Source organism: Sphingomonas sp. SP4, assembly GCF_058313375.1.
In genome coordinates this window covers 1,675,364-1,728,796 of record NZ_JBZFLE010000001.1, presented here as the reverse complement: position 1 = coordinate 1,728,796, position 53,433 = coordinate 1,675,364, and the positions used below count along the sequence as shown (strand labels likewise).

General features: G+C 62.8%; 63 protein-coding genes, 1 tRNA gene and 1 pseudogene (2 of these 65 only partly in view). 35 read left to right on the top strand and 30 right to left on the bottom strand.

From position 1 onward, the window contains the following. From AC4GYV_RS08890 to AC4GYV_RS08880, 3 genes are all read left to right on the top strand, one after another. Positions 1 to 400 carry the 3' portion of a hypothetical protein gene (locus tag AC4GYV_RS08890; RefSeq protein ID WP_491100291.1) on the top strand. The gene continues 230 nt to the left of window position 1, outside the view, so the window shows 400 of its 630 coding nt (coding positions 231–630); the start codon falls outside the window, past its left edge; the stop codon is at positions 398 to 400. Positions 401 to 514: 114 nt separating this feature from the next. Continuing rightward, the gene (locus AC4GYV_RS08885; protein WP_491100290.1) at positions 515 to 769 is read left to right on the top strand and encodes a hypothetical protein; all 255 of its coding nucleotides are present in this window, start codon (positions 515 to 517) and stop codon (positions 767 to 769) included. A gap of 119 nt (positions 770 to 888) precedes the next feature. Beyond that, positions 889 to 1,248 carry a low affinity iron permease family protein gene (locus AC4GYV_RS08880; protein WP_491100289.1) on the top strand — a complete coding sequence of 120 codons (360 nt, stop codon included), beginning with the start codon at positions 889 to 891 and terminating at the stop codon, positions 1,246 to 1,248. Positions 1,249 to 1,327: 79 nt separating this feature from the next. Here AC4GYV_RS08880 and AC4GYV_RS08875 read toward each other — a convergent pair whose 3' ends face one another. The 3 genes from AC4GYV_RS08875 to AC4GYV_RS08865 all read right to left on the bottom strand — a co-directional run bounded on the left by AC4GYV_RS08875 (position 1,328) and on the right by AC4GYV_RS08865 (position 3,813). Beyond that, positions 1,328 to 1,663, bottom strand: coding sequence for a hypothetical protein (locus AC4GYV_RS08875; protein ID WP_491100288.1), 336 nt, complete (start codon positions 1,661 to 1,663; stop codon positions 1,328 to 1,330). Positions 1,664 to 2,017: 354 nt separating this feature from the next. Next, positions 2,018 to 3,388 (bottom strand): PQQ-dependent sugar dehydrogenase, encoded by a 1,371-nt coding sequence (locus AC4GYV_RS08870; RefSeq protein WP_491100287.1) that lies wholly within the window; start codon positions 3,386 to 3,388, stop codon positions 2,018 to 2,020. Next, entirely contained in the window at positions 3,385 to 3,813 is a 429-nt protein-coding gene (locus tag AC4GYV_RS08865) for a DUF2231 domain-containing protein (protein ID WP_491100286.1), read from the bottom strand. The genes AC4GYV_RS08870 and AC4GYV_RS08865 overlap by 4 nt, the downstream gene beginning before the upstream one ends. Before the next feature lie 406 nt (positions 3,814 to 4,219). Between AC4GYV_RS08865 and AC4GYV_RS08860 the strand changes: the two genes are divergently transcribed. Continuing rightward, entirely contained in the window at positions 4,220 to 5,116 is an 897-nt protein-coding gene (locus tag AC4GYV_RS08860) for an SEL1-like repeat protein (RefSeq protein ID WP_491100285.1), read from the top strand. On the opposite strand, the pseudogene AC4GYV_RS08855 reads toward AC4GYV_RS08860, so the two are convergent. From AC4GYV_RS08855 to AC4GYV_RS08845, 3 genes and pseudogenes are all read right to left on the bottom strand, one after another. After that, positions 5,099 to 5,389 (bottom strand): annotated as a pseudogene (locus AC4GYV_RS08855) (GIN domain-containing protein); the annotation flags it as partial. The gene AC4GYV_RS08860 and the pseudogene AC4GYV_RS08855 sit on opposite strands and share 18 nt — an antisense overlap. A 103-nt stretch (positions 5,390 to 5,492) precedes the next feature. Next, entirely contained in the window at positions 5,493 to 6,764 is a 1,272-nt protein-coding gene (locus tag AC4GYV_RS08850; protein WP_491100284.1) for a SulP family inorganic anion transporter, read from the bottom strand. Between the two features lie 384 nt (positions 6,765 to 7,148). Next, positions 7,149 to 9,419 (bottom strand): ATP-dependent helicase, encoded by a 2,271-nt coding sequence (locus AC4GYV_RS08845; protein ID WP_491100411.1) that lies wholly within the window; start codon positions 9,417 to 9,419, stop codon positions 7,149 to 7,151. 121 nt (positions 9,420 to 9,540) lie between these two features. Here AC4GYV_RS08845 and AC4GYV_RS08840 point away from each other — a divergent pair, with 121 nt between their 5' ends. Further along, positions 9,541 to 9,933, top strand: a complete 393-nt coding sequence (locus AC4GYV_RS08840; RefSeq protein WP_491100283.1) for a GFA family protein — start codon at positions 9,541 to 9,543, stop codon at positions 9,931 to 9,933. Positions 9,934 to 11,027: 1,094 nt separating this feature from the next. Continuing rightward, positions 11,028 to 11,621: a PEPxxWA-CTERM sorting domain-containing protein gene (locus AC4GYV_RS08835; RefSeq protein ID WP_491100282.1), complete on the top strand. Its 594-nt coding sequence runs from the start codon at positions 11,028 to 11,030 to the stop codon at positions 11,619 to 11,621. Between the two features lie 552 nt (positions 11,622 to 12,173). Here the strand turns inward: AC4GYV_RS08835 and AC4GYV_RS08830 are convergent. Further along, positions 12,174 to 12,737 (bottom strand): methyltransferase family protein, encoded by a 564-nt coding sequence (locus AC4GYV_RS08830; RefSeq protein WP_491100281.1) that lies wholly within the window; start codon positions 12,735 to 12,737, stop codon positions 12,174 to 12,176. Positions 12,738 to 12,957: 220 nt separating this feature from the next. Here AC4GYV_RS08830 and AC4GYV_RS08825 point away from each other — a divergent pair, with 220 nt between their 5' ends. Then, on the top strand, positions 12,958 to 13,503 hold the full coding sequence (locus tag AC4GYV_RS08825) for a hypothetical protein (protein WP_491100280.1): 546 nt from the start codon (positions 12,958 to 12,960) through the stop codon (positions 13,501 to 13,503). Between the two features lie 29 nt (positions 13,504 to 13,532). On the opposite strand, the gene AC4GYV_RS08820 is transcribed toward AC4GYV_RS08825, so the two are convergent. After that, positions 13,533 to 13,910, bottom strand: coding sequence for a cupredoxin domain-containing protein (locus AC4GYV_RS08820; RefSeq protein WP_491100279.1), 378 nt, complete (start codon positions 13,908 to 13,910; stop codon positions 13,533 to 13,535). Positions 13,911 to 14,140: 230 nt separating this feature from the next. On the opposite strand from AC4GYV_RS08820, the gene AC4GYV_RS08815 reads away from it, so the two are divergent. Further along, the gene (locus tag AC4GYV_RS08815) at positions 14,141 to 14,791 is read left to right on the top strand and encodes an FxDxF family PEP-CTERM protein (RefSeq protein WP_491100278.1); all 651 of its coding nucleotides are present in this window, start codon (positions 14,141 to 14,143) and stop codon (positions 14,789 to 14,791) included. Positions 14,792 to 14,958: 167 nt separating this feature from the next. Here the strand turns inward: AC4GYV_RS08815 and AC4GYV_RS08810 are convergent, their stop codons facing one another. Beyond that, complete coding sequence (locus AC4GYV_RS08810; RefSeq protein WP_491100277.1) at positions 14,959 to 16,329, bottom strand: cation:proton antiporter; 1,371 nt, start codon at positions 16,327 to 16,329, stop codon at positions 14,959 to 14,961. A 196-nt stretch (positions 16,330 to 16,525) separates the two neighbouring features. Between AC4GYV_RS08810 and AC4GYV_RS08805 the strand changes: the two genes are divergently transcribed. After that, complete coding sequence (locus AC4GYV_RS08805) at positions 16,526 to 16,765, top strand: type II toxin-antitoxin system Phd/YefM family antitoxin (RefSeq protein ID WP_491100276.1); 240 nt, start codon at positions 16,526 to 16,528, stop codon at positions 16,763 to 16,765. A 2-nt stretch (positions 16,766 to 16,767) separates the two neighbouring features. After that, positions 16,768 to 17,259, top strand: coding sequence for a PIN domain-containing protein (locus AC4GYV_RS08800; protein WP_491100275.1), 492 nt, complete (start codon positions 16,768 to 16,770; stop codon positions 17,257 to 17,259). On the opposite strand, the gene AC4GYV_RS08795 is transcribed toward AC4GYV_RS08800, so the two are convergent. Genes AC4GYV_RS08795 through AC4GYV_RS08785 form a run of 3 tightly spaced genes read right to left on the bottom strand, consistent with a single transcriptional unit; the run spans position 17,260 to position 19,765 of the window. Continuing rightward, positions 17,260 to 18,798 (bottom strand): tryptophan halogenase family protein, encoded by a 1,539-nt coding sequence (locus tag AC4GYV_RS08795; protein ID WP_491100274.1) that lies wholly within the window; start codon positions 18,796 to 18,798, stop codon positions 17,260 to 17,262. A 44-nt stretch (positions 18,799 to 18,842) separates the two neighbouring features. Next, positions 18,843 to 19,094, bottom strand: a complete 252-nt coding sequence (locus AC4GYV_RS08790) for a DUF6894 family protein (RefSeq protein WP_491100273.1) — start codon at positions 19,092 to 19,094, stop codon at positions 18,843 to 18,845. A 59-nt stretch (positions 19,095 to 19,153) separates the two neighbouring features. Continuing rightward, positions 19,154 to 19,765: a GyrI-like domain-containing protein gene (locus AC4GYV_RS08785; protein ID WP_491100272.1), complete on the bottom strand. Its 612-nt coding sequence runs from the start codon at positions 19,763 to 19,765 to the stop codon at positions 19,154 to 19,156. An 82-nt stretch (positions 19,766 to 19,847) separates the two neighbouring features. On the opposite strand from AC4GYV_RS08785, the gene AC4GYV_RS08780 reads away from it, so the two are divergent. Next, positions 19,848 to 21,176, top strand: a complete 1,329-nt coding sequence (locus AC4GYV_RS08780) for a metal-dependent hydrolase family protein (RefSeq protein ID WP_491100271.1) — start codon at positions 19,848 to 19,850, stop codon at positions 21,174 to 21,176. Here the strand turns inward: AC4GYV_RS08780 and AC4GYV_RS08775 are convergent, their stop codons facing one another. The 5 genes from AC4GYV_RS08775 to AC4GYV_RS08755 form a co-directional block, all read right to left on the bottom strand. After that, positions 21,177 to 21,416, bottom strand: coding sequence for a hypothetical protein (locus tag AC4GYV_RS08775; RefSeq protein WP_491100270.1), 240 nt, complete (start codon positions 21,414 to 21,416; stop codon positions 21,177 to 21,179). Then, entirely contained in the window at positions 21,413 to 22,891 is a 1,479-nt protein-coding gene (locus AC4GYV_RS08770) for a radical SAM protein (RefSeq protein ID WP_491100269.1), read from the bottom strand. The genes AC4GYV_RS08775 and AC4GYV_RS08770 overlap by 4 nt, the downstream gene beginning before the upstream one ends. Next, positions 22,839 to 23,564, bottom strand: coding sequence for a prolipoprotein diacylglyceryl transferase (locus AC4GYV_RS08765; RefSeq protein ID WP_491100268.1), 726 nt, complete (start codon positions 23,562 to 23,564; stop codon positions 22,839 to 22,841). Before AC4GYV_RS08765 ends, AC4GYV_RS08770 begins: the two co-directional genes overlap by 53 nt. Positions 23,565 to 23,586: 22 nt before the next feature. Next, on the bottom strand, positions 23,587 to 24,261 hold the full coding sequence (locus AC4GYV_RS08760; RefSeq protein WP_491100267.1) for a sensor histidine kinase: 675 nt from the start codon (positions 24,259 to 24,261) through the stop codon (positions 23,587 to 23,589). An 83-nt stretch (positions 24,262 to 24,344) separates the two neighbouring features. Then, positions 24,345 to 24,611: a hypothetical protein gene (locus AC4GYV_RS08755; RefSeq protein ID WP_491100266.1), complete on the bottom strand. Its 267-nt coding sequence runs from the start codon at positions 24,609 to 24,611 to the stop codon at positions 24,345 to 24,347. 147 nt (positions 24,612 to 24,758) lie between these two features. On the opposite strand from AC4GYV_RS08755, the gene AC4GYV_RS08750 reads away from it, so the two are divergent. Both AC4GYV_RS08750 and AC4GYV_RS08745 read left to right on the top strand, forming a co-directional pair. Then, a complete protein-coding gene (locus AC4GYV_RS08750) occupies positions 24,759 to 25,433 on the top strand; it encodes a PEPxxWA-CTERM sorting domain-containing protein (RefSeq protein WP_491100265.1) in 675 nt (224 codons plus the stop codon). Positions 25,434 to 26,580: 1,147 nt separating this feature from the next. Next, complete coding sequence (locus AC4GYV_RS08745) at positions 26,581 to 26,793, top strand: hypothetical protein (RefSeq protein WP_491100264.1); 213 nt, start codon at positions 26,581 to 26,583, stop codon at positions 26,791 to 26,793. Positions 26,794 to 26,844: 51 nt separating this feature from the next. Here the strand turns inward: AC4GYV_RS08745 and AC4GYV_RS08740 are convergent, their stop codons facing one another. Beyond that, positions 26,845 to 27,045 carry a hypothetical protein gene (locus tag AC4GYV_RS08740; protein WP_491100263.1) on the bottom strand — a complete coding sequence of 67 codons (201 nt, stop codon included), beginning with the start codon at positions 27,043 to 27,045 and terminating at the stop codon, positions 26,845 to 26,847. A gap of 161 nt (positions 27,046 to 27,206) precedes the next feature. Between AC4GYV_RS08740 and AC4GYV_RS08735 the strand changes: the two genes are divergently transcribed. The 5 genes from AC4GYV_RS08735 (at position 27,207) to AC4GYV_RS08715 (ending at position 31,805) form a co-directional block, all read left to right on the top strand. Then, on the top strand, positions 27,207 to 27,698 hold the full coding sequence (locus AC4GYV_RS08735) for a hypothetical protein (protein ID WP_491100262.1): 492 nt from the start codon (positions 27,207 to 27,209) through the stop codon (positions 27,696 to 27,698). Next, complete coding sequence (locus AC4GYV_RS08730) at positions 27,695 to 29,020, top strand: DNA-packaging protein (protein WP_491100261.1); 1,326 nt, start codon at positions 27,695 to 27,697, stop codon at positions 29,018 to 29,020. The genes AC4GYV_RS08735 and AC4GYV_RS08730 overlap by 4 nt, the downstream gene beginning before the upstream one ends. A gap of 49 nt (positions 29,021 to 29,069) precedes the next feature. Continuing rightward, a complete protein-coding gene (locus tag AC4GYV_RS08725) occupies positions 29,070 to 29,306 on the top strand; it encodes a hypothetical protein (RefSeq protein WP_491100260.1) in 237 nt (78 codons plus the stop codon). Positions 29,307 to 29,379: 73 nt separating this feature from the next. Then, positions 29,380 to 30,204, top strand: coding sequence for a hypothetical protein (locus AC4GYV_RS08720; RefSeq protein WP_491100259.1), 825 nt, complete (start codon positions 29,380 to 29,382; stop codon positions 30,202 to 30,204). Between the two features lie 161 nt (positions 30,205 to 30,365). Beyond that, entirely contained in the window at positions 30,366 to 31,805 is a 1,440-nt protein-coding gene (locus AC4GYV_RS08715) for a hypothetical protein (protein WP_491100258.1), read from the top strand. 5 nt (positions 31,806 to 31,810) lie between these two features. Here AC4GYV_RS08715 and AC4GYV_RS08710 read toward each other — a convergent pair whose 3' ends face one another. Beyond that, positions 31,811 to 31,933, bottom strand: a complete 123-nt coding sequence (locus AC4GYV_RS08710; protein WP_491100257.1) for a hypothetical protein — start codon at positions 31,931 to 31,933, stop codon at positions 31,811 to 31,813. 91 nt (positions 31,934 to 32,024) lie between these two features. Here AC4GYV_RS08710 and AC4GYV_RS08705 point away from each other — a divergent pair, with 91 nt between their 5' ends. From AC4GYV_RS08705 to AC4GYV_RS08690, 4 genes are read left to right on the top strand one after another with little or no spacing between them, the layout of a single operon-like run. Continuing rightward, entirely contained in the window at positions 32,025 to 32,171 is a 147-nt protein-coding gene (locus AC4GYV_RS08705; RefSeq protein WP_491100256.1) for a hypothetical protein, read from the top strand. Between the two features lie 29 nt (positions 32,172 to 32,200). Beyond that, positions 32,201 to 32,482, top strand: coding sequence for a phage fiber-tail adaptor protein (locus AC4GYV_RS08700; RefSeq protein WP_491100255.1), 282 nt, complete (start codon positions 32,201 to 32,203; stop codon positions 32,480 to 32,482). Beyond that, the gene (locus AC4GYV_RS08695) at positions 32,482 to 32,964 is read left to right on the top strand and encodes a head-tail connector protein (RefSeq protein ID WP_491100254.1); all 483 of its coding nucleotides are present in this window, start codon (positions 32,482 to 32,484) and stop codon (positions 32,962 to 32,964) included. Before AC4GYV_RS08700 ends, AC4GYV_RS08695 begins: the two co-directional genes overlap by 1 nt. Further along, positions 32,961 to 33,281, top strand: coding sequence for a hypothetical protein (locus tag AC4GYV_RS08690; RefSeq protein ID WP_491100253.1), 321 nt, complete (start codon positions 32,961 to 32,963; stop codon positions 33,279 to 33,281). The genes AC4GYV_RS08695 and AC4GYV_RS08690 overlap by 4 nt, the downstream gene beginning before the upstream one ends. Here AC4GYV_RS08690 and AC4GYV_RS08685 read toward each other — a convergent pair. After that, positions 33,278 to 34,585 (bottom strand): L,D-transpeptidase family protein, encoded by a 1,308-nt coding sequence (locus AC4GYV_RS08685; RefSeq protein ID WP_491100252.1) that lies wholly within the window; start codon positions 34,583 to 34,585, stop codon positions 33,278 to 33,280. The two genes, AC4GYV_RS08690 and AC4GYV_RS08685, sit on opposite strands and share 4 nt — an antisense overlap. 240 nt (positions 34,586 to 34,825) lie before the next feature. Between AC4GYV_RS08685 and AC4GYV_RS08680 the strand changes: the two genes are divergently transcribed. From AC4GYV_RS08680 to AC4GYV_RS08665, 4 genes are all read left to right on the top strand, one after another. Next, the gene (locus AC4GYV_RS08680) at positions 34,826 to 35,605 is read left to right on the top strand and encodes an SDR family oxidoreductase (RefSeq protein ID WP_491100251.1); all 780 of its coding nucleotides are present in this window, start codon (positions 34,826 to 34,828) and stop codon (positions 35,603 to 35,605) included. Then, positions 35,602 to 36,432 carry a 3'(2'),5'-bisphosphate nucleotidase CysQ gene (gene cysQ / locus AC4GYV_RS08675; protein WP_491100250.1) on the top strand — a complete coding sequence of 277 codons (831 nt, stop codon included), beginning with the start codon at positions 35,602 to 35,604 and terminating at the stop codon, positions 36,430 to 36,432. The genes AC4GYV_RS08680 and cysQ overlap by 4 nt, the downstream gene beginning before the upstream one ends. A 387-nt stretch (positions 36,433 to 36,819) precedes the next feature. Next, the gene (locus tag AC4GYV_RS08670) at positions 36,820 to 37,773 is read left to right on the top strand and encodes a winged helix DNA-binding protein (RefSeq protein WP_491100249.1); all 954 of its coding nucleotides are present in this window, start codon (positions 36,820 to 36,822) and stop codon (positions 37,771 to 37,773) included. A gap of 46 nt (positions 37,774 to 37,819) precedes the next feature. After that, positions 37,820 to 37,895, top strand: a tRNA-Val gene (locus AC4GYV_RS08665). Between the two features lie 15 nt (positions 37,896 to 37,910). On the opposite strand, the gene AC4GYV_RS08660 is transcribed toward AC4GYV_RS08665, so the two are convergent. Together AC4GYV_RS08660 and AC4GYV_RS08655 are read right to left on the bottom strand one after the other, a co-directional pair. Further along, complete coding sequence (locus AC4GYV_RS08660; protein ID WP_491100248.1) at positions 37,911 to 38,354, bottom strand: CHRD domain-containing protein; 444 nt, start codon at positions 38,352 to 38,354, stop codon at positions 37,911 to 37,913. A 106-nt stretch (positions 38,355 to 38,460) separates the two neighbouring features. Further along, positions 38,461 to 39,024, bottom strand: coding sequence for a helix-turn-helix domain-containing protein (locus tag AC4GYV_RS08655; RefSeq protein WP_491100247.1), 564 nt, complete (start codon positions 39,022 to 39,024; stop codon positions 38,461 to 38,463). 97 nt (positions 39,025 to 39,121) lie between these two features. Between AC4GYV_RS08655 and AC4GYV_RS08650 the strand changes: the two genes are divergently transcribed. Beyond that, positions 39,122 to 39,607, top strand: coding sequence for a DUF6456 domain-containing protein (locus AC4GYV_RS08650; RefSeq protein WP_491100246.1), 486 nt, complete (start codon positions 39,122 to 39,124; stop codon positions 39,605 to 39,607). On the opposite strand, the gene AC4GYV_RS08645 is transcribed toward AC4GYV_RS08650, so the two are convergent. Continuing rightward, the gene (locus tag AC4GYV_RS08645; RefSeq protein WP_491100245.1) at positions 39,604 to 39,750 is read right to left on the bottom strand and encodes a hypothetical protein; all 147 of its coding nucleotides are present in this window, start codon (positions 39,748 to 39,750) and stop codon (positions 39,604 to 39,606) included. The two genes, AC4GYV_RS08650 and AC4GYV_RS08645, sit on opposite strands and share 4 nt — an antisense overlap. An 88-nt stretch (positions 39,751 to 39,838) precedes the next feature. Here AC4GYV_RS08645 and AC4GYV_RS08640 point away from each other — a divergent pair, with 88 nt between their 5' ends. After that, positions 39,839 to 40,489, top strand: coding sequence for a glutathione S-transferase family protein (locus tag AC4GYV_RS08640; RefSeq protein WP_491100244.1), 651 nt, complete (start codon positions 39,839 to 39,841; stop codon positions 40,487 to 40,489). 54 nt (positions 40,490 to 40,543) lie between these two features. Here the strand turns inward: AC4GYV_RS08640 and AC4GYV_RS08635 are convergent, their stop codons facing one another. The 4 genes from AC4GYV_RS08635 to rpsF form a co-directional block, all read right to left on the bottom strand. Continuing rightward, complete coding sequence (locus AC4GYV_RS08635; protein WP_491100243.1) at positions 40,544 to 41,086, bottom strand: hypothetical protein; 543 nt, start codon at positions 41,084 to 41,086, stop codon at positions 40,544 to 40,546. Positions 41,087 to 41,252: 166 nt separating this feature from the next. After that, entirely contained in the window at positions 41,253 to 41,861 is a 609-nt protein-coding gene (rplI, locus tag AC4GYV_RS08630; protein ID WP_491100242.1) for a 50S ribosomal protein L9, read from the bottom strand. 12 nt (positions 41,862 to 41,873) lie between these two features. Further along, on the bottom strand, positions 41,874 to 42,098 hold the full coding sequence (gene rpsR, locus AC4GYV_RS08625) for a 30S ribosomal protein S18 (protein ID WP_491100241.1): 225 nt from the start codon (positions 42,096 to 42,098) through the stop codon (positions 41,874 to 41,876). Further along, complete coding sequence (gene rpsF / locus AC4GYV_RS08620) at positions 42,098 to 42,502, bottom strand: 30S ribosomal protein S6 (RefSeq protein ID WP_491100240.1); 405 nt, start codon at positions 42,500 to 42,502, stop codon at positions 42,098 to 42,100. The genes rpsR and rpsF overlap by 1 nt, the downstream gene beginning before the upstream one ends. A gap of 264 nt (positions 42,503 to 42,766) precedes the next feature. Here rpsF and AC4GYV_RS08615 point away from each other — a divergent pair, with 264 nt between their 5' ends. The 3 genes from AC4GYV_RS08615 (at position 42,767) to AC4GYV_RS08605 (ending at position 45,088) form a co-directional block, all read left to right on the top strand. Then, positions 42,767 to 43,279 carry a hypothetical protein gene (locus AC4GYV_RS08615; RefSeq protein WP_491100239.1) on the top strand — a complete coding sequence of 171 codons (513 nt, stop codon included), beginning with the start codon at positions 42,767 to 42,769 and terminating at the stop codon, positions 43,277 to 43,279. Between the two features lie 93 nt (positions 43,280 to 43,372). After that, a complete protein-coding gene (locus tag AC4GYV_RS08610; RefSeq protein ID WP_491100238.1) occupies positions 43,373 to 43,855 on the top strand; it encodes an OsmC family protein in 483 nt (160 codons plus the stop codon). 54 nt (positions 43,856 to 43,909) lie between these two features. Next, positions 43,910 to 45,088, top strand: coding sequence for an aromatic ring-hydroxylating oxygenase subunit alpha (locus tag AC4GYV_RS08605; protein ID WP_491100237.1), 1,179 nt, complete (start codon positions 43,910 to 43,912; stop codon positions 45,086 to 45,088). Here AC4GYV_RS08605 and AC4GYV_RS08600 read toward each other — a convergent pair. Then, positions 45,021 to 46,361 carry an APC family permease gene (locus AC4GYV_RS08600; RefSeq protein ID WP_491100236.1) on the bottom strand — a complete coding sequence of 447 codons (1,341 nt, stop codon included), beginning with the start codon at positions 46,359 to 46,361 and terminating at the stop codon, positions 45,021 to 45,023. The two genes, AC4GYV_RS08605 and AC4GYV_RS08600, sit on opposite strands and share 68 nt — an antisense overlap. Before the next feature lie 93 nt (positions 46,362 to 46,454). On the opposite strand from AC4GYV_RS08600, the gene fabD reads away from it, so the two are divergent. The 4 genes from fabD to dnaJ all read left to right on the top strand — a co-directional run bounded on the left by fabD (position 46,455) and on the right by dnaJ (position 51,381). After that, positions 46,455 to 47,381, top strand: coding sequence for an ACP S-malonyltransferase (gene fabD, locus AC4GYV_RS08595; RefSeq protein WP_491100235.1), 927 nt, complete (start codon positions 46,455 to 46,457; stop codon positions 47,379 to 47,381). Continuing rightward, positions 47,382 to 48,122, top strand: coding sequence for a 3-oxoacyl-[acyl-carrier-protein] reductase (fabG, locus tag AC4GYV_RS08590; protein ID WP_491100234.1), 741 nt, complete (start codon positions 47,382 to 47,384; stop codon positions 48,120 to 48,122). Between the two features lie 138 nt (positions 48,123 to 48,260). Next, positions 48,261 to 50,198 (top strand): molecular chaperone DnaK, encoded by a 1,938-nt coding sequence (dnaK, locus tag AC4GYV_RS08585; RefSeq protein ID WP_491100233.1) that lies wholly within the window; start codon positions 48,261 to 48,263, stop codon positions 50,196 to 50,198. 64 nt (positions 50,199 to 50,262) lie between these two features. Next, entirely contained in the window at positions 50,263 to 51,381 is a 1,119-nt protein-coding gene (dnaJ, locus tag AC4GYV_RS08580; RefSeq protein WP_491100232.1) for a molecular chaperone DnaJ, read from the top strand. Here the strand turns inward: dnaJ and AC4GYV_RS08575 are convergent, their stop codons facing one another. Both AC4GYV_RS08575 and purB read right to left on the bottom strand, forming a co-directional pair. Next, a complete protein-coding gene (locus AC4GYV_RS08575) occupies positions 51,382 to 52,188 on the bottom strand; it encodes a hypothetical protein (RefSeq protein ID WP_491100231.1) in 807 nt (268 codons plus the stop codon). 131 nt (positions 52,189 to 52,319) lie between these two features. Beyond that, on the bottom strand, positions 52,320 to 53,433 hold the 3' portion of the coding sequence (gene purB / locus AC4GYV_RS08570) for an adenylosuccinate lyase (RefSeq protein WP_491100230.1). 212 nt of this gene lie beyond the right edge of the window; the window shows 1,114 of its 1,326 coding nt (coding positions 213–1,326); its start codon lies beyond the right edge, outside the window — the gene reads right to left on this strand; it ends in the stop codon at positions 52,320 to 52,322.

Sequence of the window (53,433 nt, the reverse complement as noted above, 5' to 3'; positions counted from 1 at the left end):
TGAGGCGCTGCGTCAAACTCTCGACCGGGCAAACATGCTCGCGCCTCCCGGCACGCAACCAAAGGCCCGTTTGCTCGTGCGCTGGGTCGGTCTCGATGCACCGCAGAAGATCTCGTTTTCAAGCGAAGCCACGGCCACCCTCAGCTACACCCTAATCAAGGTCGAGAACGGGCAACAACTCTTCCGTCGCGACATCAGTACGTTTAGCCGGTCAACCGGGGGCACCGCCACGGACAGACTGAAAGGCAATGCTCGCCTTGCTATCCTGACCAATCTGGCGTCGGCCGTCGTGTGCTTGGATAAGGCCGCGTACGGGCGAGCTCCCATCGATTGTGCGCTTACACCACAAATGACCTACCGAGCACCGGCGCCCTCGGTGGTCACCTTTATTCCGAGGTGAGCGAACGGGCTCCAGCCGTCAGAATGTCCGCAATGGGTCGAAAACAGACGTTCAGCGACGTTAACCTCTGGCTGAGATCATCCTCCTATGGGTCTTGGTTCGGAGGCGCGCTCGATGAAATTCGTTAAGCTGAAGTCACGCGGCGGCGACTACATGGTCGTAGCTCAAAATGTGGCTTGGCTTCGGTCCCATGAGGACAACCAGACGAAGGTCGGCATGATCGGAAGTGACTACATCCTGGTCGCGGGGAGCATCGAAGAAACTGCCGCCAAGATTTTGGAAAGCGAGAATCCAGCCGCAGCGAAACCTGATCAGGGCCGGGACTGGACCTTTCAAGTCAATTACTCGAACCCGCAGTCGAAGGGCTGAAGTGCTTCAGTCCGTAATCAGCCGAAAGCAGACGTCAGTCGCTAGCGTCTGATTGCCATGCAAAGCCGTTGATCGGTTCAGCCGTTGCAGCGAGACACGGCGAGCCGCGTTGGGCGTGGATGGACGGCAACTTCTTCCAGCTCATCACGACGGCCCTCGCTCGCTTTATCGGGCGGCCTGTCATGCTGATCCTGTGCATCCTGCTCGCGGCCGGATCATTCGCCGCCTATGCGAGCCGCAGCGAACTGCTGATCAACGGCACCAACCTTGCCATCAACGTGCTCACCTTGCTGTTCCTGCCGATCCTGCAGGCGACCCAAAACCGGGACGGTGCGGCGCTCCAGGCCAAGCTCGACGAGCTGATCCGCGCGAACAAGGAAGCGCGGAACGACCTCATCGGGATTGAGGACCGGAACGAGACTGAGATCGAGCAGCTGCGCTCCGCTCCGGCGACGGTGACGGATCCTCGCCCGAACTGAACCGGGCGCGACGACGGAGCGAAAATACGAGCGGTGAGTGAAGTCCTCCGCCGCAGCGGAGGACTTTCGTTTCCAGAGCTTAGTGCGGCGGCGGGTTCTCCGGGTTGGTGCCATAACCGCATGACGTGCCAGGTATTCCCGGCGGGTGAATGATCCCGGCGGCATTTTCCTGGTGGGGATTCTGGACCAGCCCCGGGCCATAAGGAGTGTCGTAAACGAAGATTGGCGCGCCCGTGATTGGATCGAAACCGACGAGAGTGGTTCCATCTTCCAATCCCGAATAAGCGCATATGGAGTTGGCGTGTGCCGGAGCTGCTGTCCGATTGTGTTGGCCAGTCACCTCACCAGCGAATGCAAAACCGGTCATTCCAGTGCTGAGGATCGTGAACGCGGCCAGGGTGACGAGCTTATGCATATAAGTCTCCTCCTGAACGGCCCCATTGTGCTTAAGGCACGACTGGGCGCCGCGGCGCGCGGATACCACGCGATGCGCAAAAACACTAATTGCTAACATGCAGTAGTCGGACTGTTGCCCCCCCGCCAATCGGGAAGCCGTAACCAGCGCTTAATCGGGGAGAAACTCGCGCCGCTCTTTGGGACATCGCGCGTTCCGAATGCGGGCGACCATTGGGGTCAAGACGATCGCAAGGAGACCTAAGCCGGCTAATGTCTGCAATGGGTGGAAAGCGAACATTAGCGGTCCGTGCGCTGACGGCCAGCGATCGCAATTGGAAGCCGCCGGCGCCTTAAGCGCATCGGAGGGCACCTTTCAGTAGGGGGCGTAGGTTCCCGGATGATCCTGTTTGCCCGGCGGCTTTGCGGGGCGGGACGGGGCTTCCGCGGCAGGAGCTTGGCGCGTCGGGACCATGCGCCAGATCGTGTTTGAGAGATCGTCGGCAACTATCAGAGCGCCGCGCGGATCGACGGTGACTCCCACCGGCCGTCCGCGGGTCTTGCCATCTGCGTCCTGGAACCCGGTAACCACGTCCATCGGCGGGCCGGAGGGCCGGCCGGCGCGGAAGGGAACGAACACCACCTTGTAGCCTGCGGGCTTGCTGCGGTTCCAGCTGCCGTGCTCGCCGACGAAGACGCCTTCCGCATATCGTGGGCCCATAGCCGGACTAGAGAATGCGAGGCCAAGCGCCGCGACGTGCGAGCCGAGCCCGTAATCAGGGCGGATCGCCGCCGCGACCATCTTCGGATTTTGCGGTTGGGCGCGCGGATCGACGTGCTGGCCCCAATAGCTGTACGGCCAGCCATAGAACGCGCCGTCACGCACAGACGTGAGATAGTCTGGCACCAGGTTCGGCCCGATCTCGTCGCGCTCCTGGACTGTGGCCCACAGCTGCCCGGTGCCCGGCTGAATCGCGAGCGCTGTCGGATTGCGGGTGCCCGTTGCGAACGCGCGATGCGCACCCGTGACGGCATCGACCTGCCAGATCTGCGCGCGGTCGACCTCGGCCGCCATTCCGCGTTCGGTGATGTTGCTGTTCGATCCGATGCCAACATAGAGGAACCGGCCATCCGGGCTTGCGGCGAGCGATTTCGTCCAGTGGTGATTGATCGCTGAGGGCAGATCGGTGACCTTGGTCGGGGCCGCGCTCGCCTTGGTCTGGCCTGGCGTATAGTCGAAGCGAAGCAGCGCATCCTGGTCCGCGACGTAGAGTTTGTTCCCGACGAGGGCGAGGCCGTACGAAGCGTTCAGCTTGTCTGCGAAGACGGTTCGGAGTTCGTAGACGCCGTCGCCATTCGCATCGCGCAACAGGGTAAGCCGGTTGCCGCTCTTCGCATCGCTCGTGCCCTTGGCCTTAATGTAGCCGGCGATCACGTCCTTTGGCCGCAGCGCGTGCTCGCCGCCGCCGCGACCCTCCGCGACGAGGATGTCGCCATTAGGCAGCACCAAAGTCTGGCGAGAGATCCCGAAGCCCGTCGCGATGGCCGTGATCGTATATCCTTGCGGTACCGTCGGTCGTCGATTTCCCCAACCTGTGGGGCTCGCGATCTTCATCGTCGGAAGCAGTCCCCGGTGTGGTTCCGGCAGCTGCGGGTTCGAGCCATATTGCATCGGGTCGGAACCCGAATGGCTGCTGCAGCCGCTCACCACCGTTGCCAGCGCCGCCATCACGAGAAGACGCTTCATTTCACGTCTCGCGTGTGAAGAGTGGAGAAGCCGACCCCGCAGGCGATCGCGGCGAGGACTAAGACGATCGCTGAATAAAGGGGAGCGGCCGGCATGATCGCCCAAGCGTCCTTGGCGTGCTGGAACGAATCCAACAAACCGAGCACGAATGTTGCAAGGAGCAAAGCGAACAGGAGCGCAGTCACTCGCCGGCGGGGCCGCTCGAACAGCAGGGCAATCAAGGTCCAGAGCAGGGCAAAGCCGGTGAAGACCATTGCGCCGGCGATCAGCCAAGCCGCGAAATTGGCCCATTGGGGCTCCGTTGTGTTCGCATAAGTGATGTCGCTGAGCAGCCCACCCAGGAACAAGGGAACGCTCGCGGCGAGCAGGAAGGCTAAAAGAGGGTGGATTGGCCGCAGCCGTCGTGCTTCGGCAGTGACAGCCAAGGCGATCTCCTTCTCGAGAGCTGAGCCGCAGATATTTTACGAGGCAAAACACCCGGGACTTTGCACCGACGCTGAGCAGTCCGCGAGGGTCAAAGTTCCCATTTCTGATGTGAGTTAGGTTGCCAGGGACGCGCAGCGCCTCATCAATCGACCCTTTCGGTAGAAGCCGAGCCCCGCCTCGTCGCCATTTGAGCATGTGCCGCTGGTCCCATCCAGCCAATGCTTGGTGCCTAAACGTGCGCCTTCGTGAAACTCCACCGTGAATCCCCGAAGCGATTGGTGACCCACGCACGCCGCATATCGGTACGCTGCCAGATCAACGCTTCAGGGTCTGCAATGTCCGCTTTGGGTGGAAAGCGGACGTTCCATCGCCTAGCAAAGGCCGATTGGAGGGCGATTGAACTCTGTGTCTTTGCAGGGAGACGAGATTGCAGCGCGGAAAGCAATCGAACGAGGCGAATACGAGACTGCCGTTCGCCTGCTGCGACCATTAGCGGAGCGCGATTCTGAATACGCCCTGCTTGCCCTCGGTTGGGTCTATGAAACCGGGGCGATCGGCACGCCTGATCTGGACTCTGCCCGTTCCTATTACGAAGGCGCAGCTGAACAGGGCAGCGCTGCTGCTCAGCATTACCTTGGCTTATTACTCTGGAGAGAGGGCAACGAATCTGCGGCGAGAGCAGCGTTCGACGAAGGAGCTCGACAGGGCAACGCGGAATGCCGGGCTGAGTTGGCGCGATTGCTTCTTCGCCTGGACGAGAAAGCGGCTGAGGAAGCAATGGAGGGTCATCGCTACGAGGAAGCTATGGAATTGCTTCAACCTCTGGCGGATCGCAACTCGCAATACGCGCATCATTGCCTTGGCTGCATCCACGAACGCGGCGACGTCGGTGCGGCGGACTGGCGAGCCGCCAGGTCACATTACGAACGCGCGGTCTCCTTTGGCAGCGCTGCCGCATGTTTTGATCTTGGCCGATTGCTGAAGCGGCAGGGCGAAGAAGCGGAAGCGCGAGCGGCATTTCAGACTGGTGCCGAGCGAGGCGATGTCCCAAGCATGTCGAGATTAGGAAGGATGATGATCGAAGGCCGTGGAGGCCCGAGTGCAGCGGCGGAAGGCTGGGCCTGGCTGGAAAGGGCCGCTGAGCAAGGACATCTCTTTGCGCAGAGGACATTGCTCGCGATCGAATATGAAAACGCTCGATCGTTGCGGGAGAGGATGTCGATCAAACTGAGGATCGCAAAGCTTGCCCTAAGGGCCGGGCGCGAAGTTGCTGATGACCCTAGATCAAACAAGGTTCGCTAATGAGTGTCGACTGGCGCGTCCCTCCACAGTAATCCCACCGGAACCGCCGGCCGCCAGCTGCACGCGTCCGATGTCAATTCCGCGCACGAGGATAGTTCCGGATCCGTCCGTTTCAGCCAATAACATGTTGCCGCGCACTCTACCTATCTCCAGTTCGGCGGCGCCCTCGACCTTCACGGAACTCAGGTTGGGGGCCGAGACGAAGACGTTCACGCCAGAGCCAGGATTCCAGCTCCAGGTGGCCCCTTCACGGAACCGGATGGTCAATGTGTCGCCTTCGGCCTCGTGACCGTATCAGCGAGTAGGGCGGAATCTCCGCGGCGGCGTAGGCACAACACGCTGATGTCCGCAATGGGTCGAAAAGGCCGTCCACCTTTTATAGCTGCGACCGGTCAGCGGGGGTCCAATCCTCAGGCTCAACGTCCCGCCGGATCAGCCTTAGCGCCAAGCCGGCTACGGTCCCCACTGCGATGGCAATTGTCAGGTCGGTGCCAACCGTCAGAACCATTGTGAGAAACAGCAGGACGCGATCGCCCGATCTCAGCCTCAGTCGCTCGCCCCAGCGATGAGGCTCGCTCATGAGCCATGCCGTTACGATGAGCAGGCCCGCCAGGGCTGGCATGGCAAGATAGCCGGTAAGCCAGCCGAACCCGAGTGAGACAAGCAGGATGACCAGGGCATGGACGATCCCCGCCACTGGAGTTCGGCCACCGGCCCGCACGTTGGTTGCAGTGCGGGCGATCGCTCCCGTTGCAGGCAATCCTCCGAACAAGGGTGAGGCAATGTTGGCGGCGCCTTGCGCAATCAGCTCAGCATTTGAGCGATGGCGGCTTCCAATCATGCGGTCCGCCACGATCGCGGACAACAGCGATTCCACTGCGGCAAGGAAAGCGATGACGAAGGCTGAAGGCAGCAATTCACTGATCCGAGAAATGCTGACGTGCGGCAGCGACGGAGCCGGCAACCCCGCTGGCAAGGCACCGAAGCGCGAATGAATCGTAACGACCGGGAGCGCGAGCAAGGCGACCGCCGCCGACGCCGCCGCGATGACCAGAATGGAACCAGGAAACCAGGGAGCAAGGCGGCGCAGCACGGCTATGCCCCCAATCGCGAACAAGCCGACTCCCAAGGCAAAGGGATTAATCGCCTCTCGCGCTGCCCAGAGTGCGGGCAGGGCTTCGATGAGATTGGCCGGCACCCTCGCAGTCGAGAGCCCGAGCAAGTCTTTGAGCTGACTTACGGCAATGATCAGCGCGATCCCGACCGTGAAGCCTTCGATCACGGGCTCGGGCACGAGCGAAATGAAGCGGCCGGCGCGGAGTAGTCCGCCAATGATCAGGATCAGGCCGGCCATCAATGTAGCGAGGAGAAGGCCGTCGAAACCGTGCTGCGCTATCACCCCGTAAACGACGACGATGAACGCGCCCGTAGGGCCCCCGATCTGAACCCTACTTCCGCCCAACAATGAAATTAAGAGGCCGGCGACGATTGCAGTGACGAGGCCCGCCTTAGGGTTCGCGCCGGAAGCAATCGCGATGGCGATGCTCAAAGGCAATGCCACCAGGGCAACCGTCACTCCCGCCAGGCCGTCGCTAAGAAAAGCGCGCCACGAGTAGTCGCGCATCGTCGTCAGGATTTTGGGCTTCACGGGCCAGCGCTAACGTCCGCATTGTAACAGTTCAACAAGGGGGGGATGACGGGGCAGGCCAGAAGAAGAGTCATGCTTAGGCGAATGTCCCTCAGTGCGTCGAAAGTGGTCATTTCGACCATCTGAGATCGCCCGAAGGGACGTCACAGAGTTTCCCCCAACCAGCAGCTCAAAGCGCTCACGTGTCAGTTGGTTTGGTGGCCTGATCTAAACGGCTGGACGCGGGATTAACTTTGCGTAAAGTCCGCGCCGAGACTCGCCCCTGTTGACTCGACTAAGCCACCAAGAGCGTGTCTCCGGCCCGGCGCTTCGCAGCGTCGGGCCGCTTGCAACGGGGGATCCGGTCGTTGGGGAGCGTCCGGATCTCCTTTGCAAATATCCCCCTCAACCCGCGCTGACGAAGCTGTCCAGGACCTTCTTGCGGCCTGCATGCTCGAAGTCGATTTCGAGCTTGTTGCCCTCGATCGCAGCGATGGTGCCGTAGCCGAACTTGCCGTGGAACACGCGCTGGCCAAGCTCGAGGTCGGTGCGTCCCTGATTGCCTAAAGATACGGCTGAGGCGCGGGCTTCGATGACGCGCTGCGGCTGGGCGTTGAAGCGGCCTTCGCGGCTGGCCCGCTGGAATCCCGGCCCGCGCGTGCTGGCGCGCATCGACTGAGCTGGACCGAGGTGCGCGAACGGATCGGCGCGCTCGGACCATTGCGCACGCCACAGGCTTTCGCCGCCGGTCATGGTCGTTTCCTGCTCGATGTGCGCATCGGGCAGCTCGTTCAGGAAGCGGCTGGGGATGCTGCTTGTCCATTGGCCGTAGATCCGGCGGTTGGCGGCGTGGATGATCGTCGCGCGGCGGCGGGCGCGGGTGATCGCGACGTAGGCGAGACGGCGTTCCTCCTCGAGGCTGGCGAGCCCGCCTTCGTCGAGCGAACGCTGCGATGGGAACACGCCTTCTTCCCAGCCAGCGAGATAGACGATGTCGAACTCCAGGCCCTTGGCGGCGTGGATCGTCATGATCGTGACGCGCTCGCCCTGCCGCGCTTCGTCATTGTCCATGACCAGGCTGACGTGCTCGAGGAACGCCTGCAGCGACTCATATTCTTCCATCGCGCGCGTGAGCTCGGCGAGGTTTTCCAGGCGACCGGCGCTTTCGGCGGAACGGTCGGCCTGAAGCATCGCGGTGTAGCCGCTTTCGTCGAGCACGATGCGCGCCAGCTCGGGGTGGGGCAGGGTGGCCGACATCTCGCGCCAGCGGGCGACGTCGGCGACGAAGTTGGTGAGGCTGCGCCGTGCCTGCGGCGTCAGCTCGTCGGTGCCGACCAAAGATGCGGCGGCGAGCAGCAACGGCTGCTGGAGCGCGCGGGCATGGGTGTGGATCGTCGCCAGCGCTTTGTCGCCGATGCCGCGCTTGGGCTGATTGACGATGCGTTCAAAGGCGAGGTCGTCGGCAGGCTGGTTGATCAGGCGCAGGTAAGCGACGGCGTCGCGGATCTCCGCGCGCTCGTAGAAGCGGAAACCGCCGATGATCTGATAGCTGAGGCCGATCGCGATGAAGCGCTCTTCGAATTCGCGCGTCTGGAACTGGGCGCGGACGAGGACCGCAATGTCGTCGAGCGAGCCGCCGCTGCGCATATGAGATTCAGCTTCCTCGCCGACGCGGCGCGCTTCTTCGGGTCCGTCCCACACGCCGATGACACGAACCTTCTCGCCGTCGCCTGCGTCCGTCCACAATGTCTTGCCGAGACGGCCGGCGTTGTTCGCGATCAGCCCATCGGCAGCTGCAAGGATATGCGAGGTCGAACGGTAATTCTGTTCGAGCCGGATGACCTTCGCGCCCGGAAAATCCTTCTCGAAGCGCAGGATGTTGGCGACCTCGGCACCGCGCCATGAGTAGATCGACTGGTCGTCGTCGCCGACGCAGCACAAATTGCGCCGCGGCTCGGCGAGCAGCTTCAGCCATTCGTACTGTGCTTGGTTGGTGTCCTGATATTCGTCGACGAGCAAATAGCGGAAGCGGTCGCGGTAGCTTTCGAGCACGTCCGAATGGCGACGGAAGATCACCAGCATGTGCAACAGCAGGTCGCCGAAGTCGCAGGCGTTCAGCGTCTTCAGCCGCTCCTGATATTGCGCGTAGAGCTCGCTGCCGCGGCCGGCCGCGAAGGCTTCGGACTCGCCCGTGTCGACCTGCTCCGGAGTCCAGCCGCGGTTCTTCCAACGATCGATTAAGCCCGCGAGCTGACGCGCCGGCCAGCGCTTCTCGTCCAAGTTCGCCGCCTGGATCAGCTGCTTGAGCACACGCAGCTGGTCGTCGGTGTCGAGGATGGTGAAGTTGGAATGGAGTCCGACCAGCTCGGCATGGACGCGCAGCATCTTCGCCGCCACCGAGTGGAAGGTGCCGAGCCACGGCATGCCTTCGAGCGCACCGCCCGACAGCCTGCCGACGCGTTCGCGCATTTCGCGCGCCGCCTTGTTGGTGAAGGTGACCGACAGGATCTGGCTCGGCCAGGCTTTGCGCGTCGCGATCAGATGAGCGAGGCGCGCCGTCAGCGCGGCGGTCTTCCCCGTGCCCGCGCCCGCAAGGACGAGCACCGGCCCTTCCGTTGACAGCACGGCGTCGCGCTGCGGCGGATTCAGGCCCTGGACATATCCGGGCTCGGTCATTGGGGCAGACGATTCAGGCACTTGGCGGAGGTAGGGGGCGGGGCCGTGGACGGCAACCGAAGGCTCGCCGAATCGCGGCTGTTGTGGCATTGACCGTCATGAGAACAAAGGGAGACCAGAGATGCCCAAAGGTCAATGCCATTGCGGCGCCGTGCGCTACGAGATGTCGAGCGACACCAAGCATCAGGCGATCTGCCATTGCTCTGACTGCCGACGCCACGCGGGTGCTCCATTCGTGTCCTGGGCCTTGGTCGACAGGGACGGGATGAAGGTCGAAGGCGAAACGCGCGAATATGCGTCGTCGGAGCATGGGCGGCGGCATTTCTGCCCGCAGTGCGGGACCAGCCTGTTCTATACGAACGAGGCCATCTTCCCGGGATTGATCGATGTGCAGACGGGGACGCTGGACGATCCGGATTCGCTGCCGCCAAAGGCCCAAGTGCAAACAGCCGAGCGACTCGGATATGTGAATCGGCTCGCTGAAATCCCCGCGTTCGACCGTTATCCGGGATAGCAGCCGAGTCGAATCGGGCCGCCTACCGGGGGAATCCCGGAAGTTCCAACTGTTGTTCCCGATATCCCCGTTATCCACAGCCTAATTACCAAAAATTTTGCTTTTGCGACTCGGTCGAGGGGTGCATGTTGATCAGGTGATCGGGGCGGAAGTCCCAGTCTCCCCGGAAAGACCGGCAACGGTAACAAGGGCGAGGAAGGGATAGAAGAACCGATCTCCGCCGGCAGGAATGGGAAGAACTTTCGGGTTCGACTCGGGCCAGCCGGGAAGAGGCGCCGGAAGAGGAAATGCCCTCTAGCGCGACGCGGCTCCCGGATCTCCTTGTGGGATTTGGTGAGCAAAGCGGGACGCAAGAGATGTTTCCCCAAGAAGGGCCGCGGAACATCGGACGGTTTTGATCGGGCGACCGGTTTCGGGACTTCGGATCGAAAGATCAGGAACTCGGGGTCAGGCCAAACGAACAGGCCGGACATCGAAAGACAAGCGAACCTTCGGGAGGCGCAGTCCGGTAGAAGTCAGGGCTTCTCTTCGGAGAGAGCAGTGCGATGGAAAGCGACGCCTGAGCTGGTGAGCCAGGATCGAGAAGCGGGGAACCAAACCTTCACGGGAGCGGGGACCAGGTAGACCGAACACCGGCAGATCCTTCGCTCGGCGCAGTGGGGGCTGGCAGCAATGCCGGCCCCCATTTCTATTGGGGGATCGCGTATCCAGCGTAGCGCCCAGGAATGTCCGCTTTCGACCCAAAACGGACGTTAGTTTCCATAGACGATCAGCCTGCCTAATGATCTTCGCCGCCGCCAGGGTTGCTGGGTAGCGACTAGCCATCCAGCCTCCGTTCGGATTCGGCACAGCAAAGCTGACGCTATTAACAACGACTGTCGTGGGCCTTACTTTTCCGGCGCCTTAGGGTCCTGATTCACCCCTAGGGTGGGGTCGCCTTGGTTCACCTTGGCGACCCCTTTCCAATCCCTAGCGCAACTCTACCCGTCAACCGCGTCGGCCCATAATTGTTGAATTTCCGTTTAGCTAAGTGTATGAGCTTAAGCGGTAAATCATAGGCGTCTTACCGGTCGTTTGCTGTCTGGGGGTGCCACATGAAAATCCGTCACATCGTGCTTGCATCGTTCGTCGGTGGACTGGCGCTGGCCTCTCCAGCGAGGGCTGGTCCCACCATCACCTTCACCGAGGGTGCGGAGAGTAGGGAAGTCATTCCCATCCCAGGGGTGACTGGGATAGATCCAGCTTTCTTCGTCGCCAGCGGAGGAACTATCGGGAACGTAGAGCTGATCAACTTCTACGCGGATGCGCCGGCCCTGTTCACTTTTACGTTCAACCTCCTAGATCCGGACGGCTCCATCAGCGACCAGATCACGTTCTCGAACACCTTCCCAAACCGTCCCACCAGCCTGTTTGTGACCTTCGCGTCCGACCCCACCACTATCAAGGTCACCGGCGTGATTTACGGGACTGGGCCGGAGACGGGCGGCCTTCAAACGATCCCGCTTCCGGCCAACATGCCGGGCGCCCGTGATGCGCTCGGGAACCCTAGGCTGACGGTTATGGCGCAGTCGGACCTCGACCCCGCTGTTCCCGAACCGGCCACCTGGGCGATGATGCTGGTCGGCTTTGGCGCAATCGGCTTCTCTGTTAGGCGCAGACGCAAGAACTTTATTCTGGCGCAAGCTTAGTCCGTCTGGCTCTAGGAGGAATGCGGTCGCAGATTGCGGCCGCATTTCTTATGTCCGCTTTCCACCCATTGCGGACATTAGCGTTGCCTTAGCAAACAACGAGCTATTTGGCGCAGATGAGGAGCCAGTCAGCTCAGAGTATGCCTCGTGGAAAATGATGGCCCGAGGGCGAGGGACGGAGCGGGCAGTTGGGATGACCCGACAAATGCCGAGCAGTTCGCGGCAAGCCTCAACAGACGCCGTGAAGAAGGGGCAGAACTGGAGAAAGATCTGCTCAACGATGTCCCCATGCTTTACGGGACGCCCGGAAGCTGGGGTGACGAGCGCTTAGCGAGAATTCGTCGCGACGAGATGCGGCGTCGAAGCGACGGCGGCGTCCTGAAAACCCCGCGATCCCAGGCTGCACCACTTCCCTTTGAGCGCCTGACTGGAGCCTTGGCCGTTCTCTTCTTGTTGTTCGTCTTGCTCGTCAATTTGACTTGAGGACGCGGAAATAAACCCGAGGCCATCGGGTTGGCCATCCGGCCGCGGAGCCGCTTCAACGCAAGCGTGTCAGTTCCGCCCGAACCTTGGGAGCAGCATCCCGGTTCTGCTCCGGTACGCCTTGTAGTCGGACGCGAGCTCCGACTGCATGATATCCCGCTCTTCCATCCGCGCTGCCGTGCCGTAGAGCACAATCAGCACAGCCACTAAGCCGGCTACAATCCAGCTCGCCGACAGCAGCGCACAGGCACACCAGAAGATGACGTAAGCCGTGTAGAGCGGGTGCCTAACGAAGCGGTAGGGCCCCGATTGCACGAGCTTCGGAGGGACCGCCCTCGAGAAGGCGAGCGAAAGTGTTTTTTGCCGCGTGGCCCGCAGAGCGGCGTGAAAGATCGCGGCAGCGAGGATGGCCAAAATCGCCGACGCGAGAGTCCGCGTTATTGGGATCGCTGGACTCGTTGCGACACTGATCAGCGTAGCGACGCCCGTGGCCAAGGACACCAGGAGCAATATCGCGAGCAATGGCCGGCGCGGACTGTCTTTGGCGAAGTGGCCCACCGCCCGCGCGAACCAGATGCCAATGCCGACGAGGAGCAAGACGCATCCCCATCGTAACAGATCGGCGAAATTCATCGAGTTCATAGTCCGAGCGTTTCGAGTGTCCGGGCTGGAGGCTTGCTCATTGCGCCATTCATTACGGACTTGGCCGCACCCGGCAAGAAGTTCCGGGGCTCATCACCAAGCCCATAAGAATATTCTGAAGCCCTGCGACCAAAATCCGACTCCGGCGTTTGGCGAGTTAGGTGGCGGCGACAATTGGGTCGCTGGAGCGGCGGGCACGAAGGAGTGGAACGTGTTCCGCGCACTTGCAGCTCTCAGCCTGACTTCCGCCGCATCCCTTGCAGCCGCAGCAACGGCCGACGTTTCGTCGCTCAGCTCCACCAATGCGTGGTGGGAACGGGTGACGGTCACCATCGGCGGCGACGGCCAGCCCCAGTCGTGCAAATTCGAATCCAGCCTGACGCCGGGCGCGGCCAAGAGCTGCGACGTGGAAGCGAGCGCAGGTGCGCAGGACAAGCTGTCGAGCAAGGGCAGCAAGGACCAGTATACGCGCATCACCTTTGAGCGCCGCTTCACGCCCGGCGCACAGGGCAACGTCGAGCCGCCCGCGGGTGACATGCTGCTCGGGCAGCAGGTGATGGCGCTTGCCATCGGCTCCAAGGGCACGGTCGAGAATTGCGAAGTGGTCTCGACGTCGGGAGAGGTGCAGCCCGGCTACGGCTGCAAGGAAGCCTCCGCCGAGAAATTCCACGCAAGCGCGACAACGGGCGCGGCGGCTGCGCCGAAGCAGGGCTATATGACGATCATCGTCTACGGTCATCAGGAACACGTCGTCTGAGCGAGCACTGACGGCTGTTTCGGCAGCCTTCAGCTGACTATGATTTGGGTGTGCATTCCCATCGAGGAGTGCATGAAGTGGCTGCAATGCACGTTGTAGGTGCCGGCCGCGGGAACGAGCGTGATCGTCTTGGTCTCATGACCCTTGAGCTCGACCTCGCCCTCCGGCGCGGCGCCTGCAGTGATGCGGGAAGCCGCGAAGAATTCCCTGGCCGTGAAGTCGTGTCCGCTGTTGGCCACGTTCTGCAAGGTGAGCGTCACCGGCTTCCCCGCGGCGAGTCGGATGGGAGCCGGCGCAAAGGCATAGTTGCGCAGTTGAATCACCTGGGCAGCGGGTTCCTGCGCGGCGGCCGGTGCGACCAGGCTCAGGGACAGAATTGCAGCGAACGCGAATCGGGGACGGGACATGGCGACCTCCTGACCCCCTTCGAGTTCCATCTTATCATCGAAATGTTCAGCGACCCATGACCGTTGGGCGATTCCCAGGGCCATCCGACCAAGTTCCTTCGCTTTAATGGGGGGAGTACGAACTGCTGAGTCTCATAACGGCACACAATTAATCATCAATTCGTTGAAACGCACCATTGTTTACGCTAATGGGTTAACGAATCGATAACGGGCAACAGGGAGTATTTGATATGCGGTTGTTACACGCAGCCTTGGCAGCAGCTGCCAGCCTCGCCTTCTCGACGACGGCCCTCGCGCAGGGTGTTAGCCTTCTGCCTAACCAAATTGTCGGTACTCCCGGCGTGGGCGAATATGCCTTTTTCTTCACGAGCGACCCGCCTCCTGTTGGCTTCGGGGACATCTCGGCGGACTTCACGCACAATGGCATCCCTTATACTGGGGCCGCACCGGGCGGGCAGCTGCTGACGAACGGCAATTTTTCACCAGCCGGCTATTGGGTTGATACCTACTCCTTCATCCTCGGAGAAAGTGGGGTGGGAAGTGGTGACGTGACGACGTCGACGGCCATCCTCAGCTCGCCCACCGATCTGGATTTCTACGCGGTGTTGGTCAACGGCGTGCTGGCAACGCACACGCAAAACACCGATTATACCGATCAGTGGACAGCAGTGGGTGTTCCAATCACCGCCGGGGCATGGAACACAATTCAGCTCGTCTATAATGTTGCCAATCTTCAGGGTAACGCGGGCTACACTGGTCACGCAACGTTTAATCCTAATCCGGTTCCGGAGCCGGCGACCTGGGGCATGATGCTTCTTGGTTTCGGTGTTGTGGGTTTCGCGATGCGCCGGAAGAAGGCGACGGTTCCTCAGTTCGCCTGACCTAAGCGAACCAAGTGATACATGAGAGGCGGCCTAACGGCCGCCTCTTTTTTATGACCGCTTTATGACCGCGTACTATCGCAGCCATCTGCAACCGGATCGATCCTGCGACAAAAAAGGGGCCGCCCGTCCCGCGTGAGAGGGAGGGGGACGGGCGGCCGGAAGGGCTAGGCGGCGTCGGCCACCATGCTGCCTTCGAGTTTTCCGAGCTCGCCTGACTGGCGCGCCTTGCGGCCGTAGACGATCTCGAACAGCGGGCTGGCCATCATCGTCGTGACGATCGCCATCAGCACCATCATCGAGAAGAGGGTCGGTCCGATGACGCCCTTCTGCAGGCCGATGTTGATGATGATCAGCTCCATCAGGCCGCGCGAGTTCATCAACGCGCCGATGCCGAGCGCGGTGCGATTGTCCTCACCCGACAGCCGAGCCGCCGCCCAGCAGGCGCCGAACTTGGCGAGGATCGAGACCGCGAGGATGCCGAGCGCGATGAGCAGCAGAGAGGGCGAGTTCACCATGTCGAGCCGGGTGTTGAGACCGGAGAAGGTGAAGAACATCGGCAGGAGCAGGATGACCGTCATCGGCTCGAGCTTCTTCTTCAGCTCCGCGACGAACAGGCCGCGCGGCATCACGGCGCCGAGCAGGAAGCCGCCGAACACCGCGTGGATGCCGATCGCGTCCATCAGGAAGGCGGAGAGGCAGAAGAGCATCAGCGTGACGCCCAGGATCGTCATGCTCATCTCGCCCTTTTCCTCGACCATGCGGCCGAGCGGCGCCAGCAGGCGGCGGCCGAAGATCAGCATGAAGGCGGCGTAGCTGACGCCCCCCACGATCGCGACGACCGCAACACCCGGACCTGCGCCGAAGGTGGCCAGAACGATGGCGAGCACGCACCATGATGCGGCGTCATCGAACGCGCCGGCGGTCAGCGACAACGTGCCCAGCGATGAGTTCGAAAGGCCGCGCTCATTGATGATCCGCGCGAGCATCGGGAAGGCGGTCAGCGCGATGCAAGCGCCCATGAACAGGGTTGCGTTGAACTGGCTGATGCCGGGCGCAAAGAGGCCGGGGACCGTCAGCAGGAATGGCGTGATCAGGATTGCCAGCGCGAATGGGGTGAGGATGCCGGCCGCCGACACGCTCGCGGCGCTGCGCGCCTTGGTCTTGAAGTGGTCGAGCTGGAGCGTCAGGCCCACGATGAACATGTACAAGCCGACACCGAGCTGCGCGCCGGCGTAGAGGACGTTCTTCGTCTCCTTGGGAAAGATCGCGCCCTGAAGGTCGGGCAGGACCAGGCCGAAGAGCGACGGGCCGAGGATCACGCCGGCGATCATCTCGCCGACGACCTGCGGCTGGCCGAGGCATTTCTGGCCGAGCCATCCGACGACCCGGCAGGCGGCGATGATGATCGCGAGCTGCAGGAAGAAATGGATGCTGTAGTCGCCCGGCGAGAAGCTCTTCGCCGCATTCACTGCGGGGCCGTGCGCCCCGAGGATGTCGCTCAGCACCTTGAGCGATTCATTCAATAGATCCGGCACTGGATTTCCCCTCCCCGAGCCTGACGGATGCCGACAGGTGGGCGGAAGAAATCGGACCGCACAATGCTGAAGTGAGAGCCGCGAAGGCGATTTCCCGGCCGAATGCGAATTCTGTTGCAGGTGCGCTACGAAGTAGTAACGTACCTACATGGAAGCACTTATAATGTAGCAACGTAGGTTCAATCGGGAGACACGTTTGAAGAGCTTCAGCAGCCGCGAATTCAACCAGGACGTGAGCCAGGCGAAGCGACTCGCGCAGTATGAGCCGATCTTTGTCACCGACCGCGGGCGGCCCACGCACGTGCTCCTGAGCATCGATGCGTATCGCCATCTCGTCGGCAAGTCGGACACGATCGCCGATCTCCTCCGCTCGGAGGAACCGATTGCCGCCGATCCCGACTGGCGGGCGACGAGTCCGTGGGTGCGGAGGACTTAGCCATGCATCTGCTCGACACGGACGTGGTCTGGGCGTTGCGGGGTCAGGACACGGCCCGCCCGGATGAGGCGCTCTTCGAATGGGTCGCGGAGCAGATGCCGGGGACCTTGTTCGTGTCGGCCATCACGATGATGGAGTTCGAGAGCGGGGCGAAGTCGCTCGAGCGCAGGGATAAGCCGGCGGCTGCGGCGATCCGGAGCTGGATCGACACGAAGCTGCGGCCTGCCTTCGAAGGGCGCGTGATTGCCGTCGACGATGCGGTGGTAAAGCGTTGGTCGCAGCTGGCTTACTCGGACCTTCGCGACGGGCTGCTGGCCGCTACGGCGGTGGAGCATGGACTGACCATCGCGACGCGCGAACCGGCGAACTTCAAAACGGGCAAGGTGAAGACGCTCAACCCTTGGAGCTATGCGCCCGATGCTGACGAACTCGACTGGAGACGCGCTTCGCAGAGTGCACCGATCTGGCTCAAGAGCCTGTTCGTCCGCGCCTGATCAGGCGGCTGCCGAAAGCTCCGAAACAAGCTCGCGGTGCGAGGGCAGGTCGCGCGCGGCCTTTTCGCCGAATGCGCGGATGCGCTCGAACAGGCGTTGGGCCGCTGCGACCTTCGGGAAGTCGGATCGACCGGCTGACAGGTCGGTCGGATATTCCATGCCGTAGAGAATGTACTGGTAGTTGAAGAAGGCGAAGCTTTCGACGTCGAGGATGAAGTCGAAGCGGCCCGGCGGGCGGTAGCGCCACTGAGCGAGGAGGTCCTGCAACTCCTCCGGGATCGTCGCCGGATCGGTGTTCTCGCGCCAGAAGGGCTCGTCGCGCTGCGACAGGCAGTAGTGGAGCTTCAGGAACTTCACGATGTTCTCGAACCGCGCCGTCATCAGCTGGTTGAAGCGGCGGGAGGGGGCGTCGATCGGGCCGTAGTGGGGGAACAGCTCGGCGATCATGCCGACCGCGGCCTCAATCAGGACGAGACCGGTCGCTTCGAGCGGTTCGAGGAAGCCGGCCGACAGCCCGACGGCGACGCAATTCTTAACCCATTGCTTCTCGCGATAGCCGGTCTCGAAGCCGAGGATACGGACGGCGTCGGCGTTGAAGGACGGGCCGACATAGTCGCGTAACGTTTCGACCGCGCGATCGTCGTCCATATGATCGCCGGAGTAGACGCAGCCGATGCCGCGGCCGCCCGCGAGGCCGATGTCCCAGGTCCAGCCGGCGCCGTGCGCGGTTGCGAGGGTGTAGCTTTCGATGGGCGCGTCGGGCTCGGCATAAGGCACGCGGCATACGGCGGCGCGATTGGCGAACAGGCGGTCGCGGACGGAGTGGAATGGGCTGCCCAACGCACGGCCAATCAGCTCGGCGCGGAAGCCGCTGCAATCGACATAGAGGTCTGCGGTGAGTTCGCTGCCGTCCTTGAGGATCAGCTTGCCGATGGCGCCGGTCGCGTCGAGCTCCGCGTGATCCAGCTCGCCCTGAAGATGGACGACGCCAAGTTCCTCCGCGCGTTCGGCAAGCAGGCGTGCGAGGCTGTGGGCGTCGATGTGGTAGGCGTAGTTGAGCGGACCGTCGAAGTCCGGCTCGCCGGGACGTTTGGGACCGCGCCGCGCGCCGGCGACACGGTTCTGGATCGTCACCGCTTCGGCAAACGATGGACGGGACTTCTCGTCCTGCAGCAGCCAGTAGGGGACTAGACTGGTTTCCTCCGAGTAGAAGGGCGCTTCGAACGGGTGGAAGAAGCGGTGCTTTTTCTCCGGTGTCGGCGCGCGGAGCCAGTCAGCGAAGAGAATGCCTTGTTTGAAGGTCGCGGAGGAATCCCGGATGAACTTGCGCTCGTCGATCTCGAGAAAACGCAATGTGTCGCGGATCGTCGGGAACGTGCCTTCACCGACGCCGATGATCCCGATGTCGGGCGATTCCAGCAACGTGATGCTGAGGTGCGGGTTGTCGCTAAGGCCGAGCGACTTGGCGAGGTAGGCCGCGGACAGCCAGCCCGCGGTTCCGCCGCCAACGATCAAGATGCTTTTCCGCCCGTCGCTCACGCGACTTCATTATCAGAGTATACGCGGCGGAATAGAGCGCGGTTCTAGCGGGTCTCAGCCGACCCCAGGACCTCAACGACGTCACCGAAATGCACGACGCCGACGATTTCCTGGTCGGAGTCGGTGACCTCGATGCGATGGCTCAGCGTAAGGCGGCCATCGCGGACGCTCTGGGCGGCCATGTCCCGGGCCATGCATTCCGCACTGTCCATCGCCGCCGCTGCATCCGGCATTTCTTCGCCCTCGGGATCCAGCGCGGTCTCGTCATTGTACAAGTGGAAGTAAAAACGCGGCATAATCGCCAAAAACGCCAATCGTCAGCGACGGTTTCCGTCCTTGCGCTCTTGAAACAACCTTAGGCGGGGCGCACGGGCTGACGCAGGATCGTCTTCAGCTTCTCCGGCGCAGTCTTGCGCGGATCGCCAAGATAGATTTCGTGATGCGGCCCCGCGAAGCTGTAGCCGCCGTTCGGCATCACCTCGTTGTGCAGTTCGGCCAGCAAAGGCCCTTCGTCATCGTAGCTGCCGATGTGCAAAGCCTGCAGGGACAAGCCTTCGTCCAGCTTGTCGAGACGCAGGCTCTTGGGGACAGCGCCGACCTTCTCCAACACCTTCGAGGTCGCGACCTTGAAGGCGGCTTGGTCGACGAAGTCGGGCATCATGATCATCATGGTCCAGTTCCACTCGTCCTTGCGTCGGGCGGTGAAGCTTTCCGGATCAGGCGCTGACCAAAGACCTTCGAGCGGCGGCACCACGAAGTCGTGGCCGTTCGCCTTGCACGCGAACTTGATGGTGTAGGCGGTGGCGAAAAGTGCCTCGACAGCGTGCTTGTATGCAGGCGCGGTGTTCGGGTCGCCGTGACCGTCGACCATCAGGTAGCTCAGTGACGGCACATCCACCGTCACGAAGCGATTGATCGGAGCGCTGAACAGCTCCTTCCTGCTCTTCTTCAGGTCCAGCTTTTCCATGCGGTCCTCATGGGGTCTATCCCGATGTCAGGCTGCTTTCTGCCTCAATAGGGCGATGCGCGACAATCGCAGGAGCAGCGCTATGAGATGCATCGTTCGGTTCCTGCTGCTCTGCCTTGTCCTGACCGCGCCGGCTGCCGCGCAATCGGGGGCCACGCTCTTCCAGAATGTGCGAATCTTCGATGGGAAGAGCGCGACGCTTTCCCCGCCTTCGAGCGTGTTGGTGCGCGGCAATCTGATCGAGCGGATTTCGCCGGGTGCGATTGCGCCCGAGCCTGGCACGAAGGTGATCGACGGGGGCGGGCGGACGCTGATGCCCGGCCTAATCGATGCGCATTGGCACGCGATGCTGCTGGTGCTGTCGCCAGCGGAGATGCTGACGGGCGACGTCGGCTACGCCAACCTTGTTGCAGCCGACGAGGCCAGGGATACTCTGCTGCGCGGCTTCACGACGGTTCGCGATGTCGGCGGGCCGGTGTTCGGCCTGAAGCGGGCAATCGACGAGGGATTCGCCGAAGGTCCGCGCATCTATCCGTCGGGCGCGATGATCACGGTGACCAGCGGCCACGGCGATTTCCGCACGATCGGCGACTTGCCGCGTCAGATCGGCGGTCCGCTGAACCGTGGCGAGGAGATTGGGGGATTCGCGGTCGCTGATAGCCCAGACGAGGTGCGGGTGCGCGTCCGCGAGCAGCTGATGCAGGGCGCATCGCAGATCAAGCTGACCGGCGGGGGCGGGGTGTCGTCGCCGTTCAGTCCGATTGACGTGGTCACCTTCACCGAGCCCGAGCTTCATGCTGCGGTCGAGGCGGCGAGCAACTGGAACACCTATGTGACCGTGCATGCCTTCACGTCGGCCGCGATCCGGATCGCGATCGCAGCCGGCGCCAAGTGCATCGAGCACGGCTTCCTGATGAACGAAGACGACGCGAAGCTGATCGCGTCCAAGGGAATCTGGCTGAGTTTGCAGCCCTTGCCTGACGAGATGCGGACCGGTCTGCCGGTAGGTTCGGTGCAGCGCGAAAAGGCCGACGAGGTCTGGCCCGGCATCGACAACGCCTACCGTCTAGCGCGGAAGTATCACATCAAGACTGCGTGGGGGACCGACGTTCTTTTCTCGCGGGCGCTAGCGACGAAGCAGGGCGCCATCCTGGCATCGCTGACGCGCTGGTACACCCCGGCCGAGGCGCTGATCATGGCGACGTCCACCAACGCCGAGCTGCTGCGCCTGTCGGGTCCGCGCAATCCCTATCCGGGGGCACTCGGTGTGGTTCAGCCGGGCGCTTATGCCGACCTGCTGCTGGTCGACGGCAATCCGCTGCAGGACATCAACCTGATCGCGAACCCGGGGAAGAATTTCCTGGTCATCATGAAGAACGGGCAGATCTTCAAGGACACGCTCGACAGGTGATCAGACGTCCAGCTCTCCATCCTCCGAGCGGGCCTGGCGGATGAGGCGGCGGCCGCCGAAGATGAGGCCGATCCCGACCGCCAGCGGCGGCACGCCGAACATGAGCACCATCGGCACCATGCTGAGCATGCTGCTCGGCTCCGTGAACGACATCGCCAGTCCGTAGAGCGTGCAGAGTCCGCTGACGCCGGCGATCAGGATTCCGACCGCCAGCAATATCCCCCCGAAAAGCATCTTCATGCGGCCGGTCTCCCCCCTGTTTCCCGATGGCGAGCCAGGACGCCCGCACCCTCCGCGCCCGCTCGGTAGAATGTGTTGTAGGTGTCGAACGGAATGATCTGCCCATCCGGCGTCACGAAGTGCACGCAGCTGCGCTTCACGGTGCCGAGATCGAAATTGTAGCGATCGAGGAACTGCAGGATCACGACGCGGAAGCTGTTGGCGTAGCTGAGCTCCTCCGGCACCATGGCGTGCGGCAGGCAGCAGAGCAGTCCGGCGAGCTTTTCCTCCGTGTTCGCCTGTGCGGTCGCGAGCGAGAGCAGGTCGAGGATCTTCGTGCGCAGCTCCGGATAGGCTTCGTAGCTGATGGTGTTCGGGCCGCTGAGGATGACCTCCGGCGGAAGGAGATTGGTGAGCGGGGTGACCTGCTGCCCGTCGCGAAGCGCATAGCCGATCGAGATCTGATCCGGGTTGCAGGGCAAGGGGATCATGTCGTCGGTCGAGAAGACGCCGGACTTGCCGACTTCGCGGCGGATTTGGGTGAGCAGGACGCGGTTCTCGTTGGCGTCGAAATGTTCGTTGCGGCCGGCGTCCTGCACCGGCTGGAAGGTGACGCCGCGGACGCACTTCCAGGTGAGCGCGTGACGGACGATGTCCGCGACTTCGTGATCGTTGACCCCGCGTTTCACGACGGCGACGAGGGTGGTCGAGAGGTTGACGGCTTCGAGGGCTTCGAGCGCCTCGCGGCGGATGCGGCTGAGCCTGGCGCCGCGCAGATCCATGAGCGCATCGTCGTTCATGGAGTCGAACTGGAGATAGACTTCGAGCTGCGGCGCGTAGCTGGCGAGGCGTTCGACGAAGGCCCGGTCCTGGGCGATGCGGACGCCGTTGGTGTTGATCATCACGTGGCGCACCGGGCGCCGCTTCACCGCGTCGAGGATCTCGAAGAAGTTGGGATGGATCGTTGGTTCGCCGCCGGAGAGCTGCACCAGGTCGGGCTCGCCTTCACTTGCGACGAGGGCGTCGAGCATGCGCTCGATTTCCGCGAGCGGGCGGTGCGCGCCGTGAATGTCGGTCGCGTTGGCGAAGCAGACGGGACAGGCGAGATTGCAGGCCTCGTTGATCTCGATGATCGCGAGGCAGCTGTGCTGCTCATGATCGGGGCAGAGGCCGCAATCGAAGGGGCAGCCCGCTTCGGTGCGGGTCTGCGTGGTCAGCGGGCGATCGCCGGGCTTCAGCCAGAGCTTCTGCTGCTGCCAATAATCGAGATCGTCGCTGATCAGCGTCTTCTGCACGCCGTGGTCGCGGCAGCGCTTTAGGTAGAAGACCTTGGCATCCTCGATGATGATCTTGGCCGGGACGGGCTCGAGGCATTTCTCGCACAGGCTCGTCGTCTGGCTGTGGAAGAGATAGTGCGCGGCCTTGCGCTGGGGGTGGTGCGGCTCAGGCGGACCCGAGTTGTCCGAAGCGGCTACGGCGCCACCAGATAAGTCCATATGCAATCAGCCCCAGCATCAGGAAGTGGAACAGATTCAGCGGACCGAGCACCGCTGCGTACGGCTTCAGGAACTCCCACGCGAAGCGCTGGGCAGCATAATAGATTATCATCGCCTGGAAAGCATGGTCGCGGGCCCAGGGCGCGCCGGTGAAGCGGGCGCGGAGATAGACGGCCAGGAACGCCGCCATCGCCAGCGCCTCGTAGAGCTGGACGGGATGGCGACCGATGCCGTCACCGAGGTCGACTGCCCACGGGACGTTCGACGGAATGCCGTAGGTGTAATCGGGCAGTCCAGCGAAGAAGCAGCCGAAGCGGCCGATGACGATGCCGACGCAGATCGGGAGGACGAACGCGCCGCCGGTGGATTGGCGAACGCCGTGGAGGCGCTTCCACAGCTCGACCGCAACGATCGCCCCGGCAAGGGCGCCCGCGATGCTGTGCGATGGTGCGACGATGGGACCGCGCAGGGAGTTGGCGGAGCCGAACAGCCAGGCGCCGAGGACGCCGCCGACGGCGAGGCTGACGAAATAGCTGGGCGTGGTGATGCCTGAGAGGCGGAGCGAGTCCTCGGGCCATCGGCGCTGCTGCCACCACGCCGCGAGTGCGGCGGAAATCCAGGCCAGGGCGTCGAAGGCGTAATGCGCGGCCGGATTGGTGGGGACCTCGATCATCCGGCGGAAGTAGAAGCCGGGTTCAGCGCTGTCCGCAAGCGAGAGGAAGAGTCGCCATCAGCATCGTACCGTCGGCGTGGCGATGGAGCTTCAGCGTTCCGCCGAGCTCCTCGGCGCGCTCAATCATGCCGTCGAGGCCGACGCCGCTGTCCCACGAATTGAGCGTCTCGTTCCGGCCGTCGTCGCGGATCGAGAGCAGCACGCGCTCCTTGTTCGCGGAGATGTGAACCGACACGCGGGTGGCGTTGGCGTGCCGGTGGACGTTAGCCAGCGCTTCCTGGACGATACGGTAGATGCAGCATTGAAGCTCTTCTGCCAGGTCGTCAGCAACAACGATGTCGGTTTCGAACCTGAGGCCGGTTCGCGCTTCGTATCCGGCGATGAACAGTCGCAGCGCTTCTGAGAGGCTGCGGCCTTCGAGCGCCGGAGGATGTCCGAGGAAGGAGAAGGTGCGGATTTCCTTCAACAGGGTGTCGACGATCTCCTGTTGCTCGGCGATCAGCTCCATGGCCTCGGGCGGCGCCAGGGATTCAAGGTTTGCGAGATTGAGCCGCAGCGCGACGATGAGCTGTGCGGTGGAGTCGTGCAGGTCGCGCGCAATGCGCTTCCGTTCATCCTGATGCGCGTCGAGGATGAGTGTCGTCAGCGACGGAAATTGCTCGGCGCCAGCCTCCGGCCGGCCGTTCTCAAGTCTCACAACACCCCCCTGCTGTGATCGATTTCGGTCTAAGCCTAACAGCTTTCCGTTTGTTTTCTATAGGAAAATTTGAAACATCTGTTTCAGAACCAGAAACTGAGAGCCCCGGAAAGGAGCAGCGCAAGGCCGAGAACGAAGGCCTTGTCGGCGTGGCGTTCGAACCGATCGTCGGTCCTGCTGATCGCATGGTGCGACAAGCCGCAGCCGACGAGGAAGGCTAGCGCTGCACCGAAGGAAAGCTCGTCAGCCGGCGTGCTCGCCGACTTTCCGCTGACATGGACCACGGTGACGATCAGCAGCGCCACGCCGAGCAACGTCGCGGATGAATCGACGATGTAATGTGCCCTCATGGTGACTCATCTCTCCTGCGCGTCGTCTCGTCGGTGCTGATAAAGCACAGCCGCGCAAAAGCTAATGGGGGCGGGAACGGACATGGTTAACGTCCGTTCGCGCAGGTTCCGGCGTCCTGTTGTCGCCGTACTTGTCAGGAGTTGCTTATGCGTGCCCTCATGGTTCCCGCGGCGACAATCGCGTTCGTCACTGCAGTTCCCGCCTCGGCAACGATCGAGCTGGTTGATGCAAGCAGCATTCAGGGCGCGAACGTGCTGTTCAACAACGGCAGCCAAACCGGAACCATGGTCCAGGGTTCGACGCAAAGCGGAACGATCGTCAATTTCACGGGCACGACCGTCGGCGGCGCCAATATCATCACTGCTAATGGTGGTCAGGCGCGGATCGAAGGCGATCTCGACACCAGCACGAACAATCCCAACGACACCTTGCTGCTGCAGACGCTGAGCTTCGGCCTCGACGGCGGCGGCACGTTCAACAATCTGGAATTCAACCTGTTCAACGGCGGCGGAACCACCGGCACGGTCAGCTTCATCCTGACCGACAACGAAGGGCAGACGTTCAACTTCGACGATCTCGCGCTCGGGACAGGATCCAATTTCTTCGGCTTCATCGGCATCGACGGCGAAAGCATCGCCAACGTTGCGTTCACGACGAGCGCCGGCATCGGCGACGTTCGACAGATCCGGCTCGACCAAACGGCCGCCGCGGCCGTGCCCGAACCCGCGACCTGGGCGATGTTGCTGTTCGGCTTCGCTGGAGTGGGGATTTCGCTCCGCCGGTCTCGTCGCCGTCATAGCAGTTTGCGACAAGCCGCCTGAAATCGGACTGGCGCTGTAACGATTGCACGCTACACAAAGCGCCGAGACTCGCTTCCCTCTCGACAGCGGTGGAGCGTGTTTCCGGCCCGGCGTCCGGTCGCCCCGGCGTCCGGGCCGTTAGCGCTAACCTGATCGAGGTTGTCAGGTTCCCACGGTAATAACCCCAATTCGCAATGCCTTGGCGGGCTGTATGAGTCCGAGTCGAGCCCGCTTCGACCCTCCCCAATCCCCGCAGCGGGTTCACATTTTGCTGGAGTAGCCCTGGTTAGACTTCCACGGTTGCTCAGCTCGCGTCGCTCGACGACGCAAATAGGGCGGCTCGTATTCTCGGTACGGGCCGCCCTCAACTTGCCGCACGCTCAGGGGGTGCTCGCGTGCGAGGGTGTAACGCCCGCCCGGAGTCGAGGTTCCTACGGCTGAGAGCTGACGGCCCGGCAAAGGTGTGTCCAGCGCCGGGCCGGAGTGCACCCGAGATGCCTTAGTCGAGTCACCGGGGTGCGGCTCAGCTGAAACATAGGCTTGTTGCAGCGCACGAGGGCTGATGTGGATCAACTTTGCTTTGCGGCGAGGGCGATCCCGGGATTTAGTTCCATTCAACAATTTGGGTTAGCGCGCGTGATTCATCTGCCGTTTACGACTCGGTTGTTCCGTCCGTGCCTCCTCCCTTCCCCCCGGTGCTGACGGAATGCCCAAACGGCCCGGCGACCAGGGGCAAAGTCGCCGGGCCGTTTCCCGCCCGAGCAATGCTGGACTCTCCCGCGGCCGAGGCGGATACTGCTGTTTCTGTGGAGGGCGACCCATGAGAATAAAGATCGCAATATTTCTGTTTGCTGCGGCGACCGTTGCGGCTGCAATCGCAGTGAAGTGCCCGCTCTGTCCGAGTTGATCCGCGCTGCACGACCGCGCTCGGAGGCTGGTTGATTTCTCGGGAAAGGACCCGCCCTTCGAATGCCCCCGAAAGGGCGAGCCCCATGCGTATGCCGGCGGAAAAGTGGGAAACCGGCGAAGGTCGCTTAACCAATTAACTTTGGGTTTAAAAGACTCAAATTCAAAACTTATTTGGGGCTCCGCTGCGACCACTCTAGCGGCCGTTCATAACAGCAGTTAGCTTCCGCGACGCCGAATCGTTGCGTGCTGGAATTTCAGATTGAGCAAGATCAACACGAGCACGGCGGCGCTGCTTGGCGTCGCGGTCGGCGTTCGTACGGTGGAAGCGCTGGTCGCCAAGAAAGTGCTGACGCATGACGAAGCGATCGGCCTCTTCTGCAACGCGCTTCAAAGCATTCGCGACCCGGACGAGAATGCGGAGGCCAGGCGGCTGCTCAGGTCGATCATGCCGGGGTTGGATGAGTTGAGCTGAGTTGAACTTGTGACGCTAAATTTGGTCGGTGTGGATCTTGCGGCCTCCGCCTCATGCAAGATCAATGAGCATGAAGACCGCAACCACTATCACCATGGCAGCTCCGCCCATGGCTAGCCAGAAGTTGAGCGGGTCTTGGTCGCGACCGACTTTCCTCCAAGACACTAGGACCAATCCAGTCTTGAAGCCGTGAATGATTTGTGCGGCGGCAATCACGACGAAGGCGGCAATGAACAGGTAGATCGGAAGCACATACCGTCGTTAGCACGCTTCCGTACTCAGCGAAATTACCAAATAGGTGAAATATATCTTGACAGCGTCACGCTGTTTGGGTACACGGTAGGCACAGTGAAGAATTGTGATTCGGGCGGCGCTCCTCGGGGCGGCCGCCCGATTTCGTTTGGGAGCGGGGCGTGGCGGGGAAGTTGAACCTGGTTGGCGGAAAGAGGCCGCAGATGCGCAAGGGGCAGGCGCGCGACTGGACGGTCGAGAAGGAGCGCAGCTTCCTCACGGTGCTCGCCGAGACCTGCAACGTCACCAGGGCAGCGGAAGAGGCAGGGGTCTCGATCAACGGGGCTTATAAGCGCCGTAGGGAGAATGCGGCGTTTCGCACCGGCTGGCTGGAGGCGATTTCGGTCGCTTACCAGCGGCTGGAGCTGGTGCTGCTCGATCGCGCGTTCAACGGGACCGAAAAGGTCATCAAGCGCAAGGACGGCAACGAAGAGCGGATGCTGGAATATTCGAACCAGCTCGGCCTGACGCTGCTGAAGATGCATCGGGATACGGCGGTCGACGCCTCGACTGAGTTCCAGCCGGAGCAGATCGAGGAGCTGCGCGAGCGGCTGTTCAAGAAATTCCAGCGGTTGAAGACGCGCGACGCTGAGCCGGCAGACCCAAACGCATGACGCTGCTTCATCGCGCCGAGCCGCTGATCGAGCGGCTGCGGAACGCGAGCGAAGAGGAGTTCTGGCGGATCATCAACGCGATGACGCCGCTCGACCTCGCGGCGCTCGACGTCTGGTTCGAACTATGGGCGCACGAGAACCAGCTTCCGCCGAATGGCGACGCATGGCGCGTGTGGCTGATGATGGCCGGGCGCGGGTTCGGGAAGACGCGTGCGGGGGCCGAGTGGATCTACGCGCTGGCGAGTGCCCGACCCGGGGTGCGGATCGCCCTGGTCGGGGCGAATATCGGCGATGCGCGGAGCATCATGGTCGAGGGCGTGAGCGGACTGCTGAGCGTTGCGCGCAACTATGGGCGGCGGTTGAGCTGGGAGCCGAGCCTGGGGCGGCTGCGCTGGCCGAACGGAAGCGAGGCGATGCTGTTTTCGGGCGACAATGCCGATGGGCTGCGCGGGCCGGAGCACGACTTCGCCTGGTGCGATGAGCTGGCGAAATGGCGGCAGGCGGAAGGGGCGTGGATGAATTTGCAGATGGGGCTTCGGCGAGGAACGCGGCCGCGGGCGCTGGTGACGACGACGCCGCGTCCGATCGAGCTGCTGAAGATGATCGAAGCGGATCCGCGGACGGTCACCACGCGCGGGCGGACGAGCGACAATATCAATCTGGACGAAAAGTTCATCGAGGCGATGACGGCGACTTACGGCGGCACCCGGCTCGGGCGGCAGGAGCTGGACGGCGAGATGCTGCACGACGTCGAGGGCGCGCTGTGGCCGCGTGAGGTGATCGAGCGGTCGCGCGCGGAGCGGTCCGAGCGGTTTGACCGCATTTACGTGGGCGTCGATCCGCCGGCGGGCGTGGGCGAGGGGTCGGACGCTTGCGGCATCGTGGTCGCGGGCTCGGCAGACGGAGCGCTCTACGTGCTCGAGGATGCGACGGTCCGGGGGCTCTCGCCCGAGGGCTGGGCCAATCGCGTCGCGGCTGCGGCTGCGCGTTGGGACACGAGCCTGGTGGTGGCGGAAGCGAACAATGGCGGGGCGATGGTCGAGAGCGTGCTCAAGGCGGCGGACCTGGGGCTTAGGGTGCGGCTGGTGCATGCGTCGAAGGGCAAATGCGCGCGGGCCGAGCCGGTCGCGCTGAAGTTCGAGGCTGGACGCGCGTTCTTCGCCGGCGAGTTTCCGGAACTGGAGGCGGAGCTTGGCGGGATGACCGCCGGGGGAGGGTATGAAGGGCCGGGCAGGTCGCCGGACCGGGCGGACGCGATGGTGTGGGCGATGACGGTGTTGAGCGAGACGCGAAGCGGGGTGCCGCGGGTGCGGCGGCTCTGATGTGGATCAGGATGAGGAACGAATAGGAGACACCGATCACTTGAGGTGCATGCCCAAATACCGGATTCACGTCGTGAACAGCGACTTCAACGCCTGTGAAGAGGTTGAAATGGCCAGCTTCGAAAGCGCCCGCGTCCATGGCTTGATGGGGGCGCTGCGGATCGGAACCGACGAATTGTGCAAGGAAGGCGGCGCAAGCTTTTTCGGCGCGGAGGTGCGCGTCGAATCCGAGGGGAATGTGCAGGCGCGAATGGTCATCGCCATGGGAGCGTCGCCGCTGCAGTGATCTCATGAACTGGGTGCCACCGGACCGTCGCTTGTGATACGCGTCCGGCACGACTTGAAAGCCGGGGGGCATCATGGCGACTGTAGCAGACACGTTTTCAATCAAGGAACGGCGGCCGGACGTGCTTTCCGGGACGCCGCGGGCTCATGCGATCGACCGGTGGATCTTCGTCGCGATGGCGGTGTGGTTCATCGCGATCGTGCTCGTGGGATTCATTCCCGATTCGATGATGAAGGTCGGGATGGTGAAGGCCGGCGTGAGGCCGCCGTTCCCGCTGGTCATGCACCTTCACGCGGTGCTGATGGCATCGTTCCTGCTGTTGCTGCTGGCGCAGACGGTGATGGTGGCGACGGGCCGGTGCGCCTTGCACAAGAAGGTCGGGATCGCGGCCTTCGTGCTCGTGCCGGCCTTGGTCGTGGTCGGGTTCATCCTGGCGCCGACCATGTATCATCAGGTGTGGGGCGGGGCGCATTTCGGACCGCCGCAGGCTCGTGCCGCGCTTACGCCGGTTGTTCCGATCGTCGAGAACATCCTGCTGCTGCAGATCAGCGCGGGATTATTGTTCGCGACGTTCATCACGATCGCATTGCGCGCCCGCAAGGAGAATGTCGGGCTGCACAAGAGGATGGTGATCCTGGCGACCGCAGTGCCGCTGGGCGCAGCGATCGACCGGATGTGGTGGCTGCCGTCGAGCATGCCGGCAAGCCCGTGGGCGACCGACGCCTATGTGCTGCTGGCGATCGCGCCGATGTTGTTGTGGGACGTCATCCGCAACCGGCGGGTGCACGAGGCGTATCTGATCTGGCTGGCGATCTACGTGCCGGCCGCGCTGCTGGTCGTCGCTGCCTGGGACAAGCCCTGGTGGCACACGACGGCGCAGCGCATCATGGGGGTGTGAGAACCCCAATTTTCTGAAGGCTGGGAAGCCGTCACGGGAATGAATCCCGTGACGTCAGTCCGGTCGCCTGGCGGCGCCGGCTGGCCGGCTTTCGTGCACTCTTCGACATAAGCTCGCGGTCGCGACCTTATGCTCGGGCACTCAAGACTTAGGAGGGAGCGATGGGGTGGTGGTTCGGCCGCAAATCTGCGGCGGCGGACGTGAGGCCGTTTGTGCCTGGCTGGTTGAAATCAGCCGACGAGGAGGTGGGTTTCGCTCGCTCCTATTCGTCGCAATCGGCGCCCGGCGATTTCAAGGACGGCCAGGTGGTTTGGCTGGAGGGTGCCGGGCCCTCGCTGACGATCCCTGGTCGAAGCGTGACGATGGCAGCGGGGACCAATACGGTCGCGGTGAGCTCGAGCGGCAGCTACGGTAATTCGTGCGGATATGTCGGGCAGATGATCGACATATCCGGAGCTGGGTTGCCGGCAAACACGTACATCACCGCGTGGGCGCCGGGGACGCTGACGTTGTCGAACAATGCTGCGGCGACGGTGTCGGGCGCAGCGATTACGGTTCGCGCTCCCCTGGTGGCCGAAATCCAATCGGGTGGCGGGACGTCAACGCTGACGATCGACGCGTATCCTGATGCGCCGCAGAATGTCAGTGGCGCGACGATCAGGCATGCGGCTCCGGGAATCTATTCTTCGATCCAATGTCACGCCCGTGATCTGGAGATCGACGGGTTCCAAGTTGGGATGGTGCTTGCGGGAATCACCACTGCGGGCGCGGTCGCGGACTTGTGCATGTTCGAGAACATCATGTTCTCGGGAACGCGTGCCGGTGTCGTTTTGCAGGGCAGCGATGCGCAGGTGAACAGCTTCTACACCTGCAACTTTGCGGGCCCGGAAGTCGGCGTGATCGACGACAGCTTCCTCGGCAATTACTTCTACGGATGCCACTGGGCGTTCAATTGCGGGATCCAGGTTTTCCGGCCGGGCGCGGTGACCCAGATCATCGGCGGCTACATGGAAAGCGGGACGAGCTTCATGGCTCCGCAGAACGGCAATTCCATGTTCTTCGGCACCGTCAGCATGGTGAACGGAGCAGGGTTCAAAGGTATCGCTTCTGTCGGCGGGAGCGGCGGCGTGATCGCGACGCCACCGATCGCGATCGAGGGCCCGGTCCTGACCAAGGACAATGGGCAGGGGAATGGCGCGGCGCAGTTCAGCGGCGATGTGCTGTCCTACGGTGCCGGCAAGTTCGTCATCCAGAATAACGGCAATCCCTATGGGACCTCAGGTGCGGCGACTGGCGCATTGCGGCTGTGGCTCAACGGCGGTGCGCAAGCCTATGTCTCCTCGCTCGATGAGCTCTGGCTGAGCGCCGAGAAGGCGATCAAGCTGCGGCCCAACGGCGACGTCGTCACGGCTACAGTGGACTCGAGTGCGATCAGCCTGGCTTCGGGGAAGGTGCTGAAGGTGGGCGGGACGCAGGTGGTGGGTGCGCAAGGGGCGGCCTTGCCGGCCGACGCGACCGACCTGGCCAGCGCTCTCACGCTCGTCAACGCGATCAAGGCGAGGATGAAGGCGACCGGCGGCCACGGCCTGGTCGCGGACTGAGCGAGTTAGCCGGAGCCGCCCAGGAAGCGAGGTCCGATCAGGACGGCCGCTACGACGATGAGCCCAACGAAGGCGTAGAAGGCGATAATGGTCTTCAGGCGGATGCCGGAAGGCAGGGGCGATGGCACGAAGTCGATCCTCAACACGCTTAGATAAGCAAGCGAAAGCAGCGATAATGGAAGATTGCGACGCAGAGAACAGGCTGCGGGCGGTGAGCGCGTGAGCATCGCCGAAAGTTCCCTGAGCGAGGCACCGATCGCCGCCCAAGGACCACGGGGCGCCTCGAAGAAGTCGCTGGGTAGGCCGCCCAGCAATCGGCGGATCGTGGCGAAGGGCGACGACGTCGCGGCGCCCGAGGCGCGCTGAGTTTCGCCCCAGTTTAGCAAAGGACAGAGATGACACTTCTGCTCAAGGACCCTGATGCGGTCCTCGATTATTCCGTCGATTGGGGCGCCGAATATCTGCTCGGCGACCTCATCGCCGAGAGCGCGTGGACCGTTGAGCCGGACGAAGAGGGCGGCATCTCGGTCGCCGGCGGCGATTTCGATGCGAGCACTTCCGTCGTGAAAGTGGCTGGCGGGTTGCCAGGGCGGATCTATCGCCTGGTCAATCACGTGACCTTGCTGTCAGGCCGTGTCGATAGCCGGTCGATCGTGCTGCGCGTGGAGAAACGGTGATGGGCGTCCTTGGAACCGCGCTGCCCGTAGTCACGATCAGCGAAGCCCAGGCTTACGTGCGGGTCGAGACCGGGGAGGAGGAAGCGCTGCTCGCCGCGCTGATCCGGACCGCGAGCGCGTTGTGCGAGGCTTTTCTGGGCCAGGTGGTGATCGCGCGGCCATTTGCAGCGGATGTTCCGGCAAGCTCGAGCTGGCAGCGGCTGGAAACGGGGCCGGTGCAGTCGATCAGCGGGGTTGAGGCGTCTGGCTCGGTTCTGCCGAGCGGCGGCTACGCGATTGATATCGATGCGCGTGGGGATGGCTGGGTTCGCATGGTCGATGCGGGCGGGGCACAGGATGCGAACGGGGTGCCGGAGCCGATCCGGCAGGGCGTGCTGCGGCTGGTGGCGCATCTGTTCACCGCGAGGGACGGGGACGCGGGTGAGCCGCCGGCCGCCGTCACTGCGCTGTGGCGCCCGTATCGCCGGATGAGGCTGGCATGAGCGGCGAGTTCGCGGGGACGCTGCGGGAGCGTGTGGTGATCGAGCAGCCGATTTCGACGCGCAATGCGATGGGGTTGCAGGCGACTCTAACTGCCGGTGGTTGGCGGTACGTCGCGGCGACGGACGGAATGACGGCCTATGTTCGGTCGACCGACGGCTACATTGGTTATCGGGGCGGAAGCTGGCAGCAGGTGCTCAGTAGCCAGGCTCCGGCGATTGCTTCGCCTTCGGGAGGCACGACAGTCGATACCGAAGCGCGCGCTGCGATCGATCAGGTCCTTACCGCCCTACGTCAGCACGGATTGATCGAAAGCTAGTTGGCTGAGGCTAGAGCCGGAGCTTTGTCCCAGCCGTAAATGTCCTCGAGGTAGGTCACTTTCCCGTCGCGGACCTGCGCGGTGAGATAGGTCAGGACGATCGGGATGCCCTTGGGTAGCTGGACGCGGATTTCGGGATCACTTCCAGGGGACACCGGATCCTGACCGAGCACCCATCGGCCGAGGCGTTGCGCGTCCTCGACGCGAACACAGCCGTTGCTGAGGTCGCGGGAGGCTTTCGCGAAGAGCGCCTTGTTCGGCGTGTCGTGGAGGTAAATGTCCTCCGGGTTCGGGAATGGGAATTTGAGCTTGCCCATCGAATTCAGGCTGCCCGGCGCCTGACGCACGAGCAAATGGACGTTGCCGGAAGCCGCGCCCTTCCAGTCGACCGTAGCCGGATCGACCGGTTCGCTCGCGGTCCACTCCGGAAGCACCTCATATCCGTGTGACTTCAGATAGCCCTGCCCCATCCTGAGCACGTTCGGCGCGATCGTCTTGCGGACCAGATGGTCTGGAGCGTGCCAGTACGGGTTGTAGGTCACGTAGAACATGATGCTGGCGATCAGCGGCGTTGGCAGCTGGTTCGTGCCGACAATGACCTTCATGTAGTCCACGGGCTGGCCGTTTTCGTACAGGGTCAGCAGCTGCGTGCCGGAATCTACGAGTAGAAAGCGCCCGGTAGCTGGGATAGAGCGCGCGCGGTCGAGGTTGGCGAGCAGGCGCGGGTCCGGGGTCAGATTGCCACTAGCCTGTGCCTCCGCCCACGCGGCATCGCGAAGCTGCGCGTAGACCGGATTCAGTCCGGAAGTATTGGCCAGATAGCGCTCAAGCGAAGGCGCAGCGGCTGCGGTGAGTAGGATTTGCGTTGTTCCCGTCCCCTGCGGACGCATGATGGGGAAGGCGTAGATCATGCCCGGAGTAGGCTTCTTGATCGCCTGTACGTAAGCGACCCACGCCGACGAGAGGACACGCTCCGCAGCAGTCACATCGGCGGGCTTGCCGCTCTGGGCTTGTGCGGCCGCAGTCTGCACTTGGGCGGCTAGCTGAGGGCCTTGGGCGAAGCCGTCGAACGGGGCGCGCTGCAGGATTGAGACGAGCTGACTGACTGCCGCTGCGTTCGGACCGTTGCGGAACCAGATCGGCTGGCCCCGGAATGTGTCGTAATAAGAGGCGACGCCTGCGCTTGTCGGGAGGGTCAGCGAAGAAGCCGGAGCAAGTATCGGCTGGACGTTTTGAGCTATCAGAGGCGCGCCGGAAACGGCCGCGCTGGCCATGATCGCGAACTTCAGCAGATTCAACTTCACCGCATATTCCCCCAGTCATATCGTAAATGTAGCTCCGATCGTGGTCGGTCCAAGCTGCATTCACGATTAACTGGTCCGAATTTCTTGAGAATGCGGGAATTTAACCACAGTCTTCTCAGGCTGTGCCTGGGGGCCTCCATGGATAGTGGGGACTCCCGCTCCTAATGTTGTTGCGGCCTAGCCTTGTCTTCGATGCTGTTCGGCGCGTAGTCGGGCCGGAAAATCAGCAGAGGGATTTCCATGGACATCAACGGAGTAGCCGCAGTCGTGACGGGCGCGGCGTCGGGGCTCGGCGAAGCGACGGCTCGGGAGCTTGCACGGCGCGGCGCGAAGGTCGCGATTTTCGATCGCGATGTGACGCGGGGCGAGCAGGTGGCGTCGGAGATTGGCGGCGTGTTCTGCGAAGTCGACGTGACGTCCGACGACAAGGTCGCGGCGGCATTCGCAAAGGCGCGAGAGGCTCACGGGCAGGAGCGGATCCTGGTGAACTGCGCAGGCGTGGCCAATGCGGCCAAGACTGTCGCGCGCGACAAGGAGACCAAGGAGGCCAAGCTCTATCCGATCCAACAGTTCGAGCTGGCGATTCAGATCAATTTGATTGGAACCTTCCGCTGCATTTCGCACAGTGCGCTCGGCATGGTCGATCTCGAGCCGCAGGTGGACGGCGAGAAGGGCGTGATCATCGATACCGCTTCGGTCGCTGCCGAGGACGGACAGATCGGACAGGCTGCCTATTCGGCCTCGAAGGGTGGCGTGCTCGCGATGGCGCTGCCGATCGCGCGTGACCTGATGAACGAAGGCGTGCGCGTGAACACCATCCTGCCCGGGGTGTTCAAAACTCCGATGGTCGCGATGATGCCGCCGAACGTTCAGGACGCGCTGGGAGCGCAGGTGCCATTTCCGAAGCGGCTGGGTACGCCCGAGGAGTATGCAGACCTCGCCTGCTTCCTGATCGAGAATCCATACATGAACGCTGCGGCAGTCAGGCTGGACGGCGGGATCAGGATGGCTCCGCGTTGACCAGCGAATATAGCCGCCTGGTCGATCAGCTCGGCGAGGCTGCACGCGAAGCCGGCGAAGCGATCCTGACGATCGTTCGGCGCGGGTGCGACGTCGAGTACAAGCAGGATCAGTCTCCGGTTACGGAGGCCGATCGCGCCGCAGAGCTGGTTATTCTGGCTGCTTTGGCGCGACTTGCCCCCGGTGTGCCGGTGATTGCCGAGGAAGAGGTCGCGGCCGGAAGGATTCCGGCGCATGACGACACGTACTTCCTGGTCGATCCGCTCGACGGAACGAAGGAGTTCGTTCGTGGCGGTGACGATTACACAGTCAACATCGGGCTGATTGAACGAGGCCTGCCTCGGCTCGGCGTGGTGTTCGCGCCTGCAACTGGCATCCTGCACGGCGGCGACGTTGAGCAGGGCGCCTGGGTCGACGACGGTGATGGACGCCGCGTCATCCGAGTGCGCGGGCGTGGCGATGAGGTCACCGCCGTCGCTTCGAAGTCGCACCTGAACCAAGCAACGATCGACTATCTCGAAGCGGCGGTCGGCAATTGCGGCTATGTTTCGGTTGGCTCGTCGCTGAAATTCTGCATCGTCGCCGAGGGCAAGGCGGACATTTACCCACGCGCTTCGCCGACCAGCGAGTGGGACACGGCGGCAGGACATGCAGTCCTTTTGGCTGCGGGTGGTTTGGTCGATGGGCCGGATGGCGGTTCGCTACGTTATGGCAAGCGCGCCTTTCTCAACCGCGCATTCGTCGCGACCGCCGGATGGAAGGCGCCGAGCCTTGCGCCGTTCCTTGAACCGTTTTCCGGCGGAGGCGATCTGCCCGATGGCGTTTAGGCACAATCTCTCTTTGACGGGCCCCAGACGGACGGATGGATCCATTCTGGATTAGTTCGACTCTGCCTCCGTATCTCCTGTCCAATTCGGATCATGCCGACTTGGTCCGACGCAGCGTGAAGCCGGGCGGCTAGGCCCGGCAAATCGGAATTGCGGGGATCAGCTTCCCCCAGGCGCAGCACTACGGCCTGCGCCTCTTCCAGCGCGTTAGAGAGTTCACCAAGCCACCGCGCGCGCGCCGCGGTCAGATCAGACGGTACTCGAACCACATCAGCCCCCAGGTCGTGGATCCGCTTATGGCTCAGTTTAACACGAATTTAACTGCGGTTTCTCCGTTCTGGAGCCAGAATCGTCTAACTCTTCTCCAAAATGCGCGTTATCTGATCCGTGCTCGGTTCCGTTATTCACGATGGGTATTTCCCGATGGATGCGTATTCGACCGACCGAGACTATCTTGATTATTCCAGCGACTTGCCAGTTCTTGTAGCGGCAAGCAGCGAGGTCGCACTGACGCGGGCTTTGCGATCGGTCGATGCTGCAGGTGCGCGTATCGGCGCGAGGCTGGGGATTGCAGAGGCAAAGGCTCGTATCGAGGCGCAAGCGTCGGCATCGGCGGTGTGGATCGAACTGGACGCCGATGATGGCGCGGCGATGGACGAGTTGCTCTCCATAGTCAGCCACGACGTCTCGAATGGCCGCTACGCTGCGGTGGTATCGACTTCCCCGGACGTGCTCGACCCTGTGGCTGCGATGCTGGTCGACAGTCCAGTTGAGTTGATCGTTGGCGCTGACGATGCTCAGCGCGTTGCGGCTTTTGCACTGGCGACAAGCAAAGCCTCGGCCCCTTTACGATTGTCAGATGTTGCGACCGACCGCAGTGCCGAGCGACTGCGTCAGCTCAGCGACGAGGTCGGCCGCATCGCCTCCACGTTGGCGCGATTGTCGACCGGACCAAGCCCGGCGCCAGCCGTCCAGCAACCGGTGAGCGGCGATGCGCCGGCCGTTTCGGCGGACACCGTCCGTTCGATTATCCGGGCGCGACGATTGCGGTCACGCTTCTTTTCGGAGGAGCTGTTCGCCGATCCTGCGTGGGACATGCTGTTGGACCTTCTGCAGGCAGAGATCGCCCAGCTGCGGGTTCCGGTTTCGAGCCTCTGCATCGCAGCGGCGGTGCCTGCGACCACGGCGTTGCGCTGGCTGAAGTCCATGGTCGAGCAGGGCCTTTTCATTCGGCATGCCGATCCGCTCGATGGAAGACGCGTCTTCGTCGAGCTCGCGCCTGACACCAGCAAGGCGCTGCGCAACTATTTCGCGGAGGTCGGCCCCGTCGCGGTCATCTAACGGCGGGTTGCGGGTTGCGCGCCGGCGTGGCACGGGGCGGCCAAGCGGGCGGTTAGCTCAGTTGGTAGAGCATCTCGTTTACACCGAGAGGGTCGGCGGTTCGAGCCCGTCACCGCCCACCACCATCCTCTATTTGCTTATAGCTGTCCGCGTAGGGCGCCGTCGGGATATTCGGTGGTGTCGACACTCACATAATAATCTGACGGGTTGGCGTTGATTTCGGCGAGTTGGGTGCGGGTGCTCGGCGCGCAATCGGCCAGCTTGCTTTGCGTGCCGGTGAAGAGTGTGACGACGGGCGGGCCGACGCGCAGGCGGGCGCCTTGGTGAATATGAGCCATGAGCGGCTCTTTCACACCTGACAAAGCGAAGTCGTAACAGACCTGCTTCGAATAGGGGTTGATGGTCAGCTGCACCGTGCCGCGACCGTTAAGGTCGCCGGTGCCGCCCGATGGATGCGCGAAGTTCAATGTCGCCTGTCCGCTCAGTGGTATCGAATAGGTTTTGACCGTCGCGAGCGGTGCTCCGCCGATGAGCGCAGTGGACACCAAGGCAATCAGCGCAGATCCGAAGCTCAGGGCCATCGAAGCATTCCGGTTTGAACGCCGGAACCGACGCGTCGTATGGCTTGCAGGTTCCTAAGGTTGTGTCGGGCGCATGCCGAGCCGTGCTTGCTCTTCGATGATTGCCTTAGAGGCTTCGGACGAGCTTTGTTGCCGCCCCCAGCCAAGGCGGGTTCGTGACCACCTGCTGGCGGCCGCCTGCCTCCAGCGGCAGGATCTGGAGCTTCTCAGCGTCCCGGTTGATGAGGCGGCCGAAAAGGAACCTGCCGGCTGGCCGGGGGATCAGCACGTCGCGGTTGAGCGCCTTTCCATAATCATCCGGATTCAGCGTTTCGCACCAGATCTCGTCGCCCGAGCGGTAGTCGCCGATGCTCGCAGCGACGATCACGGCGATCTGGCCGTCTTCGACACGTGGCGGAACGGCGATGGCGGCTCGCTTTGGCGCGATAGCTCCACCCGGGCCCAATACGGCCGCGACCTTCAGCTCGGACGCCTCACCGGCTTCGACGAGGTCTTGTGCTTCAACGCCGAGGGCCTGAGCGATGCGGTTGAGCCAACCGACGGATACGGTCCGCGTGCCAGTTTCCAGCCGTCCGATCGTTTGCGCTGTCGTGGGCGGCATACATTTTCGCGCCACGTCGTCCAGCGTCATTCCGCGCGCACGCCGCACTTCCCTAATCCGTGTGATCATCTCTAATTCGCCCCCAAGAACTAACCAAAACGGTTTTCGCTCTGTCCTACACTTTCGCCGTTGTGGCAAGTCGACGCCGAATCGAGAAGGAGCAGAAATGGGCGCGAGATTGCTGAGTGAGCGCAGGATCGAATCCGGCGTAGCGGGAGCGGTGAAACCGAAAGCTGGCGTCGAGCGGTCGGTGACCATCAATGCGGCAGAGTCTCCATTAGGCTGGCTGTTCTCGCGTGGGCTTGTGACGCAGCGGCAGTTCGATGCAGGCGAGCGATTACGGAGCGATTGGGAACGTACGCAGCTCGCTCCACGCGTGACCATGGCTTGGGATGCGGCGCCCGTGGCGCGCGGTCGTGGCGGCTCGGGCGCTCAGCCAGACCTGACCGGTTCCCAGATTGATGCGAAGCGCAGGTTCGATGATGCAGTAGCAAGCGCCGGGCCAGGACTGGCCGACATCCTGTGGCGCATCGTTTGTGCTGGCGAGGGCATGCGCGAAGCCGAAACTGCGCTCGGCTGGCCGGCGCGCGGAGGCAAGTTGGTGCTTACCTTGATCGCGTTGCGGACTATTACCGGATCCGCTGAGGCTTAGTCCTTGCGGCCCGTGCGGTGATCGGCGGGCGCTTTGGGCTTCTTCTCGGCGGTGGCCGTATCGCTGCGACCGAGGTCCCGGTCGCGTAACGTCGGATCATGGAGATTATTGCGGGCTTCGTCCTTGCCGCTGTTGCTGCGCATGGGGTTCACTCCTACTGGTCTGCCCGCGATCAACGGGCGAGCGCGTCCATGTCTCCGCCGCTCGCCGCTCGGAGGGAGGCGTCTGGCCATGATTCTCTATGGATCTTCGCTGTCACCGTTCGTCAGGAAGGTGCTGGCCTTTGCGGCCGAAAAGGGGATCGAGATCGATCTCCAGCCCACAGGATTTCCGAACTTCAACGCCGAATATCTGGAGGCGAGCCCGTTCAGGAAAATGCCGGCGCTACGCGATGGTGATTACCTGCTCGCGGACTCCAGTGCGATCGTTCAATACCTTGAGGCAAAACAGCCTGAGCCCGTGCTGATTCCGAGCGAGCCCCGGCTTCGTGGCAAAACTATTTGGTGGGACGAGTTTGCCGACACGATCCTGGTCGCGTGCGGGGTGAAGATCTTCTTCAACCGGATCGTCGCGCCGCGTTTCCTCGGCCGGCCTTGTGATGAGAGCGTAGTGCAGGAAGCCATTCTCAACGACCTTCCGCCGATCCTCGACTATCTCGAGAAGTCTGTGCCGGGTGACGACGGCTATCTTGTCGGCGATGCGTTGACGCTGGCGGATATCGCGGTGGCGGGACCGTTCGCGAACTTTCGTCACACCGGCACGAAGGTCTGTCCCGAGCAATATCCTCGGACGGTGGCTTACGTGGACCGCATTCTTTCGAGGCCGTCATTCTCCCACTGGGTCGAGCGCGAGACCGCGTTCCTGTCGCACCAAGCGGCATAAAGAAAAGCGCCGCGCTCCCGAAGGAACGCGGCGCAATCATTGGGCGAAGGGGGCTTAGAAGCCGCTGCCGCCGGAACTGCCCGAACCGTCGCCCGTCGAGCCGCTATCGTCTTCATTAGCGTCATCATCGAGCGCGCCACGGCCTTGCTGAGCGAAATCGGAACCGCCGGTAGCGTCGGCGGACGATGAGCTCTGGTTCTGAATCAGATCGTCCGAACCCGAGCCTTGCGAGCCGATGAAGCCTTCGCCGCTCGAACCGCCCGAGCTTCCGCTTGTGCCGGTGCCGCCGCCGAAGCCGCCGCTCTGGCCGGTCGTATCGGAGCCTGCGTTCGAGCCCTGATCAGCCGTAAGGGTGTCACTGCTGCCGCCGCTCGACTGCGCCTGGCCGCTCGAACTCTGTCCGCCGAGGTCCGACCCCTGGCTCATTGTAGTGCCTGAGCCAGTCTCACTGTCGTTGCCGCCAATCGGCTGGCCCTGTCCGGTAGGAGACTGCTGTCCCTGCTGGCTTTCCTGACCGGTGGGCTGCTCACCCTGCTGCTGTCCAAACTGGTTCTCTTGGTTTTCACCAAATTGTTCGTCGTCGCGTTCTTCAGCCATGCGAAACACTCCTCACATCGGCCCCCGCTTGCTCCGCAGCTAGAACAAGGCTTGGTGGTGAACCGTTCCGAGTCCTGAATGAACAATGCGACGAACGGCTTGGCGCAAAGAAAAAGGGCCGCCGGTCGGATGACCAGCGGCCCCAATTCATGTGCGAGACCGGAGGTTAGGCTTCGCTTTCCTCGGCGTCCGTCGCGGCCGCTTCGGCCGGAGCCTCAGCAGTCGCACCTGGCTCGGCATTCGGATCATATTCCTCAGTGAAGCCGGCGTCATCGCGCTCGAACATCTGAGCCATGACGTCCACGCCCTGCGCCTGCAGGTCCGCCTCTTCCGGCGAGCGAGCGACGTTGACCTTCACCGTGACCGACACCTCCGGGTGAAGAGCGACCTTCACCTCATGCATGCCGATCGCCTTGATTGGGCGATCGAGCACGATCTGACTCTTCGTCACGTGAGCACCATCGGCCTCCAGCGCCTCGACGATGTCGCGAGCGCTGACCGAACCGTAAAGCTGGCCGGTGTTTGACGCCTGACGGATCAGCTGCACGGTCTTGCCGTCAACGTCCTTCGACGCCTTCTCGGCATCGGTGCGGCGGTTAGCGTTATCTTCCTCGATCTTCGCGCGATTGGCTTCGAAGACCTTGCGGTTCGCTTCGTTGGCGCGGAGCGCCTTCTTGCGCGGCAGGAGGTAGTTGCGGGCGAAGCCGTCCTTGACCTTCACCACGTCGCCGATGGCGCCGAGCTTTTCGACGCGCTCAAGCAGGATCACTTCCATGGGTCGTTCTCCTTACTTCACGACGTAGGGAAGCAGGCCGATGTGGCGGGCGCGCTTGATTGCACGAGCCAGCTCACGCTGCTTCTTCGAGGAAACCGCAGTGATGCGGCTCGGGACGATCTTGCCGCGCTCCGAGACGAAGCCCTGGAGCAGACGGATGTCCTTGTAATCGATGCGCGGCGCGTCCTTGCCCGAGAAGGGGCACGACTTGCGGCGGCGGAAGAATGCGCGGGCCATTACTCGACCTCCTCTTCACGGGCGCGGAAGTTGGGACGGTCATCGCGGTCGCCACGGTCGGAGCGGCGCTCGCGATCCTTTTCGCCGCGGCGCATCATCGCGGACGGGCCGGTCTCATGCTCGTCGACGCGGAGGGTCAGGAAGCGGATGACGTCTTCGTTGATGTTCGTCTGGCGCTCGAGCTCGGCAATCGCCGCGGCAGGCGCGTCGATGTCGAGGGCGACGTAATGCGCCTTGCGGTTCTTCGCGATGCGATAGGCGAGGCTGCGAAGACCCCAGTTTTCAGTTCTGGCGATCTTGCCGCCATTGTCGGTGATGATCTTGGTGGCGTTTTCCGCGAGCGCATCCACCTGGGCCTGAGCCAGGTCCTGACGCGCGAGGAAAACATGCTCGTAGAGCGGCATGTTTCTTCGTCTCACTGTTGGCCGATCGCTGACGCCGCCCAGTGCGACGCCCCTCCGGCTGTCTTCCAAAACAAAAGCAGCGCAGCGGCAAAGCCGTGCGCCAGCGAGGGGGCCTATGACGAAAAGAGCGTCGAAAGGCAACCCTTTGGGCGCCCGATCGGTACACACGTGCACATTAGATGGCGCGCTGACGCCCGTCTTCGAGCCAGGAGCCGTCGGAGCTTGCGTCCGAGTTCGCTGTTTAAGCAGCCGAAGGAGCTAAATATGAGTGCAACATCGATCAAGATCGCCGCGGCATCGCTCATCGCCTTGGCCGCGGCCGGCTGCACCACGACGGGTGTGGGAACAGGCCAAGTCGCGGGTACCAACGTCGGCGCGACGTTCACCTGGAGTGAAAGCGGCAATGGCGGAAACATGGTTGCCAGTCTGACGGATGGACGCGTCTTCCAGGGCCCCTTCTTTCAGATCACGCGCGAAACCAGGGTGGAGGATTACGGACCGCTTTGGAACGGCTGGGGACCGGGCGTGGGCTGGGGTGGCGGCTGGGGCGGCCGGCGTTGGGGCTGGGGCTGGGGTGGCTGGGGTCCATGGGGACCGGGCGACGACACGATCACTCACTATACCGGCCAAGTCCTCGCCAACCTACAGGGACCGGATGGTTACATGCGTTGTCATTTCACTTTGGCCCGCCCATCGTCCGGCATGGCCGGCGGCGGCCTAGGTCAATGCCAGCTTCCGACCGGGACGATCATCAACGCTCAGTTCCCGCGGCACTAGAGCTTCTGGCTATCGAAGTGCCGGGACCGCTTGACTGCGGTCCCGGCTGAAGCGCTTAGGCATGAGACCTGGTTGGCGACAGAAAGGTGGATCATGCCTGAGGCTGAAGATGCGGTGCTGGCGAAGGCTAGCGGCGGTGGAAAGTTTCAGGTTCGGATCGAGACCGGCGAGCACAGCTTCCAGATGGATGAGCCTGTGGCGTTCGGCGGGTTATCATCGGGTCCGAGCCCCTTCGACATGATCGGAGCTGCGCTGAGCGCATGCACGCTCATGACGATGAAGCTCTACGCCGACCGGAAGGGCTGGACGCTGCCCGACCTCAGTGTTCGAGTGACCCACAAGAAGAGTTCGCCGGAGGCGAGGGATCAGTTCGAGCGAACGATCCACTTCGGCGGAGCGGTGACCGAAGAGCAGCGCGAGCGGCTGCTCAGCATCGCCCAGCGTTGCCCGGTGCATCTGCTCCTGGAGCGGGGTGCCGACGTTTCGACCAGCGTTGCCCACGAAGAGCTGGCGGGCGCCGCGGGCGGTGGCCTGCATGAGCAGGTCATCGACGAGCTTTGCAAGCAGGCTGCCTGATTGCGCGATCCATTTTCATTGCTTGAGCCGGAGTCGTCGTGGCACATGGCGGCCATGGCGACACAGTTGAAATCCGTCCGGCCGACGCACGATCCGCTCGACGATATGAGCCTGCCCGGCTGGCTCTATTTCGATCCCGAATTCTTTGAGGCTGAAAAGAAGGCGTTCCTGCGAGCGGCTCCGCAAGTCGTCTGCCATGTGAACGAGATTCCGAAGCCGGGCGACTGGCGGACGATCGAATATCTCGGCGAGAGCGTGATCGTCATTCGCGGTGATGATGGACAGGTGCGAGCGTTCTCCAACGTCTGTCGCCATCGCGGTTCCCGCATTGTGGATGGTCACGCGGGATGCGCGAAGGTCCTGACCTGCCCGTATCATGCGTGGAGCTATGCGCGTGACGGAAGGCTCGTTGGGGTGCCGCACCGCAGCGAATATCCCGGACTTGATACTGAAACGCACGGTCTCTTCCCAGTCGCGATGGAGATCTGGCGCGGGTTTGCTTTTATCGCGCTTGAGCCGGGCGCTCCGTCGGTCGCCGAGATGATGGCGCCGTATGATGACGAGGTCGCACCGTATCGCTTTGAGGAATTGCAGGCGATCGGGCGGGTCACGCTTCGTCCGCGTCAGCTGAACTGGAAGACGATCGCCGACAACTATTCCGACGGCCTCCACATCCCGGTCGGCCATCCGGGACTGACGCGGCTATTCGGGAAGAACTACCGCGTCGAGGCAAACGAAAACGTCGACCGCATGGAAGGCGATCTCGTCGACAAGGATTCGGCGAGCCCGACCGAACGGGCCTATCAGCGGATGCTTCCGGCGGTCGAACATCTTCCGGCGACGCACCAGCGCAAGTGGCTCTATTACAAGCTTTTCCCGAACGTCGCCTTCGACATCTATCCTGACCAGGTCGACTTCATGCAGTTCCTGCCGGTGAGCTCGACCGAGACCGTCATCCGCGAAATCAGCTATGCGCTTCCGGACGATCGGCGCGAGATGCGGGTCGCTCGCCATCTCAACTGGCGGATCAACCGGCTGGTCAACGCCGAAGACACCGAGCTGATCACGCGCGTGCAGCTCGGCATGCAGTCGCAGTCCTATGTGGCTGGGCCGCTCGGGACGAGCGAGGTGTGCCTGCGCAGCTTCGCTCAGAAACTGAGGCGGCTCATTCCCGAAGCTCGGCTGGATTCGCCTCCACCTCCCGGCTGGAGCCGTTTAGCCAACGCGAGATAAGGCGAACGGGGATCCCCGCGGCCCCCAGGATGATGCTCCAAAGCAGGGGCTCCGTTCCAGCGCCGACGAACATGGCGATCGAATAGAGCACGCCGATCACCACGACGATCGCAGCCTTGCCAGCCACGCGCAGCTTCAGCGCGGCTGCAGCGCAGACGATGTACAGGACCAATGAGAGCAACGTCGAAACAAGCGTGATCAGCACGTAGACGCTGACGAAATTCTTCGACGAGCTAGCGAGGACGAGCAAGGCAGCCGCTCCGCCGCAGATGAACAGCGCGCCGGCGGGCGCTCCAATCTTGTTGGATCTCGCGAAGATGCGGGGGAGGTCGCCTGCCTCACCCATTACGCGCGAGCTCTCGGCCGCGATCAGCAGCAAAGCATTGCCCGTTCCGAACGCGCTAACCGCTGCGATCAACGCCACCAAAATTCCTGCAGAGCCTCCGAGGATGGGAGCGATCGCGTCCGCGAATGGAGCGCCGCTCTTCGCGGCGATCGCGCTCGGAAGAAGCATCAGCGTCGCTACGGTAGCCAACAGGTAAATGACCGCTGTGAACCCTGTGCCAGCGATCGTTGCGCGCGGCACTGTCGTGGTCGAATCGCGGGTGACGTTCGCTGTCATCACCGCTGCTTCGAAGCCGGTAAGCGAAAACAGGATGAGCGCCGCTGCGGTTGTCACGCCTGTGAGCGTGACCGGAACGGGTTCGAGACGTTCGAGCGCTTGGCCGCCGCCCAAGCTTCCAGCAACAAGGAGTAGTACGACGACGAGCGGCGCCAACTTGATCAGCGTGGTAATGACTTGAAGCACACCTGCCGAGCGCGCGCCGCGCAGGTTCACCAGCGTCAGGATCGCGATCGCGCCGATCGCGACCGTGATCAGCCCAGCTCCCGATTGCACCTGCGGGTAGACGTGGCCCAGGGCGCCGGCCACTGCCACGCATACTCCCGCGACACCCGTTACCTGTGAAAGCGTGTAGCACCACAAGGTCAGGAACGCCGTGGTCTCACCGAAGGAGCGGTCGATGTAAGCGAAGGGGCCGCCTTCGATCTTCGCGGCCATTCGCGCGAGCGCGAACGCCAGGCACATCGTACCGAAGCCGGTGACGACAAACGCAAGAACGAGATTGAAGCCATAAGGAGCAAGCGTGGTCGGCAGCAAATAGATGCCCGAACCGACCATCGTTCCCACGACCATCGCCGCACTCATCCACTTCCCGAGCATCCGCGACGTGGGTTCGGGATGCGTATCGATGAGGGTGGCGGCTTCGTTCATGGTCGGGGCTTCGCACCGGGAGCCGGGCTTGGCAATCGGCACGCTCAAGCCTAACCGCCCCGCATCCGAAAATGTTCAACGACAGGGGCTCTGATGCGCGCATTAATTTTTCCGGGGCAGGGCAGCCAATCCGTCGGCATGGGTGCCGCGCTGGCGGGCGCGAGCCGGACCGCGCAGGACGTCTTCGATGAGGTCGATGAGGCGCTCGGCCAGAACCTTTTTCGCTTGATGCGCGAAGGTCCCGATGACGAACTGAAGCTCACTGAGAATGCGCAGCCCGCGATCATGGCGCACTCGATTGCCGTATTTCGCACCATAGGAGTGCAGCTCGCTGATGTGGCGAACTTCGTGGCCGGCCATAGCCTTGGGGAATATTCCGCACTTTGCGCTGCCGGCTCCTTCGACCTCGCTACCACGGCTAAGCTGCTGAAGCTTCGCGGTCAGGCGATGCAGCAAGCGGTGCCGGTCGGGCAGGGTGCAATGGCGGCCCTGCTCGGTGCCGACCTCGCGCTCGCGCAGAAGATCGCGGAAGCTGCCGCTCAGGGCGACGTGTGCACTGTCGCGAACGACAATGATCCGTCACAGGTCGTGCTTTCGGGCCATAAGGCAGCGATCGATCGCGCCATCGAAATGGCGAAGGAAATGGGCGCCAAGCGCGCCGTCCCGCTTCCCGTGTCTGCGCCGTTCCATTGCCCATTGATGCAACCTGCCGCCGACGCGATGCAGGACGCCCTTTCATACGTCGTCGTCGAAACACCCCCGGTGCCGGTCTTCGCCAATGTGACCGCAGAGCCTGAGACCGATCCCGACACGATCCGCAACCAGCTCGTCGAGCAGGTCACCGCGATCGTCCGCTGGCGCGAAAGCGTCGCGAACATGGCCGATGCAGGCGTCGAAGAGTTCGTCGAGATCGGCGGCAAGGTGCTTGGACCGATGGTCAAGCGCATCGTGCCCGATGCAAAGGTCACCAGCGTCGTGACTATCGAAGACATTGAATCGCTCGCGAAGGAGATCGCGTAAATGTTCGACCTTTCGGGAATGACCGCGCTGGTGACGGGCGCTTCGGGCGGACTTGGAAGCGCAATTGCGAAATCCTTGGCGCAGCAGGGCGCGCGGCTCGCGGTCTCTGGCAGCAATGTCGATAAGCTGGAGGCGTTTCGCGGTTCGCTCGGCGGCGATCATGTGGCGTTGCCGTGCAATCTCTCCGACGGCGCGGCCGTCGACCAGCTCGTGCCACAAGCGATGGAAGCGCTCGGCGGCAAACTCGACATCCTGATCAACAATGCGGGCGTGACTCGCGACAATCTCCTCATGCGAATGAAGGACGAAGAGTTCGAAGAGGTCATCCGCATCAACCTCGAAGCCGCGTTCCGCCTCATGCGTGCAGCGGCCAAGCCGATGATGAAGGCTCGGTTTGGCCGCATCATCTCGATCACGTCGGTGGTTGGGGTGACCGGAAATCCGGGACAGGCGAACTATGTGGCTTCGAAGGCGGGCCTGATCGGCATGACCAAGGCAGTCGCGCAGGAGCTTGCGAGCCGGAACATCACCGTCAATGCGATCGCCCCTGGTTTCATGACTTCGGCAATGACGGACGCGCTGAGCGAACAGCAGCGTGCAGGCATTCTCAGCCGGATTCCGATGGGCGCGATGGGCAGCGGCGACGATATCGGCGCTGCCTGTGTCTACTTCGCTTCGAAGGAAGCGGGCTATGTCACCGGGCAGACGCTTCACGTGAACGGCGGCATGGCGATGCCGTAGGGCCTTGGCCCAAGTGTTAACGGACTTCCACTGCAATCCTTGTCGTCGGTTCCGCGGCACCTATATCGCCCTCAGAAATCAACATTTCGGTCGCCTTGATGGGGCCGAGAGGGGCTTGAGGAAGAGGGAAGAAGAAACATGGCCAAGGTCATCGGAATCGACTTGGGCACAACCAACAGCTGCGTCGCCGTCATGGAAGGCGGCAAGCCGAAGGTCATCGAGAATAGCGAAGGCGCACGCACCACGCCTTCCGTCGTCGCTTTCACGAAGGACGGCGAACGTTTGATCGGCCAGCCAGCCAAGCGCCAGGCGGTCACCAATCCAGACAATACGATTTTCGCGGTGAAGCGCCTCATCGGCCGCCGCTTCGACGATCCGATCACCAAGAAGGACACCGAGCTGGTGCCCTACAAGATCGTGAAGGGCGCGAACGGCGATGCATGGGTCCACGCGGGCGGCAAGGATTATTCGCCGTCGCAGATCTCCGCCTTCATTCTGCAGAAGATGAAGGAAACCGCCGAGGCTTATCTCGGCGAGACCGTCACTCAGGCGGTCATTACCGTTCCTGCATATTTCAATGACGCGCAGCGCCAGGCGACCAAGGACGCCGGCCAGATTGCGGGTCTTGAAGTGCTGCGCATCATCAACGAGCCGACTGCAGCTGCGCTCGCCTACGGGCTCGACAAGGAAGAGGGCAAGACGATTGCCGTCTACGACCTTGGCGGCGGCACGTTCGACGTCTCGGTCCTCGAGATTGGCGACGGCGTGTTCGAGGTGAAGTCGACGAACGGCGACACCTTCCTGGGCGGCGAGGACTTCGACGCTCGCATCGTCAATTGGCTCGCCGACAAGTTCAAGGCGAAGGAGGGCATTGACCTCCGAACTGATCGCCTCGCGCTGCAGCGTCTTAAGGAAGCTGCCGAAAAGGCGAAGATCGAGCTGAGCTCGGCTCAGTCGACCGAGATCAACCAGCCGTTCATCACCGCTCGCATGGAAGGCGGCACGACGACGCCGCTCCACCTCGTGGAGACGCTGACCCGCGCCGAGCTCGAGAAGCTGGTCGACGACCTGATCGAGCGGACCATCGATCCGTGCAAGAAGGCGCTCAAGGACGCCGGAGTCGACGCGAAGGACATCGCCGATGTCGTGCTCGTCGGCGGCCAGACCCGCATGCCGCGGGTGCGTGAGCGGGTGAAGGAATTCTTCGGCCGCGATCCGCACACCGGCGTGAACCCGGACGAAGTCGTCGCTATGGGCGCGGCGATCCAGGCGGGCGTTCTGCAGGGCGACGTCAAGGACGTCCTTCTGCTCGACGTGACGCCGCTGTCGCTGGGCATCGAGACGCTGGGTGGCGTGTTCACCCGCATGATCGATCGCAACACGACCATCCCGACCAAGAAGAGCCAGGTCTTCTCGACCGCCGAGGACAATCAGAATGCGGTGACCATCCGCGTCTTCCAGGGCGAGCGCGAGATGGCTGCGGATAACAAGATGCTGGGTCAGTTCGACCTGGTCGGAATCCCACCCGCGCCGCGTGGCGTGCCGCAGATCGAGGTTACGTTCGACATCGATGCCAACGGCATCGTCAACGTGTCGGCCAAGGACAAGGGAACCGGCAAGGAGCAGCAGATCCGCATCCAGGCATCGGGCGGCCTGAACGATTCCGACATCGAGAAGATGGTCAAGGAAGCGGAGCAGTTCGCCGAGGATGACAAGAAGCGGCGTGCCGCGGCCGAGGCGAAGAACAACGCCGAAAGCCTGATCCACTCGACCGAGAAGCAGCTCGCGGAGCATGGCGACAAGGTCGATGCGTCGGTGAAGTCGGAGATCGAGACGGCGCTCGCCGAGGCGAAGACCGCGGTCGAGAGCAACGATCCCGATCAGATGACGGAAAAGACCAATGCGCTCGCGCAGGCGGCGATGAAGCTCGGCGAAGCCATGTACAAGGCTCAGCAGGGTGAAGCTGCGGGCGCAGCCGGTGCCGACGCGGGGGCGTCTGGCGCGGGCGAGCAGCCGAACGAAGATGTCGTTGACGCGGAATTCTCTGAGGTCGACGAAGGTGAGAACAAGGGCTGATGATCCGGCGCGGCTCTCGAACGGGGGCCGCGCCGCATCCTGTGCGGCGTAGCGGGGAAGGGTAATGGTCGAGCAGGATTACTACGATCTGCTGGGTGTCGCGCGTGGAGCTGACGACGCTGCGATCAAGGCTGCCTATCGCAGGATGGCCAAGGAGCATCATCCTGACCGGAAGAACGGTTGCAAGGATAGCGAAGCTCACTTCAAGGCCATCAACGAGGCCTATGACGTCCTGAAGGACCCGCAGAAGCGGGCGGCCTACGACCGCTTCGGAAAGGCAGCGTTCCAGAACGGCCATGGCGGCGATCCGTTCGGTGATGCCGGATTCAACGGCTTCTCCGACATTTTCTCGACCATCTTCGGCGAGTTCATGGACCCGCGCGCGGACCGGCAGAATGCGGCCCGAGGCCAGGATCTGCGCTACGACCTCGAGATGACGCTGGAAGAAGCCTTTACGGGCGTTGAGAAAACCATCACCGTCCAGGCGAATTCGCGTTGCGAAGTATGCGACGGCCGCGGCTGCAACGGCCTCGATCGCTGCACCAGCACGTGCAAAACCTGCAACGGCATGGGCAAGGTCCGTGCGCAGCAGGGCTTCTTCGTGGTCGAACGCGGATGCCCAAGCTGCCGCGGCTCAGGCGAAGTGATCAACGATCCTTGCCCGAACTGCCAGGGTGAAGGCCGTGCCCTGAACCAGCGGAAGCTTTCGGTGAAAATCCCGGCCGGTGTCGACGAAGGAACGCGCATCCGCGTTAGCGGCGAGGGCGAGTCCGGGGTTCGCGGCGCGGCCAGCGGCGATCTCTATCTGTTCGTGCACATGAAGCGGCACCCGATCTACGTGCGTGAGGGGACGACCCTGGTCGCCGATTGCCCGGTTAGCTTCACGACCGCCGCACTGGGCGGGTCGATCAGCCTTCCAGGTGTGGACGGCGAGAAGGTCGAGATGAAGATTCCAGCCGGCGTGCAGTCTGGCGAACAGCTGCGTCATCGGGGAGCCGGCATGACCGTGCTCAACGGCCGGGGGCGTGGCGACCTTGTTGCGCGCATTCTGGTCGAGACACCGACGCGGCTCAGCAAAGAGCAGAAGAAGCTGCTCGAAGAATTCCGCGCGACCGAAACCGGGGACGAATGCCCGAACGCGAAAAGCTTCTTCGCGCGCGCGAAGGACTTCCTCGGCGGCTGATCAGCCGCCGTTTTTGAGGTGATCGATCTCTAGCCGCATCGCGAAAAGCTGGGCGAATAGCTCTGCTGCGGCGTGAAGCTCGAACCTCGGTTCCCGCGGCGTGCGGGAGTCGCAACGGAACTCTCCCTCAAGATCGTCGACGCTGAACGGAACGCGCATTGTCGCGCGAACCCCGGCAGCTGACAGCGCCTGAATCGCTTCAGCGTTCGGAGACTCCATCAGCGCATCGGCTGCAGAAGTCTCGTCGGGATTGCGCGGGAAAATCGCAACCGCAGCAGCCTGCGTATCCGAGATGATGGCCGGCAGATCGGACGTCATGTCTGCTGGAGCAGCAAAAGCACCACGCGCGCTCTCGGCCCGGTCTTTCCCGCAGACGAGCGTCACCCGATCGAAACCTGTCAGCGCGCGCATGCGACGCGCGCCCCCATCCAGCAGCGCCTGCCCGTGGCTGTTCGACAGACCCGCGATCAGGCCGCCAATTGAGCCGAACGCCTCGCCGTACGCGCCGGACGTTGGTGTCACCTCGAGGAGGACGCGTCCGTCGCTGAGCTGGAAAGCAATGTCCAACAGGTCCGGATCGGTGGTCAGGCGCACTGCATAGGCACGGCCGATGCCTGTGGTGCCGCTCAGCCGCGAAAACAGGTTGCGCAGGTCGTGCAGCGCCTGGCTTTGAACGAACTTGCCCAAGGGTTCATCGACCAACGTCACGTGCGAAACACCAAGCAACTGGTGCACATTCTCCGACGCCCGAAGGACGATCCAGTCGAGCGAAAGCTCGAGCAAATAGGCACCGGACTGAACGCGCACGGCGGCTTCCTGCCGACTTGCAGCTGATTGTTCAGCGAGTTCCTGTGCTGCTTCCATGGCCCCGTATTCCGGTGCCTAGAATAGCCTGCCTCTCCCGCAGTGCGAGAGAAAAATTGTGCTGCGCAAAACGCTTAGGCAGGGCTTCCGAACAGCCGATCGAAAATCGTGTCGACATGTTTGAAATGATAATCGAGGTCGAACAGAGCGTTTAGCTCATCTTCTGACAGGCGCTGGGAAACTTCAGGATCGGCCTTCAGAAGGTCGAGAAGCGAGAGCTGCCCGTCCGATTCCCACACTTTCATCGCGTTGCGCTGCACCAGCGCGTAGGATTCCTCGCGGCTGAGGCCCGCCTGCGTGAGGGCCAGCAGGACGCGCTGCGAGTGAACGAGACCTCCCATGCGGTCCAGGTTCTTCTGCATCCGCTCCGGATAGACGACGAGCTTGTCCACTACGCCTGTCAGTCGCGCGAGCGCGAAGTCGAGCGTAATGGTCGCGTCGGGGCCGATGAAGCGCTCGACCGAGGAATGCGAGATGTCGCGCTCATGCCAAAGCGCCACATTCTCCATCGCCGGAAGCGCATAGCTGCGGACCATTCGTGCGAGGCCGGTCAAGTTCTCGGTCAGAACGGGGTTGCGCTTGTGCGGCATTGCCGAGCTGCCCTTCTGGCCGGGCGAGAAATATTCCTCGGCCTCGAGCACTTCGGTGCGCTGGAGGTGACGGATCTCGGTTGCGAGACGCTCGATAGAGGAGGCGATCACTCCCAGGGTGGCGAAGAAGAACGCGTGCCTGTCGCGTGGGATCACCTGGGTCGAGACTGGCTCAGGCGTGAGGCCCAACTCGGCCGCGACATGCTCCTCGATCGACGGCGGGATATTCGCAAACGTCCCGATCGCTCCTGAAATAGCGCAGGTCGCTATCTGGTCACGAGCGCTGGCGAGCCGCTCCCGGTTGCGGACGAACTCGGCATAGGCTTGGGCGAGTTTGAGACCGAAAGTCGTGGGCTCGGCATGAATGCCGTGGCTGCGCCCGATCGTAGGCGTCAGCTTGTGCTCAAACGCGCGGCGCTTCAGCACGTCAAGTAGCTGGTCGATGTCGCGCAGCAGCAGATCCGCAGCCTGCTTCAGCTGCACGGCAAGCGCAGTGTCGAGCACGTCGGAGCTGGTCATGCCCTGGTGCAGCCAGCGGCGCTCCGGCCCGAGCTTCTCCCCCGCCCAGGTAAGAAAGGCGATCACGTCGTGCTTGGTG

Bases quoted from the DNA above. Each gene is read 5' to 3' on its own strand.
- fabD (WP_491100235.1), top strand. From the start codon at position 46,455: ATGCGCGCATTAATTTTTCCGGGGCAGGGCAGCCAATCCGTCGGCATG.
- AC4GYV_RS08605 (WP_491100237.1), top strand. From the start codon at position 43,910: ATGGCGACACAGTTGAAATCCGTCCGGCCGACGCACGATCCGCTCGAC.
- AC4GYV_RS08635 (WP_491100243.1), bottom strand. From the start codon at position 41,086: ATGGCTGAAGAACGCGACGACGAACAATTTGGTGAAAACCAAGAGAAC.
- AC4GYV_RS08800 (WP_491100275.1), top strand. From the start codon at position 16,768: ATGCATCTGCTCGACACGGACGTGGTCTGGGCGTTGCGGGGTCAGGAC.
- rpsR (WP_491100241.1), bottom strand. From the start codon at position 42,098: ATGGCCCGCGCATTCTTCCGCCGCCGCAAGTCGTGCCCCTTCTCGGGC.
- AC4GYV_RS08610 (WP_491100238.1), top strand. From the start codon at position 43,373: ATGCCTGAGGCTGAAGATGCGGTGCTGGCGAAGGCTAGCGGCGGTGGA.
- AC4GYV_RS08720 (WP_491100259.1), top strand. From the start codon at position 29,380: ATGGCGACTGTAGCAGACACGTTTTCAATCAAGGAACGGCGGCCGGAC.
- AC4GYV_RS08730 (WP_491100261.1), top strand. From the start codon at position 27,695: ATGACGCTGCTTCATCGCGCCGAGCCGCTGATCGAGCGGCTGCGGAAC.
- AC4GYV_RS08700 (WP_491100255.1), top strand. From the start codon at position 32,201: ATGACACTTCTGCTCAAGGACCCTGATGCGGTCCTCGATTATTCCGTC.
- AC4GYV_RS08655 (WP_491100247.1), bottom strand. From the start codon at position 39,024: ATGATCACACGGATTAGGGAAGTGCGGCGTGCGCGCGGAATGACGCTG.
- AC4GYV_RS08770 (WP_491100269.1), bottom strand. From the start codon at position 22,891: ATGGACTTATCTGGTGGCGCCGTAGCCGCTTCGGACAACTCGGGTCCG.
- AC4GYV_RS08780 (WP_491100271.1), top strand. From the start codon at position 19,848: ATGAGATGCATCGTTCGGTTCCTGCTGCTCTGCCTTGTCCTGACCGCG.
- AC4GYV_RS08830 (WP_491100281.1), bottom strand. From the start codon at position 12,737: ATGAATTTCGCCGATCTGTTACGATGGGGATGCGTCTTGCTCCTCGTC.
- AC4GYV_RS08600 (WP_491100236.1), bottom strand. From the start codon at position 46,361: ATGAACGAAGCCGCCACCCTCATCGATACGCATCCCGAACCCACGTCG.
- dnaJ (WP_491100232.1), top strand. From the start codon at position 50,263: ATGGTCGAGCAGGATTACTACGATCTGCTGGGTGTCGCGCGTGGAGCT.
- AC4GYV_RS08815 (WP_491100278.1), top strand. From the start codon at position 14,141: ATGCGGTTGTTACACGCAGCCTTGGCAGCAGCTGCCAGCCTCGCCTTC.
- AC4GYV_RS08755 (WP_491100266.1), bottom strand. From the start codon at position 24,611: ATGAGGGCACATTACATCGTCGATTCATCCGCGACGTTGCTCGGCGTG.
- AC4GYV_RS08660 (WP_491100248.1), bottom strand. From the start codon at position 38,354: ATGGCCCTGAGCTTCGGATCTGCGCTGATTGCCTTGGTGTCCACTGCG.
- rplI (WP_491100242.1), bottom strand. From the start codon at position 41,861: ATGGAAGTGATCCTGCTTGAGCGCGTCGAAAAGCTCGGCGCCATCGGC.
- AC4GYV_RS08840 (WP_491100283.1), top strand. From the start codon at position 9,541: ATGCCCAAAGGTCAATGCCATTGCGGCGCCGTGCGCTACGAGATGTCG.
- AC4GYV_RS08775 (WP_491100270.1), bottom strand. From the start codon at position 21,416: ATGAAGATGCTTTTCGGGGGGATATTGCTGGCGGTCGGAATCCTGATC.
- AC4GYV_RS08885 (WP_491100290.1), top strand. From the start codon at position 515: ATGAAATTCGTTAAGCTGAAGTCACGCGGCGGCGACTACATGGTCGTA.
- rpsF (WP_491100240.1), bottom strand. From the start codon at position 42,502: ATGCCGCTCTACGAGCATGTTTTCCTCGCGCGTCAGGACCTGGCTCAG.
- dnaK (WP_491100233.1), top strand. From the start codon at position 48,261: ATGGCCAAGGTCATCGGAATCGACTTGGGCACAACCAACAGCTGCGTC.
- AC4GYV_RS08640 (WP_491100244.1), top strand. From the start codon at position 39,839: ATGATTCTCTATGGATCTTCGCTGTCACCGTTCGTCAGGAAGGTGCTG.
- AC4GYV_RS08725 (WP_491100260.1), top strand. From the start codon at position 29,070: ATGCCCAAATACCGGATTCACGTCGTGAACAGCGACTTCAACGCCTGT.
- AC4GYV_RS08870 (WP_491100287.1), bottom strand. From the start codon at position 3,388: ATGAAGCGTCTTCTCGTGATGGCGGCGCTGGCAACGGTGGTGAGCGGC.
- AC4GYV_RS08645 (WP_491100245.1), bottom strand. From the start codon at position 39,750: ATGCGCAGCAACAGCGGCAAGGACGAAGCCCGCAATAATCTCCATGAT.
- fabG (WP_491100234.1), top strand. From the start codon at position 47,382: ATGTTCGACCTTTCGGGAATGACCGCGCTGGTGACGGGCGCTTCGGGC.
- AC4GYV_RS08750 (WP_491100265.1), top strand. From the start codon at position 24,759: ATGCGTGCCCTCATGGTTCCCGCGGCGACAATCGCGTTCGTCACTGCA.
- AC4GYV_RS08820 (WP_491100279.1), bottom strand. From the start codon at position 13,910: ATGTCCCGTCCCCGATTCGCGTTCGCTGCAATTCTGTCCCTGAGCCTG.
- AC4GYV_RS08765 (WP_491100268.1), bottom strand. From the start codon at position 23,564: ATGATCGAGGTCCCCACCAATCCGGCCGCGCATTACGCCTTCGACGCC.
- AC4GYV_RS08785 (WP_491100272.1), bottom strand. From the start codon at position 19,765: ATGGAAAAGCTGGACCTGAAGAAGAGCAGGAAGGAGCTGTTCAGCGCT.
- AC4GYV_RS08690 (WP_491100253.1), top strand. From the start codon at position 32,961: ATGAGCGGCGAGTTCGCGGGGACGCTGCGGGAGCGTGTGGTGATCGAG.
- AC4GYV_RS08695 (WP_491100254.1), top strand. From the start codon at position 32,482: ATGGGCGTCCTTGGAACCGCGCTGCCCGTAGTCACGATCAGCGAAGCC.
- AC4GYV_RS08680 (WP_491100251.1), top strand. From the start codon at position 34,826: ATGGACATCAACGGAGTAGCCGCAGTCGTGACGGGCGCGGCGTCGGGG.
- AC4GYV_RS08615 (WP_491100239.1), top strand. From the start codon at position 42,767: ATGAGTGCAACATCGATCAAGATCGCCGCGGCATCGCTCATCGCCTTG.
- AC4GYV_RS08875 (WP_491100288.1), bottom strand. From the start codon at position 1,663: ATGCATAAGCTCGTCACCCTGGCCGCGTTCACGATCCTCAGCACTGGA.
- AC4GYV_RS08835 (WP_491100282.1), top strand. From the start codon at position 11,028: ATGAAAATCCGTCACATCGTGCTTGCATCGTTCGTCGGTGGACTGGCG.
- AC4GYV_RS08650 (WP_491100246.1), top strand. From the start codon at position 39,122: ATGGGCGCGAGATTGCTGAGTGAGCGCAGGATCGAATCCGGCGTAGCG.
- AC4GYV_RS08880 (WP_491100289.1), top strand. From the start codon at position 889: ATGGACGGCAACTTCTTCCAGCTCATCACGACGGCCCTCGCTCGCTTT.
- AC4GYV_RS08845 (WP_491100411.1), bottom strand. From the start codon at position 9,419: ATGACCGAGCCCGGATATGTCCAGGGCCTGAATCCGCCGCAGCGCGAC.
- AC4GYV_RS08790 (WP_491100273.1), bottom strand. From the start codon at position 19,094: ATGCCGCGTTTTTACTTCCACTTGTACAATGACGAGACCGCGCTGGAT.
- AC4GYV_RS08715 (WP_491100258.1), top strand. From the start codon at position 30,366: ATGGGGTGGTGGTTCGGCCGCAAATCTGCGGCGGCGGACGTGAGGCCG.